The sequence below is a fragment of the Methylopila sp. 73B genome, assembly GCF_000526315.1.
Classification (GTDB): domain Bacteria; phylum Pseudomonadota; class Alphaproteobacteria; order Rhizobiales; family Methylopilaceae; genus Methylopila.
Genome location: NZ_JAFV01000001.1, coordinates 4267501 through 4325171, shown reverse-complemented (window position 1 = coordinate 4325171; position 57671 = coordinate 4267501). Strand labels below are relative to the sequence as shown.

The window sequence follows — 57671 nt, the reverse complement described above, 5'->3', positions numbered from 1 at the left end:
GCCGCGGAGAGACCGTCGGCGTCGTCGGCGAGTCCGGCTCCGGCAAGTCCGTCACCTCCTACGCCGTGATGCGGATCCTCGACCGCGCCGGCCGGATCGCGGACGGCTCCGTCGCCTTCTCCGGCGTCGATCTCCGCGCCGCGAGCGAGCGGCAGATGACCGACGTGCGCGGCCGGGAGATCTCGATGATCTTCCAGAACCCGCGCATGGCGCTGAACCCGATCCGCAAGGTCGGCCGCCAGATCGAGGACGTGCTGCGCCGCCACGCGCAGGCGGGCTCGATGGACGCCAAGGCCAAGGCGATCGAGATGCTGGAGCAGGTCAAGATCGCCCGGCCGGAGGAGCGCTACCACGCCTATCCCTTCGAGCTGTCGGGCGGCATGTGCCAGCGCATCGTGATCGCGCTCGCGCTCGCCTGCCGGCCGCAGCTGCTGATCGCGGACGAGCCGACCACCGGCCTCGACGTCACCACCCAGAAGGCGGTGATGGATCTGGTGACGGAGCTGACGCGGGCGCGCGGCATGTCGACCATCCTGATCACTCACGACCTGGGGCTGGCCGCCGCCTATTGCGACAAGGTGGTGGTGATGAAGAAGGGCGAGGTGGTGGAGACCGCGCCCGCGCGCCAGGTGTTCGCCGCGCCCGCCCACGACTACACGCGGCGGCTGATGCGGGCGACGCCGCGGCCGGGCTCGACGCTGCGCGGCCTGCTGCCGCCAGAGAGCGCGACGCCGGCGAACCCGCCCACGACCGTGACCGGCGACGTGCTGCTCAAGGTCGAGGGGCTGGTGAAGGAGTATCCGCGCCAGGGCGCCTCCAAGACCTGGGCCCAGATGTTCGGTCGCGGCGCGCCCGCGGGCGACCAGGCGCCGTTCCGCGCCGTCGACGGGATTTCGTTCGAGATCCGCCGCGGCGAGAGCCTCGGCCTCGTGGGCGAGAGCGGCTGCGGGAAGTCCACCACCTCGATGATGGTGATGCGGCTGCTCGACCCGACCTCGGGCCGGATCACGCTCGGAACCGACGACATCGGGGCGATCCCGGCGAAGAGCTTCGCCTCCTCCGCCCATCGCCGGCGCATCCAGATGGTGTTCCAGGACCCGACCGACAGCCTGAACCCGCGCTTCACCGCCGCGCGCGCCATCGCGGATCCCTTGATGCGCATGAGCGCGCTGAGGGGCCGCGACGCGCTCCGCGCTCGGTGCGAGGAGCTCGCGACGCTGGTCGGGTTGCCGCTCGATCTGCTCGACCGCTTCCCGCACCAGTTGTCCGGCGGCCAGAAGGCGCGCGTCGGCATCGCCCGCGCCATCGCGCTCGACCCGGAGCTGGTCATCCTCGACGAGCCGACCGCGGCGCTGGACGTTTCGGTCCAGGCGGTGGTGCTCAACCTGCTCGACGATCTCAAGGCGAGGCTCGGCATGAGCTACCTGTTCGTGAGCCACGACCTCCACGTAGTCCGGCTGCTCTGCGACCGCGTCATCGTCATGCGGCAGGGCGCCGTCGTGGAGCAGGGATCCGCGGAGGCGGTGCTCGAGAGCCCGCAGGCCGCCTACACGCGCGAGCTGATCGCCGCGATCCCGCACCCGCCGGTCTGAGGAGCGCGTCGCGTGGAAACGCCCCTTCGCGCCGCGCGGCGGCATGCACATCACTTCAGCGGCCTCGTTTTCAGGAGCGCGCCATGACCACCAGACTTTCCGAGCTCGCCTTCGATCTCGCCTCGCTCAGGACCGCCTACGCCGAGGGGCTCGACCCCGCCGCGGTGGTCGACGAGGTCTTCGACCGGATCGACGCGCTGAACGATCCCGGCGTCTTCATCGCGCTGGTGGACCGGGAGACGGCCCGCGCGGCGGCCCGCGCGCTCGGGCCGAAGCCTGACGGACGGCCGCTCTGGGGCGTTCCGTTCGGCATCAAGGACAGCATCGACTTCGCGGGTCTCCCCACCACCGCCGCCTGCCGGGAGTTCGCCTACGAGCCGGCGCGGCACGCGCCTTCAGTCGAGCGCACGCTCGCGGCCGGCGCGATCGCGATCGGCAAGACCAACCTCGACCAGTTCGCGACCGGCCTCGTCGGCGTGCGCACGCCCTACCCCGTCCCGCGCAACACGGTCGACCCGACGCTCGTGCCGGGCGGCTCCAGCTCGGGATCGGCGGTCGCGGTCGCCGCTGGGCTCGTGCCCTTCACGCTCGGCACCGACACGGCGGGCTCGGGCCGCGTGCCGGCGGGGCTCAACAACATCGTCGGCTTGAAGCCGACCGTCGGCCTGACGCCCACCGGCGGCGTGGTCTACTCCGTGCGGCTGGTCGACGGCGTGACGGTGTTCGCGCAGACCGTCGACGACGGCTACGCGGTGCTCGGCGTCATCGGCGGCTACGACCCGGAGGACGGGTTTTCGCGCGACATGGCCGTGCCGCAGCTTGGGCCGCTTCCGCCCCGGACGCGCGTCGCGATCCCCGACGCCGCCAGCCGCCGCTTCGGCGGCAGCGCCGCGGCGGAGGCCGCCTTCGACGCCACGCTCGCGGACGTGCGGGCGCTCGGCGGCGAGACCGTGGAGATCGACTTCGAGCCCTACTTCGCGGTTGCGCGAATGCTCTACGAGGGGTCCTGGGTCGCCTCGCGCTATCATCAGATCCGCGACTTCATCGAGGCCTCGCCCGAGACGCTGCACCCGGTCACCCGCGAGATCATCGAGGGCGCACGCAGGTTCTCCGCCGCCGACGCCTATGGCGACGTGTACCGCCTGCTGGAGCTGCGCCGCGAACTTGGGCGCGTCTGGGACACGGTCGACTGCATGCTGGTCCCGACCTTCCCCCGCGCCCACACGGTCGAGGCGGTGCTCGCGGACCCGATCGCGCTCAACAGCGAGCTCGGGACCTACACCAACTTCGTCAACCTGCTGGACTACTGCGCCCTGGCCGTGCCCGGCCGGCCGCGCGCCGACGGAATCCCCGCCGGCGTCACCCTGATCGGACCCGCCGGCGCGGACGGGCGGCTCGCGGCGCTGGGGGCTGCGATCCACGCGGCGGGCGGCGTCGCGATCGGCGCGCTCGGACGCCCGGCGCCGCAGCCGATCGTCCGTCCAGCTGTCGCCGAAGCGGGCGAGATCGAGATCGTCGTGGTCGGCGCGCACCTTTCCGGCATGGCGCTGAACGGCGAGTTGCTGAAGCGCGGCGCGCGCTTCCTGCGCGCCGTCCCGACCGCGCCGCTCTACCGGCTGCACCTGCTCGACGGCGCGACGCCGCGTCCCGGCCTGCTGCGCGTTGCGGACGGCTCCGGCGCCCCGATCGAAACCGAGGTCTGGGCGCTGCCGGCCGAAAGCTTCGGGCCGTTCGTCGCCGGCATCCCCTCCCCCCTCGGGATCGGGACGCTCGCGCTCGGCGACGGCACGAGCGCGCTCGGCTTCCTCGTGGAGGCGGCCGGCGTCGCGGGCGCGCCGGACATCACGTCGTTCGGCGGCTGGCGCGCCTATGCGCGCTCGCTGAAGGCGGCCTGACCTCAGGCGGCAGGGGCCGAGGCCTTGCGGCCGGCGCGCTTTTCGAGAGCGCCGGTCTCCGCCGACTGGCGCTTCAGCTCCTCCACGAAAGCGTCGACGTGCGGCGCGTCGCCCTTCAGCCGGCGCGTCGCCACGAAGTGCTGGGATTCGAAGCCGTAGCTCTCGGCCTTGATCGCCTTCATCTGGCCGCGCGAGGCCCAGTCGTCGCCGATGTGGCGGGGCAGGTAGCCGATGAAACGGCCGGACAGGATCAGCATCGCCTGGGCCTCCATGTGGAGGATGGAGCCGCTCGCCCGCGGGTGGTTGACCCGGTAGAGGTCGTCCAGGTGCCGGTAGCGCCGGACCGAGAACAGCGCCGCCTCGATGTCGGCGTGGCGGACGTCCTTCACGCCGAACAACGGGTGCCCGGCGCCGCAGTAGAGCGCATGCGGCTCCCGGCAGAGCGGGGTGTAGGCGACGCCCGGCGCCTTCTGGGAGAACGGGCCGATGATGACGTCGCGCCGCCCGTCCATCAGCGCCTGCTCGAGCTCCAGCGGCGTGCCGAGCTCAAGGTCGACGAACACCTCCGAGGCGTAGTCCATGTAGCGGCTGAAGGCCGTCTGCAGGCCGAGCTTCGCGTTCGTCACCACGCCGTCGATGATCCCGACGCGCAGGCGCCCGACGAGGCGCTGGCGGTCGCTGCCGACGCGGTTCTGGAAGGCGTCGATGTCCTCGAACAGGCGCTTCGCGGCGGCGTAGGTCGACTGCCCGAACGGCGTCAGCCTGAAGCCGGCGCGGCCGCGCTCGCAGAGCTGCCCGCCCATGTTGCGCTCGAGCGCCGCAAGGTGCGTCGAGAGCGTGGACTGCGACAGGTTGAGGATGACCTGCGCGTCCGCGAAGCTGCCGGCCTCCGCGAGCGCCACGAACACGCGCAGCAGCCGCAGATCGATGTTGTCCAGCCGGCGCATGCGATGCCGCTCCCTGTGGTTCGCCCGAAGCCGATCTCACATCGACATTCCTCGATGTAAGATTTCAACATTCATGATTTCCGTCGATATGAATTCGCGCAAGCATCCGGCCATCGTCCCCGCCCGGAGCTTGCCCGCATGACGCGCATCACGATCGCCGCCGCCTTGTCGCTCGCCGTCCTCGCCGGGACGGCCCACGCCGCGGACAACAAGATCCGCGTGCTGGCCCCGACCTGGACCGGCTACGCGCCGGTGTTCGTCGCCATCGACAAGGGCTACTTCAAGGAGCTCGGGATCGAGGTCGAGATGCGCTTCGAGGACGACCGCTCGAACGTGCTCGCCGCCATGACGCGGGGCGACGTCGAAGTCGACATGCGCACCGTCGGCGAGCACCAGGGCCGCCCGCGCGACGCCTCCACGCCGGGCGTCATCATCGGCACCATCGACATGTCGGTCGGCGGCGACGGCGTGATCGCCGACGGCAAGATCGGCTCGGTGAAGGAGCTGAAGGGCAAGACCGTCGCGATCGAGCCCAACATTCCGGCCCGCCTGCTGCTGCAGCTCGCGCTGAAGAAGGAGGGCATGACCCTCGACGACCTGAAGATCAAGGAGATCATGACGCAGGACACCGTGGCGGTGTTCGCGGACAGCTCTATCGACGCGATCGGCACCTACGAGCCGGTGATGTCGCAGGCGCTCTCCTCACAGACCCAGCGCAACGGCAAGCTGCTGATCTCGTCCAAGGACAGCGACATCGTTGTCGACATCATCGACGTCCGGCAGGACGACCTGAAGAAAAACCCGGTCAAGTACCAGCACTTCCTGACGGGCATCTTCAAGGCGATCGACCTCTACAAGAGCGACCCGGCTGAGTTCATCAAGCTGGCGGCGCCGCACTACAACCTGAGCGACAAGGAGGTGAAGGAGATCTTCGACACCAGCCTTGAGTTCACCGACAAGGCGGCGACCGCGGCGATGCTCGGGACGCCCGAGAAGCCGGGCAAGCTCTACGAGATCTTCGACACCGTCATGCAGCTCAACCTCGACTACAAGTCGGCGGACGTGAAGCTCGACGCCAAGCAGCAGATCGACCCCTCGGTCATGGCCGCGATCTCCGGCGCGAAGTGAGCGCGGTGGCGGAGACGATCTCCCGGCCCGAGGCCGCCGCGACCGCCGCGCCCCCCGCGGCGGTCGCGCGCCCCCGGAAGCGCGCCTCCCGCGGGCTTCTGCGGCTCAGGACGCCGCTGCCGCGCGGGTGGGGCCCGGCGATCGCGGTCGGCGCCAGCGTCGCGATCGTGCTCGTCTGGGAGTTCGTCGCCCGCCTCGGACTCACCACGCCGCTGTTCTTCCCCTCCCCCAGCGCGATCCTCTCCGCCATGGGGCGGATGATCTCGGACCAGCACCTGCTCTGGCACGCCTGGGTCTCCACGCTCCGGGTCTGGGGCGCCTTCCTGCTGGCGGCGCTGCTCGCCATCCCGATCGGCGTCGCGATGAGCGGCTACCGTGTGATCGGCGCGGCGCTGGAGCCCGCGATCGACTTCATCCGCTACCTTCCGGTCCCGGCGCTGGTGCCGCTCGCGATCATCTGGTTCGGCGTCGGCGAGGAGACCAAGATCTTTCTGCTGTGGCTCGGGACCTTCTTCCAACTGGTGCTGCTGGTGGCCGACGACATGCGCCGCGTGCCGCAGGAGTACGTCGAGATCGCCTACACCGTCGGCGCGAACCAGGGCCAGGTGCTGAAGGACGTCGCCTTCCGCGCCATGCTGCCGGGGCTCGTCGACAACCTGCGCATCACCCTCGGCTGGTGCTGGACCTACCTGATCATCGCCGAGATCGTCGCGGCGGACTCCGGCCTCGGCTTCGTGATCTGGGCGGCGCGCCGCTACATGAAGACGCCCGAGGTGATGGCCGGCGTCGTGCTCATCGGCGTCATCGGCCTCGCCACCGACCAGCTGCTGCGGCTCATCCACCGCCGCGCCTTCCGGTACCTGTGATGGCCGCTTCGACTCCTCCACGCATTGTGCAGGGCGCGGGCGTCCCTCCTCAAGCGCAGCTTGGGGAGGGTGGCCCTTCGCGCAGCGAAGGGTCGGGTGGGGTCTCGGGCGTTGGGCGCGCCGTCTGCGGAAACCACCCCACCCGGCCGGCCTTCGGCCGTCCACCCTCCCCTCTGCGAGGGAGGGACGCCAGTGGGCCAGCGTCAGAGGTCGAACAGCGAAACGAGAGGCACGCGTCGTGACCGCCCATCTCCAGTTCGATCAGGTCACCAAGAGCTTCGGTGCCGTGCCGGTGGTCGAGACGCCGTTCAACCTCGCGATCGACCGGCACGAGTTCGTGGTGTTCCTCGGCCCCTCCGGCTGCGGCAAGACCACGCTGATGCGGATGATCGGCGGGCTCGACCAGCCGACCTCCGGCGAGATCCGGCTGGAGGGAGAGCCCGTCGGCGCGCCGGACCGGCGGCGGGGCATGGTGTTCCAGTCCTACTCGTCGTTCCCATGGCTCACCGTCGCCCAGAACGTCGCCTTCGGGCTGAAGTACCGCCACGACCTGTCCGAGGACGAGAAGGCGGTGCGGGCAGAGCGTTACCTCGACCTCGTCGGCCTCTACGAGTTCTCCGACCACTTCCCGAGCCAGGTCTCCGGCGGCATGCGCCAGCGCATCGCGATCGCCCGCACGCTCGCGGCCGGCGCCGACGTGCTGCTGATGGATGAGCCCTTCGGCGCCCTCGACGCGCTCCGGCGCGAACAGCTGCAGACCGAGCTGCGGCGCATCCAGCGGCGCGACGCCAAGACCATCGTGTTCGTCACCCATGACGTCGAGGAGGCCCTGTTCCTGGCCGACCGCGTGGTGGTGTTCTCGAAGCGCCCCACCCGGATCGTCGCCGAGATCGACGTCCGCAGCCGGCTCGGGGAGGAGCGGACGCTGGAGATCCGCGACGGCGAGGACTTCTTCGCTCTTCGCCGCGAGACCATCGGCCTGGTGCGGACGGCCGCGGGAGACGAGCTGTGAACCTCGAGGGGCTCGCCGGGCGCACGGTCGTCGTCACCGGCTCGAGCCGCGGCATCGGGCTCGGGATCGCCCGCGCCTTCTCCGCCGCCGGCGCCGAGCTGATCATGCTCGCCGACGACCCGGCGATCCATGAGGAGGCGGAACGCCTCGGCGCCCGCGGCCACGAGGTCGACGTCACCCGATCGGCCGATGTCGAAGCCTTCGCCGCCGCGCTGCCGAAGCTCGACGTGCTGGTCAACAACGCCGGCTACGAGCGCCTGACGCCGCTCGACGACGCCAGCGCCGAGAACGAGGCGACCTTCCGCCGGATCCTCGAGATCAACGTCACCGGCATGTTCCTGATGACGCGCGCGCTGCTGCCGAAGCTCTCGTCCGGCGGACGGGTCATCAACACCGCCTCGGTCTGGTCGCGCACCGCGGAAGCGGCGTTCGGCGGCTACGTCGCGTCGAAGCATGCGGTCATCGGCCTCACCAAGACCTGGGCGAAGGAGCTCGGGCCGCGCGGGATCACGGTCAACGCGGTGTGCCCGGGCTGGGTGCGGACCGAGGCTTCGCTGCGCTCGCTCCAGCGCATGTCCGAGCGCTCGGGAACCCCGGAGGAGGCCCTGCTCGACGCGGTCGTGGCCGCGCAGGCGCTGCCCGGCTTCATGGAGCCGGAGGACGTCGCCGGCCCCTACCTGTTCCTCGCCTCCGACCTCGCGGCGAGCGTGACGGGGCAGAGCCTCGGCGTCGACCGGGGAGAAGCGCCGTGGTGAGCGCGCATAAGGGCCTCAAGGTGGTGGTGACCGGCGCATCGAGCGGCATCGGCCGCGCGGGCGCCCTGCGGCTGGCTGAGGCCGGGGCCAAGGTCGCCGGGATCGACCTGTCGCCCGCCGACGCGCCCTTCCTCACGATCACCGCCGACGTCTCGGACGAGGCCGACATGATCGCCGCCATGGCCGAGGCGGCGGAGTCGCTCGGCGGGATCGACGCCGTGGTGAACTGCGCCGGCGTCTACCGCGGCTCCTCCCTCGCGGCGTTCGACTTCGCCGCCTTCGACCTGATGGTCGCCGTGAACCTCAAGGGCCTGATCCTGGCCGCGCGGGAGGCGGTGAAGCATTTCGGCCCCGAGGGCGGCAAGATCGTCAACGTGGCCTCCGAACTCGGCTACCTCGGCCGCGCCGGCGCCTCGGGCTACTGCGCGACCAAGGGCGCGGTGCTGGCGCTGACGCGCTCCTGGGCGCGCGAGCTCGGCCCCCGCGTGCTGGTCAACGCCATCGCGCCCGGCCCGGTCGACACCCCGCTGCTCGACGCCGGCGCGATGTCGCCGGAGGAGCTCGCGGTCGAGACGCGCAACCCGCTCAACCGCATCGGCCAGCCGCACGAGCTGACCGAGGCGATCCTGTTCCTCACCAGCCGCCACACGACGTTCATGACGGGCCAATGCGTCAGCGTCGACGGCGGCGCCGCGATGCATTGAAGGGCCGCCCCGCATGGTCGACAGCGTTTTCATGTCCGAGCTGAGCTGGCCGGAGTTCGAGGCCAAGATCGCCGGGGGCGCCCCCGTGTTCCTGCCGCTCGGCGCGACCGAGCAGCACGGGCCGCACCTGCCGCTCGGCGTCGACGTGGTGCTGCCGACCGGCGTCTGCGAGCGGGTCGCGCGCGCGGTCGGCGGTCTCGTCGCCCCGACCATTCCCTACGGCTACAAATCGATGCCGCGCTCGGGCGGCGGCGAGCTGTTTCCCGGCACGGTGAGCCTCGACGCCAACACCTTCTCCCTCGTGGTGCGCGACGTCATCCGCGGCCTCGGCCATCACGGCGTCCGCCGCATCGTGCTGGTGGTCGGCCACTTCGAGAACGCCTGGCCCTCGGTCGAGGGCCTCGACCTCGGCCTGCGCGAGCTTCGCCGCGACGGGATCGCCGACATGCAGGCGATGCGCTTCGAATACTGGGATTTCGTGCGGCGCGAGACGCTCGACCGGCTGTTCCCGGACGGCTTCCCCGGCACCGAGCTGGAGCACGCCAGCCTGCTCGAGACCTCGCTGATGATGCTGCTGCGCCCGGAGCTGGTGGAGATCGACAAGGCGCCGACCGACGGCCCGGCGAAATTCCCGACCTACGACCGCTTTCCCGTGCCGGAGGGCTTCGTGCCGGCCTCCGGCGTGCTCGCGATCGCGCAGGGGTCCACGGCCGAGAAGGGCCAGTGGCTGATGGACGACCACGTCGCCCTGATCACCGCCGCCGTCCGCAAAGAGTTCGGCCTCTGAGCGGCCCGGAGCTTCAGAGATGACCGATCCGACCGCCGCCGGCGCCCCTTGGCCGCAGCCGCTTGACACCAGCGTGACGCCGCGCTTCGCCGGCCTGCCGACCTTCATGCGCCTGCCGGTGACGGACCCGGCCGACGTCGACGTCGCGCTGATCGGCGCGCCGTTCGACGGCGGCGTGACCAACCGGGCGGGCACGCGCCACGGCCCGCGCGAGTTGCGCAACCAGTCGAGCCTGGTGCGACGGCACCACCATGTCACGGGCCGTTCGCCCTACGACCTCGTCCGCGTCGGCGACTGCGGCGACTGCCCGACCCATCCGCTCGACCTGATGGAGAGCCTGCGCCTGATCGAGGCGCACTACGCCGGCGTGTCGGAAGCCGGCGCGATCCCGATCACCGGCGGCGGCGACCACCTCATCACGCTGCCGATCCTGCGCGGACTGTCCAAGGGCGCGGCCGTGGGCCTGATCCAGTTCGACGCCCACTCCGACACCTACGACAGCTTCTTCGGCCAGAAGTACAACCACGGCACGCCGTTCCGCCGGGCGATCGAGGAAGGCCTCGTCGACCCCCGGCGCATGGTGCAGATCGGCCTGCGCGGCTCGGTGGCCGATCCCGCGAGCTTCGACTTCGCCAAAGCCGCGGGCGTCCGGATGATCTTCATCGAGGAGTTTCTCGCGCGCGGCGTCGACGACGTGATGGACGAGGCCCGCGCGATCCTCGGCGACGGGCCGACCTACGTCAGCTTCGACATCGACGCGATCGACCCCTCGCAGGCGCCCGGCACCGGCACGCCGGAGATCGGCGGCCTCTCGACGCGCGAGGCCCAAGCCCTGGTGCGGCGTCTCGGCGGACTCGACGTGGTCGGCGCGGACCTTGTCGAGGTCGCGCCGCCGTTCGACCCCTCCGGCCTCACCGCCATGACCGGCGCGACGATGATGTTCGAGCTGCTCTGCGTGGTGGCGGACAGCCTCGCGGCGAAGAAGCGGTCTGAAGGACACTAGCTCATGGCTCACGGCTACGACGCCGGACGGCTCGACCTGCCCTTCGTGGGCGTCGCGACCTTCGGCAAATATCCGCTCTGTCTCGACTGGGACCGGCTGGACGCGGACGTCGCCATCCTCGGCGCGCCGTTCGACCTCGGCACGCAGTGGCGCTCGGGGGCGCGGTCGGGCCCACGCGCGATCCGCGAGGCCTCGACGCTGTTCGCCTTCGGCCACGCCGGCGCCTACGACCACGAGGACGACGTCGTCTACCTGCCCGCGGGCCAGGCGCGCATCGTCGACGTCGGCGACGCCGACATGATCCACACCGACACGCTGCAGAGCCACGCCAACATCGAGGCGGCGGTGCGCAAGATCCTTAAACGCGGCGCGCTGCCGGTGACGCTCGGCGGCGACCACTCCGTCAACATCCCCTGCATCGCCGCGTTCTCGGACGAAGAGCCGATCCACCTCATCCAGTTCGACGCCCATCTCGACTTCGTCGACGAGCGCCACGGCGTGCGCTACGGCCACGGCAATCCGATGCGGCGCGCGGCGGAGCGGCCTTACGTCACCGGCCTCACCCAGCTCGGCATCCGCAACGTTTCCTCCACCGCCCGCGAGGGCTACGACGACGCGCGGGCGATGGGCTCCGACATCCTGTCGGTGCGCCAGATCCGCAAGCTCGGCGTGGACGCGGTTCTGGAGTGCATTCCGGCGGGCAAGCGCTACTACCTGACGATCGACATCGACGGCTTCGACCCTTCGATCGCGCCCGGCACCGGCACGCCGAGCCATGGCGGCTTCACCTATTACGAGGTGCTGGAGCTGCTCGACGGGATCACCAAGCGCGGGACGGTGGTCGGCGTTGACCTCGTCGAGGTCGCCCGCGAATACGATCCCGCGGGCGTCACTTCGATCCTCGCGGCGCAGGTGCTGCTGAACCTGATCGGGCGCATCCTGCACAACCGCGGGTGAGCGAACTGTCCGGATCGGACGATCGCGCAGCGCTCATCCGGCCGCGCGGAGCGTCACCGGGATCGACTTCGCGGCCGGCACCTTCGAGCCCTTGGCGTGATGCCACAGCGGGATCAACGGGTTGCACTCGGGGTAATAAGCCGCGCAGCAGCCCTCGGGGATGTCGTAGGCGACGATGCGGAAGCCCGCGACCTCGCGCAGCGCGTCGTCGGCCGCCGTCGTCATCGTGACCGTCCCGGCGTCGGCGAAGCCCAGTCGCGCGATGTCGGCCGCGTTCATGAACACCACCATGCGGGTGCCGTCGACGCCGCGGAACCGGTCGTCGAAGCCGTAGATCGTCGTGTTGAACTGGTCGTTCGACCGCAGCGTGATGAGGCGCAGCACGTCCGGGTTCGGCGCCGGCATGTCCGGGTTCTCGTCGAGGCTCTCGGGGAAGATGAAGTTCGCCTTTCCCGTCGAGGTGCTCCACTCCCGCTCGCGCGCGGCGATCGGCTTGGGGAAGCCGCCGGGCGTGTCGAGGCGCGCGTTAAACCCCGGGAACACCTTCGGATAGGTCGCCTCGATCGCGTCGCGCACCTTTGCGTAGTCGGCGGTCCAGCCCTTCCAGTTGACCTTGGGGTTCGGGGGCAGCGTCGCCTCCGCGATCCCCGCGACGATCGCAAGCTCCGACTTGAGCGTCGCCGCGACCGGGTCGACGAGGCCGCGCGACCCATGGAAGTGCGAGCTCGAATCTTCGACCGACAGCATCTGCGGGCCGCTCGCCTGCCGGTCGATCTCGATCCGGCCAAGGCACGGCAGCAGATAGGCCGCGCGGCCGTGGACGACGTGGCTACGGTTCAGCTTGGTGGCGATCTGGACGGAGAGCCGGAGCTTTCGCCATGCCGTCTCCATCGCCTCGGTCTCGGGGATCGCGCGCAGGAAGTTGCCGCCGAGGGCGACGAAGGCCTCGACCGTCCCCGCGACCATGCCCTCGCAGGCGTCGACCGTCGCCATGCCGTCCTCGCGCGGCGGTTCGAAATCGTAGAGCTCCTTCAGCCGGTCGAGCGGCGCGAGCTTGGTCTTCTCGGTGATCCCGACCGTGCGCTGGCCCTGCACGTTGGAGTGCCCGCGCACGGGGCAGATGCCCGCGCCGGGGCGGCCGATGTTGCCCTTCAACAGCAGAAGGTTCGCCAGCATCTGGACGTTCTCGACGCCGGTGCGGTGCTGGGTGAGGCCCATGCCGTAGACGGCGATCGCCGCGGTCGAGCGGGCGTAAGTTCCGGCGGCCTGCTCCAGCTCGGCGCGGGAGAGCCCCGAGCCCCGCTCGATCTCCCCCCAGCCGCGCGCGCGGCAGGCGGCGGCGAAGGCCTCGAAGCCGTGGGTGTGCTCGGCGATGAAGCCGTGGTCGAGCACCGCCGGCCCGCTCGCCTCGGCCGCCGCGTCGTCGAGCGCGATCAGGGCCTTGGCGAGACCGAACAGGGCGGCGAGGTCGCCGCCGGCCTTGACCTGGCAGTACTGAGTCGAAATCGTCGTCTCGGCCCCCGTCAGCATCTCGGTCGGTGCCTGCGGGTTGGTGAAGCGCTCCAGCCCGCGCTCCCGCAAGGGGTTGAAGGTGATGATCGGCACGCCGCGCTTCCGCGCCTCCTGCAGCGGATGCAGCATCCGCGGCGCGTTGGAGCCGACGTTCTGGCCGAAGAAGAAGATGAAGTCGGTGGTCTCGAAATCCTCGAGGAAGACGGTGCCGACCGGCACGCCGATGCTCTCCGGCAGCGCGACGGACGTGCTCTCGTGGCACATGTTGGAGGAGTCCGGCAGGTTGTTGGTGCCGTAGATCCGCGCGAACAGCTGGTAGAGGTAGGACGTCTCCAGCGACGCCCGGCCCGAGGCGTAGAACACCGCGGCCTTCGGATCGATCGCGTTCAGCTCGGCGCCGATCTCGGCGAAGGCCTGCTTCCAGGCGATGGGGAGGTAGCGGTCGCTCGCCGCGTCGTACTTCAGCGGCTCGGTCAGGCGGCCCTGATCCTCCAGCGCGAAGTCGGACCAGTGCTCCAGCTCGCGCAGGGTGTGGCGCGCGAAGAAGCTGGCGTCGATCGCCTTCGACGTCAGCTCCCAGGCGGTCGCCTTGGCGCCGTTCTCGCAGAACTCGAACACGTTGGGATCGCGGGGCTTCGACCAGGCGCAGCTGACGCAGGCGAAGCCGCCGACCTTGTTCTGCTTGGCGAGCGCGGCGGTGGTCCGCAGCGGCGAGCCCTCGCCCAGCACGTAGCGCCCGACGGATTTCGCCGAACCCCATCCGCCGGCGGGACCGTCATAGGCTTCGATATGGGTCTCGCGCGCCATGGGGCCGCCTCTCCGCTCACTGCGGGGCGCGCCGCGCGCGTCCCGCAGGGTGAACGGTCCGCGACGGCGGCCGTTCCGGCCGGCGGCGGGTCAAAGCACCGCCTGGCCGCCCGCGACCGTGAGCAGCGCGCCGGAGGTGTAGCTCGACTCGTCGGAGGCGAGCATGACGTAGGCCGAGGCGAGCTCCGCCGGCTGGCCGGGGCGTCCCATCGGCGTCTTCGCGCCGAAGGTCTCGACGGCCTCGGGCGGCATGCCGGCGGGAATGAACGGCGTCCAGATCGGGCCGGGCAGCACCGCGTTGACGCGGATCCCGCGCTCTCCCAGGAGCCCGGCGAGACCGAGCGTCATGTTGGCGATCGCGCCCTTGGTCGCGGCGTAGGGCAGCAGCATCGGCGTCGGATCCTTGGAGTTGATCGACGCGGTGTTGATGATCGAGCCGCCCTGGCCCATGTGCGCCACCGCGAGCTGGGTCAGGTGGAAATAGGCGTGGACGTTGACCGCGAAGGTCTTCTCCCACTCCTCCAGCGTGATCTCCTCGATCGACTGGTAGGGCTTCTGGTAGGCGGCGTTGTTCACCAGCACATCGACGCCGCCAAGCTCGGCGACGGCGCGCTCCACGACCGCCTTGCGGAAGCCCGCGTCGCTGACGTCGCCCGGCAGCATCACGGCCTTGCGCCCCGCGTCCTCGATCAGCGCCCGGCAAGCGGCGGCGTCTTCGGTTTCGGCGGGAAGGTGGACGATGACGAGGTCGGCGCCCTCGCGCGCGAAGGCGATCGCGACGGCGAGGCCGATGCCGCTGTCGCCGCCGGTGATGATCGCCTTCTTGCCCGAGAGACGTCCGGAGCCGCGGTAGCTGGTCTCGCCGTGGTCCGGCTTGGGGTCCATGCCGGAGGTCTTGCCCGGAAAGGACTGAGACTGCCGCGGGAACGGCGGGGTGGGGTAAGTCATGGTGTCTGCTCCTGTCGTCGGGAGCCAAACGACCTCGGCGGCGGTTCGTTCGCCGTCGCCTTCGGTTTGTCGCCCGCAGGCCTCAGGTCGCCGCGACGGGGCCGATGATCATCGTGCGCGCCCAGACGAGCGCCATGGCGTGCCGGGCGAGCGCGTGCAGGCCGCCGAGCTGCGCCGGCGTCAGGCCGCCCTTCCGCGGAACGCCGTCGCCGACGCAGACCGTTCCGATCATCTGGCCGGAGGGCGTGCGCATGGCGACGCCCGCATAGAAACGGAAGAACGGAGCCCTGGTCACCACGCCCTTGTGGCGGAACCGGTCGTCGGCCGCGAGATTGTCGACCACGAGCTCGTCGAGGTCGTTTTCGACCACATACGAGCAGATGGCGTCGCTCCATGCGACCTCTTCGACGTCGACGCCGACATGCGCCTTGTACCAATGCCGCTCGGCGTCCGCGAAGCTGACCACGGCCTGAGCCGCGTGGCAGATCACGCCGGCCAGCCGCGCGATGTCGTCGAACCGCGGCTCCGGCGGGGTGTCCAGGACCCCGTAAGCCCGAAGGGCGGCGATTCGAGCGGAGGCGTCGGCCATCGGGCCCTTCTGTCGGCGCCGTCGGGTGTGGTCCTGAGACCGCGGCGCGCGGTCAGCGGATGGGAGGGCCCGCGCCACGCGCGGAAGGCCCCCGCTATGTAGCTAGACGCCGAAAATCGACCAGCCCGTGCGCTTCACAAGCGCTTCAAGCGCGATGCGTCCGAGATGCGAGTTTCCGGAGGCGTCGAGGCCCGGCGACCAGACGGCGATCGAGGCCTTGCCCGGCGCGACCGCCAGAATGCCGCCGCCGACCCCGCTCTTGCCCGGCAGGCCGACGCGGTAGGCGAATTCGCCCGAGCCGTCGTAGTGCCCGCAGGTCAGCATGATCGCGTTGATGCGGCGGGCGCGTTCCGGCGTCACCACCGAGCGCCCGGTCGAGGGCTGCACCCCGGAGTGGGCGAGGAATCGCCCGGCCATCGCGAGCTGCCGGCACGACATGGCGATGGCGCAGTGGTGGAAGTAGACCCCCAGCGTGTAGTCGACCGGGTTCTCGATCACGCCGAACGACTTCATGTAGTTCGCGAGCGCGGCGTTGCGGAAGCCGGTGCGCTGCTCCGACGCCGCCACCGCCTCGTCGATCGTGATGGTGTCGTCGTCGGCCAGGAACTGCATGAAGCGCAGGATCTCGCCCAGCGCCTCGCGCGGCTGGTGGCCCGAGACGATCGCGTCGGTGACGGCGATCGCGCCGGCGTTGATGAAGGGATTGCGCGGCACGCCGTGCTCGCGCTCCAGCTGGACGATCGAGTTGAACGGGCTGCCCGAGGGCTCCCGCCCGACGCGCCGCCACAGCCGGTCGCCCGCCTTGCCGAGCGCCAGCGTCAGGGTGAAGACCTTCGAGACGCTCTGGATCGAGAACGGCATGTCGCTGTCGCCGCCCGCGCTGACGCGGCCGTCGCCGTCGATGACGACCATGCCGAAGGCCGACGGATCGACCCGCGCAAGTTCGGGAATGTAGGTCGCGACCTCGCCGCGGTCCGGCCGCCGGCGCATCTCGTCGGCGAGCTCCTGCACGATCAGGTCAAGGTCGGGGCGTAGGCTCATGGCGGAAGCTTGGACGATTTCACAGGCGGCGGCGCGGGTTTCTTGGGCCCGGTCCGAGCGACATTGGCGCGCAGCCCGAAACGACGAACGCCCCGGCTCGGGAGCCGGGGCGTTCGAGGATCTGTCACGGCGCGGCGCGGGGGTCCACCCCCCGCGTCCGCATAGCCGGTCACTCCGCCGGAACGAGCGCCGGAGCGGGAGACGGGGCTTCGAGCGCGGTCGGCTCGCCGGCGAGCGCGGCGCGCAGCTTGTCCGCGTCGAGCTCGCCCTCCCAGCGGGCGACCACGATCGTCGCGACCGCGTTGCCGACGAGGTTCGTCAGCGCGCGGCACTCGGACATGAAGCGGTCGATGCCGAGGATCAGCGCCATGCCGGCGACCGGCACGGAGGGCACCACCGACAGCGTGGCGGCCAGGGTGATGAAGCCTGCGCCGGTGATGCCGGCTGCGCCCTTGGAGCTCAGCATGGCGACGAGCAGCAGCAGCACCTGATCGGCGAGGCTGAGCTCGATGCCGGTCGCCTGCGCGATGAACAGCGCCGCGAGCGTCATGTAGATGTTGGTGCCGTCGAGGTTAAACGAATAACCCGTGGGGATGACCAGGCCGACCACCGACTTGGCGGCGCCGGCCTTCTCCATCTTCTCCATCAGCGACGGCAGCGCCGCTTCCGACGACGAGGTGCCAAGCACCAGCAGCAGCTCCTCCTTGATGTAGCGGAGCAGCGCGAGGATCGAGAAGCCGTTGTAGCGGGCGACCGCGCCCAGGACGATGAACACGAACAGCAGCGACGTCAGGTAGAAGGTGCCGACGAGCATCGCGAGGTTCGCGACCGAACCGATGCCGTACTTGCCGATGGTGAAGGCCATCGCGCCGAAGGCGCCGATCGGAGCGGCCTTCATCAGGATCGAGACCAGCTTGAACATCGCCTGCGACAGCGAGACGAGGACGGTCATCACCGGCTCGCCCTTGTCGCCGACCGCGCCCAGCGCGACGCCGAACAGAACCGCGAAGAACAGCACCTGCAGGATGTCGCCCGAGGCGAGCGCGCTGACCGGCGTGTTGGGGATGATGTTGGTGAGGAAGCCGACGATCGTCGTGTCGTGGGCCTTGGCGGCGTAGTCGGCGACCGCCTTCGGGTCGAGCGAGGCCGGGTTGATGTTGAGGCCGGCGCCCGGCTGCACCACGTTGCCGACGACCAGCCCGATGATCAGCGCCAGCGTGGAGAAGGTGAGGAAGTAGAGCATGGCCTTGCCGGCGACGCGGCCGACCTTGCCCATGTCCCGCATGCCCGCGATGCCGGTCACCACGGTGAGGAAGATCACGGGGGCGATGACCATCTTCACCAGCTTGATGAAGGCGTCGCCGAGAGGCTTCAGGTCGGCGCCGACGCTCGGGTAGAAATGCCCGAGCGCCACGCCCGCCGCGATCGCGACGAGAACCTGGACGTAGAGGTGCTGGTAGAACTTGCGGGGCGCGGCGGCGGGAGCCGCGGCTGGGATGGCGATCGCCATGATCTGTCCTCCTTGGTCGACCGTCGTCGCCTTGTGGGGGCCGGCGCCGTTGCGGTCGGATGTGGCGTTGCGGGGCGGCGTCAAGCCGACGTCGCGCCATTCCATGCGCAAACCGCATGCCAGCCGCGCCAAAACGCAGAGACGCCTTCAAGCAGTTGAAATTCCTTTGATCTTGTCAGCGCCTAAAAATCCGCCTCGACACGATGTGCGGAACACCACACAACTCGTCGGCTTAGATCGTGCGAGAATCCGCACAGATGGGAGCGAGGGCCGGGCTGCCGTGATCGCAGAACGCCGATGGTTGGGTTGGACGCTGGCCCTGCTCGCCGCCGCTACGCTCATCGCGCTCGACCGCGGCGCGGATTACGCCGGCGAGCGCTGGGCGCGGTCCAACCTGGTCGCCGCGGCGCAGGCGGCCGCGGACCTGCGGATTTCGGCCCTCCGCAGCGAGATCGAGAAGCAGCGCATCCTTCCCGTGGTGCTGGCGCAGGACCCGGACGTGCGCCTCGCGCTCGAAAGCCGCGACGCCGGCCGGCTCGCCGCCCTCGACGCCAAGTTCTGGACGCTGGCGGAGGCGACTCGCGCCGGCGCGATCTATTTGCTCGACGCCAAGGGACTGACCCTCGCCGCCAGCAACGCCGGCACGCCGACGAGCTTCGTCGGGTCCGATTACGCGTTCCGGCCCTACTACAGCCGCGCGATGGCGGACGGCGCCGCGGAGCATTTCGCGCTCGGCACCGTCAGCGGCAAGGCCGGCCTCTATCTCACCCGCCGCATCGACGGCGCCCGCGGACCGCTCGGCGTGATCGTGGTGAAGGCCGAGTTCGAGGCGCTGGAGACGGAGTGGCGGCGCTTCGCCGAACCGACTTTCGTCACCGACGACCGTTCGATCGTGCTGATCGCGAGCGAGCCTGACTGGCGCTTCCGGGCGACCGCGCCGATCCCGGAGGAGCGGCGCGCGGAGCTCAGGGCGAGCCTTCAGTTCGGCGCCGCGCCGCTGGACCTCCTGCCGATCAGCCCAGCCGGCGACGGCCTCGTGCGGGCGACGGCGAGCGAGGGCGCGAGCGCCCGCAGCTTCGTCGAGGCCGCGGCGCCTGCGCCCACGACCTCCTGGACGCTGCACGTTCTGGCGCCGACCGCGCCCTCGGTCGCGCTGGCGCGGACGGCCGCGCGCGCCTCCGCGCTGCTCGCCGGCGTGCTCGCGCTCGGCGCGATCGGGATCGCGCTGTCCCGACGCCGGAGGCTCGCCGACGAGCGCGCGGCGCAAGGCGCGGCCCGGCGCGAGCTCGAGGAGCGGGTCGAGGCGCGCACCCTGGAGCTCCGCGCCGAGATCGACGAACGCCGCCGCGCGGAGGCGGCGCTGCAGGACCTCCAGGACGAGCTGGTGCAGGCGAGCAAGCTCGCCGTGCTCGGCCAGATCGCCGCGAGCGTCGCGCATGAGATCAACCAGCCGGTCGCGGCCATCCGCACCTTCGCCGACAACGCCCGGACCTTCCTAGACCGCGCCCAGCCCGGCGCCGCGGCGGACAACCTCGCGACCATCGCCGCCCTCACCGAGCGGATCGGCGCGATCACCGGCGAGCTGCGCGCCTTCGCGCGCAAGACCAAGGGAGCGACGGAGCCGGTTTCGCTCCGCGCCGCCGTCGACGGCGCGCTGCTGCTGGTCGGCCATCGCCTGCGCGAGCAGAACGTAACGCTCGATCTCGACCTCGCCGACGACGTGACGGTGGCGGGCGAGCGCGTCCGGCTCGAGCAGGTCTTCGTCAACCTGCTGCAGAACGCCCTCGACGCGCTGGCGCATCGGCCAGGCGGCCGCATCGCGCTCTCCGCGGCCGTGACCGAGGACAGCGTCGTCGTAACCGTCGCCGACAACGGCCCCGGCCTGCCGGACGCGGTGATGGGCGCGCTGTTCATGCCCTTCACCACGACGAAGCCGGCGGGCCTCGGCCTCGGCCTCGTCATCTCGCACGACATCGTCGCCGAGTTCGGCGGCCGCCTCGCCGCCGAGAACCGCGGCGGCGCGGTTTTCACCGTCACCCTGCCGAGGCTCGCCTGATGGATGTCGCCTTCATCGACGACGACGAGACGCTGCGCGCGGCGAACGCGCAGGCGCTGACGCTGGCGGGCTTCGCGGTCGCGCCCTTCCCCTCCGCGACCGCGGCGCTCGGCGCGCTCGACGCGAGCTTCCCCGGCGTGGTGGTCACCGACGTGCGCATGCCGGGGATCGACGGGCTGGAGCTGTTCCGTCGCCTGCGGGCGATCGATCCCGACCTTCCGGTCATCCTCATCACCGGCCATGGCGACGTCGCGATGGCCGTCGAGGCGATGCGCGAGGGCGCCTACGATTTCGTGGCCAAGCCCTACCCCGCCGACCGGCTGCTTGGGCCGATCCGCCACGCGCTGGAGAAGCGCCGCCTGGTGCTGGAGAACCGCGCCCTCCGGCGCGCCGCCGAGGAGACCAGCGCCTCCGACATGCCTCTGCTGGGCGGGACGCCGGCGATGGAGCGGCTGCGCGCCACGCTGCGCCAGATCGCCGACGCCGACGTCGACGTGCTGATCGAGGGCGAGACCGGCGCCGGCAAGGAGGTGGTCGCGACCGCGCTCCACCGCTGGAGCCCCCGGGCGGCCCGGCCCTTCGTCGCCGTGAACTGCGGCGCCCTGCCGGAGAGCGTCATCGAGAGCGAGCTTTTCGGCCACGAGGCCGGCGCCTTCACCGGAGCGGTGAAGAAGCGCGTGGGCCGGATCGAGCACGCTCATGGCGGCACGCTGTTCCTCGACGAGATCGAGGCCATGCCGCCCGCCCTGCAGATCAAGTTCCTGCGCGTGCTGGAGGCTCGCGAGGTCACGCCGCTGGGCATGAACGAGACGCGGAAGGTCGACATCCGGGTGGCCGCGGCGTCCAAGGTCGACCTGCTGGATCTCGTGCGGACCAACGCCTTCCGCGAGGACCTCTACTACAGGTTGCACGTAGCGACGATCCGCATCCCGGCGCTGCGCGACCGGCGGGATGACGTGCCGCTGCTGTTCGCGCACTTCCTCGATCGCGCCGCCCGGCGATTCCGCCGCGAACCGCCGCCGATGACCGCGACGGTCCGGCGGAAGCTCGACGAGCACAACTGGCCCGGCAACGTGCGCGAGCTCGCGCATTACGCGGAACGGGTGGCGCTCGGCCTCGACGACGGCCCGCCTGCCACCCCCGCTCCCCCCGCCCCGCCCGGTGGCGCCCTGCCAGACAGGGTCGAGGCCTTCGAGGCGGAGCAGATCCGCCAGGCGCTCGCCGCGACGCAGGGCGACATCCAGGCGACGCTCGCGGCCCTCGGCGTTCCGCGCAAGACGCTGTACGACAAGCTGAAGCGGCACGGGATCGACCAGAGCGCGTTCCGGCCGAGGCGGTGATCGCTGCCCGAGGCCTATGCCGCGATGCTCCGCTATCTCAGCGAAGCTGGGCGTCCACGACTTCTCATGGCGCAAAGTTCTACGGTCAGTACGCCGACGCCCGCGGAGACGCGGGCATGACGTCATGGGACCAGTCCGAAGCCGCCTTGCCTTAACGCCGAAATTCCGAACCGATCGTCAAGGCTTCCGCGTGTCGGAAGGCGCGACGTTTACGGACGGTTCAGTCGCCTTGGAGCGCTCGCCTTCGACAGTCGCCTTGACGGTCGCGGCGGCGCCGGCGGTCTGGCCGGCCACCGCGGCCCTGAGGTCCGGCGGACTCACCGCCCAGCCGATCGCCGAGATGAATGCGAGGCCTGTCAAACCGAAGGCCGGACCCATGAATATGCCCAACCAGCCGAGCAACAGCGGAATCAACGCGAGCATGCCTGCTGTGAAGGCGCTTCCGGTGAGATAGTGGATTGAGCCGAACATCACCGCACCCATCACGATGGGCTTAACAAGCCGAACAATGATATCCATTCACGCTCCCCCGATCGCGCATGGAGCGCCGCAACATGCGGCATCCGACGTAGATTGTTCTATTTCTGCGAACCTGGAAAGTCATCTGCACATCGAGGACCCTGATTTTGACGCTCACACGGCTCTTGGAATTGACCGAGGATTCGAAACCTTAGGTTCACTCCACGTGTGCGGCGCACCATGCTTTACGATGGCCTGATCTCTGGCTTGAAGCCGCCACGCGCCTTTCTGGGGAAAAGCCGGCTGCGGCTTGGACTCTCGGGCCGCGATCGACCACGGTTCGGCGCGCGACACGCGCAAGGGACGGCGACGACAAGGCATCATGACGGTCAGCATCGACATCGGCGCGAAGTCGAACGGACAGCGCTCGACGGTCGACCTCGAGGAGTTGCTCGCGACCCGTCTTCTCGTTCAGGGCAACTCCGGCTCGGGCAAGTCGCATCTGCTCCGCCGGCTGCTGGAGCAGAGCGCGCCCTGGGTCCAGCAGTGCGTGATCGACCCGGAGGGCGACTTCGTCACGCTCGCGGACGCCCATGGCCATGTGGTCGTGGAGGCCGCCGGCGTGGAGCGCGATCTCGCGATGATCGCCGAGCGGGCGCGCCGGCACCGGGTCTCGGTGATCCTCAACCTCGAGCGCCTGGACGTCGACCGCCAGATGCGCGCGGCGGCCGTGTTCCTCAACGCGCTGTTCGAGGTCGAGCGCGACTGCTGGTACCCGATGCTGGTGGTGGTGGACGAGGCGCAGCTGTTCGCGCCCGCGGCCGCGAGCGAAGCGGACGAGGAGTCCCGCCGGCAGGCGCTCGCGGCGATGACGAATCTCATGTGCCGCGGGCGGAAGCGGGGGTTGGCCGGCGTCATCGCGACCCAGCGGCTCGCGAAGCTCGCGAAGAACGTCGCGGCCGAAGCCTCGAACTTCCTGATGGGGCGCACCTTCCTCGACATCGACATGGCGCGCGCCGCCGACCTGCTCGGAATGGAGCGGCGGCAGGCGGAGGCCTTCCGCAACCTCGACCGCGGCCAGTTCGTGGGGCTCGGCCCCGCAATCGGACGTCGACCCGAGACCGTCAAGATCGCGCCGGTTGAGACGCAGGGACGCGGCGGCAGCCCGAAGCTGATGCCCCTGCCGGAGACGCTCGCCGAAGACGCCGCAGGGCTGATCTTCCGCCGCGGCGCCGACGAAGCCCGTCCGCGCGCGGCGGCGGCGACGGCGAACACGGCGGAGGTCCTGGCGCAGCTCGCGCAGTCGCGCAGCGACGCGACCGCCGCCCAGCCGCTGCCCGCCGACCTGTTCGCCGACGCCGAGCGGGAGGGCAAGATCGCAGAGATCATGACGGCGATGATGGCGGAGCCCGAGGCCAGCTTTCAGCCGGTGTCGCTGCTCTATCAGGATTTTCTCGTCCGCTGCCGCATCGCGCGGCTGCCGGGCGACGCGCCGGACCTTCCGCGGTTCCGGCGCGAACTCGCAATCGCGAAGGCCGGCGTCGACGACGGGGAGGTGGCGAGTTCGGACTGGGACCAGGCGACGTTGATCGCGGCGTCGCTGCCGGAGGACGTGCGGGGCGTGTTTCTGCTCGTCGCGAAGGCCGCGCTGATGAAGGGGCCCTGCCCCAGCGACGCCGAGATCGCGAAGGCCTATGGCACCCGCTCCACCGGACGGGCGCGCCGCCTGCTGACCTACATGGAGGAGCGCGGCTTCATCAGTTGCGCCTCGGATCTGCGCGGCAACCGCATCGTCATGCTGCCCGACCTCGGCTGGCAGACCGCGCCCGGCGCGCTCGAAAGCGCGTCGGGGCACTGAATATCCAAGGTTTTCGAGCAAGGCGCGCAAACAGGGCTCGGTTGTCCCGCCCTCAGCCGGGACCCAGAGCCGCTGCGCGTGAACGGAAGAACGCTCGCTCTTTGGGCTTCCCTGGATAGCGTCGGGCGTCTGGTTCCCGGCTCGAGGCCGGAACAAGAAGAAAGCGCGTGTAATCCGGCGCTTACCTGTTGAGGGCCGCCATCCAGTAGGACATGGCGGTCATCCAGAACGCGATCGGGGTTCCTGCGAGAGGATGCATGGTACGCACTCCTGTTGCCGCCGGCGGCGCCGGCCCCGCGCTACGCGAGGCCCGTTCCACCGGCCTTCGCTGGAAAAACGTGCGTCTCGCGCATCATGTTCCGCTTAGCCGACGAAAGCACGAGACGCCGGCATGGACCACAAGGGCGTCAGGCGATCTTCTTGACCGCTCCGGCGTCGACGCCGAAGCTCACGAGGTCGTCGGCGGAGAGCGGCTGGAGCGGCGCGCTCGGCACTGCGCGGCCATAGGGAATCGCTTTCCGGGCAGCCTCGCGGTCGGCGATCGCCGCCACGTAGGAGCCCGCGACGCGCTGGTCGCCCTTCAGGTTGACGACGGGGATCGTCAGTTTCCAACCGGCGGCGGGCTCAGGCGTTTGGGTCATGGCGGCGCTCCTCGTGTTGTGATCTTGGCGCGATGCAAGCCGAGCAGGACGCCGGCGTCAATCGGGGCTCGCCCGGTCGACGCGCTCCCGGCCGCCCGTCATGATGCGCGCGCGGTCCGCCGCCCGACTCCCCTCGCCTGGAGCCTGACCGGCCGATGACCGTGCGTTGGCGCATCTTCATCTTCGAGATCGTGACCCTCGCCTTCGTGGCGCTGATGGTCGGGGTGACCGCGCTGTCGCTCAGGGTGGCGGACGATTTCGTGCGCCGCATCGACGGCGTCCATCACCGCTTCGAGGTGATCGCCGAGCTGGACGGCCACGCCAACAACTACGCCGAACAGATCGCCGAGGTGCTGCTGCTCGGGCCGGAGCAGATGCCGGACTTCGAGGCCGCGCGCCGCAAGATGGAGGAGGCGTTCGAGCGCCTCGCCCGCGTCACGCGGGCCGAGGTGCTGACGCTCGAGGGGATCGAGGAGGTGCGGCGCGAGATCTCGGACGTCGAGATGACGAGCCGCATGAACGAGCTCTACCGCGCCATCGACCGCGCGGCCGAGCACGTCTTCGCCCTCCAGCGCGACGGCAAGCAGGCCGAAGCGGTCGGCCATTTCCGGCGCGAGGTCGAGTACCGGCTGTCGAACGACTTCGAGACGCTGCTCGAGAACGCGCTGAAGGACGAGCGCGGCGAGGTCGCGAGCGAGCTCGCCGAGGTGCGGCGGCGCCAGCAGTGGCTGCTCTTCGGCGCGATCGCGCTGACGTTGCTCGCCGTCCTGTTCAGCGCCGGCTTCGGCCTGATGCTGAAGCGCTCGATCGTGCGCCCGGTGCAGGATCTCGCCGAAGGCGCGAGGGCGATCGCGGACGGCGCGCTCGACGCCCGCATCCCCGTGCGCGGCCGCGACGAGTTCGCGGCGCTCGCCCGCACCTTCAACGACATGGCGCACGCGATCGAGGCGCAGCGGGCGGAGCTCGTCACCGCGCAGCAGCGCCTGCACTCCGAGGTCGAGGCCCGCACCGCCGAACTGCGCCACGCCAACGACCGCCTGAGGGACGTGGACGCGCGGCGGGCGCAGTTCCTGGCGGACGTCAGCCATGAACTTCGGACCCCGCTGACGATCCTGCGCGGCGAGGCGGACGTCGCGCTGCGCGGGCGTGGCGACCCGGGCGACCAGGCGGAGGCGCTGTTCCGCATCCAGGAGCAGGCCGAGAGCCTCGGCTCGCTGCTCGACGACCTGCTGGCCTTCGCCCGGTCCGACGCGGAAGACCAGAGCTTCGAGATCACTGTCACGCGCGGCCGCGACGTGGCGGCCGCCGCCGCCGCCGAGGGCGAAGCGCTCGCCGCCCCGCGCGACGTCCTGATCGAGACCGCCTGGAACGACGGCGGCGCGCTGATCGCGGCCGACGCGCGACGGCTGAAGCAGGTCTTCCTGATCGGCCTCGACAACGCGATAAAGCACTCGCCGGCCGGCGGACGCGTCCGCGTCGCGACGCTCGTCGCCGGCGGACGGTTCGTGGTCGAGGTCTCGGACGAGGGGCCGGGCCTGTCGGAGGAGGATCGCGCGCACGTGTTCAGCCGTTTCTATCGGGGCCGCGCGGCCGACAGCGGCTCCACCGGCGGGCTCGGCATCGGTCTCGCCATCGCCAAGCTCATTGTCGAGCGGCACGACGGCGTGATCACGCTCGACAACCGGCCCTTGGGCGGCGCGGCGCTGACCGTCTCGCTGCCGCTGGCGGAGGCGACGTCGTGAAGATCCTGGTGGTGGAGGACGACCGCCGGATCGCCGACTTTCTGAGCCGCGGCCTGACCTCGGAAGGCTATCAGGTGACCGTCGCCCCGGACGGCCGCGACGGGCTGGAGCGCATGCGCTCGGGCGAGTTCGAGCTCGTGATCCTCGACCGCATGCTGCCTTACGTCGACGGGCTCGAGGTCTGCCGGCTGGCGCGGCGGGAGCGGCTGACGGCGCTGATCCTGATGCTCACGGCGAAGGACGGGCTGCAGGACAAGATCGAGGGCCTCAAGGGCGGCGCGGACGATTATCTCACCAAGCCGTTCTCGTTCGACGAGCTGCTGGCGCGGCTCGAGGCGCTGAAGCGCCGCCGGCCGGCGGAGGACACCCAGGCGACGCTCGCGGTCGGGCCCCTCACCCTAGACCCCGAGTCCCGTCGCGTGACCTGCCGCGGCCGGGAGATCTCGCTGACCGTGCGCGAGTTCGAGCTGCTGCGCTTCCTGATGGCGAACGCCGAGCGCGTCGTCAGCCGGCAGCGGCTGCTGAACAACGTCTGGGACTACACCTTCGACCCCGGCACCAAGGTGGTCGACGTCTACATCCGCTATCTCAGGAAAAAACTCGAGGATGATGGTCCTCCGTTCATCATCCAGACGGTTCGGGGCGTCGGCTACAAGATCTCCGGCCGCGACGTCGCCACGTGATGCTTCGCCTTGTTTTGGCCGCCGCGCTCTCTCCAAATTCTAACCGACCGCTCAACGTGGTCTAACTGAGCTCGCTTAAGTTCAGCTCCAGAAGGCCGGGCGGCGCGCCCGCCCGCATCATGTGGAGCTGATGAGATGGCGACGATCAACGGAACCGCCGGCGCTGACCGCCTCGTGGGAACCGGCGCGGCGGACGTGCTGCGCGGTTACGCCGGCCAGGACAAGCTGTTCGGCCAGGCGGGCGCGGACACGCTGTTCGGCGGCGATCAGAATGACGACCTCTTCGGCGGCGACGGCGCCGACCTGCTCTACGGCGAGAACGGCGACGACGATCTCGAGGGCGGCGCGGGCAACGACCGGCTCGTGGGCGGCGCCGGCAATGACGATCTCGAAGGCGGGCTGGGGAACGACACCCTCTATGGCGGCGCCGGCAACGACGAGATCGACGGCGGCGACGGCGACGACCGGCTGATCGGCGACGCGGGCAACGACGAACTGGACGGCGGAAACGGCCGCGACGTGCTGTTCGGCGGCGTCGGCAACGACGAGCTTGACGGCGGCAAGGGCGTGGACGTGCTGAGCGGCGGCGCGGGCGCCGACATCTTCGTGTTCGAGACCGGCGACGGCAGGGACCGCATCACCGACTTCCAGGACGGGACCGACAAGATCGAGCTCGACGTCGACGGACTCGGCTTCAACGACCTGATCATCCGCTCAAACGCGGCGGGCGACGCCGTGATCACCTGGGCCGGCAACACCGGCTCCTCGATCACGCTCGACGACGTGTCGGTCGCGAGCCTCGGCGCGAACGACTTCATCTTCGACTGAGGTCGCTCAGGAGATCTGGACGAAGCGCGCCATTTCGGGCGCGACCTCGGCGAGCCGCGCGCGCACTCCCGCGCGGCTCGTCTCCGCCAGCTCCGCCGGCAACCGGCCGAGCTCGTGCGCATAGGCGACCAGCGTCAGGCTGCGGGCGAACTCCGGGCCCGGCAGTGGCGCGCAGACCACCGCCCGCGACGGCGGCGCGGCTTCCACCACGCAGAGCGGCGTGACGATGGCGAACCGGCCGCCCTCCGCCACCATCGACGCCACGCCCTGGGGCGTATCGAACGACAGCCGCCGCGGCGGCTCCAGTCCGATGCGCCTGAGGTGCCGCTCGATCTCCACGCCGGTGCTCGACCGCGCGCTGAACCGCACCAACTCGAAGCGCTCCGTGAGCCGGCGCAGATCCTCCACGCTCTCCACCGGCGGGACGCCGGGCGGCAGCATCAGCACGTAGGACTCGGTCAGGATCGGCCGGCGCTCGAGCCCTGCGACCTGCGCGAGATCGTCGACGCCGATCATCACGTCGAGATTGCGCGACAGCAGGGCGCTGGCGTGGGAGGCGGTCAGGCCGGACAGGATCGCCACCTCGTCCGCGCGCTCGGCGATCGCGTCCGCGAGCGTCGGCCCGAGCGTGCGCGACAGCGAATCGACGAGGCCGAGCCGCACCAGCGGGAACCGCGCCCTCCCCGCCTCCCGCAGCATCGGCGCGATCTGGCGCGCTTCGGAGACCAGCGCCGAGGCGCGCTGGCGCAGCAGGACGCCTGCGGGCGTGAGCGCGATCGGCCGGATCGCGCGGTCGAACAGCCCGGCGCCGATCCGCGTCTCGAGCTCCGCCACCGCGAGCGACACCGCCGGCTGCGTGAGGCCCAGACGCCGCGCCGCCGACGCCATCGCGCCGGCGTCGCAGACGGCGAGGAAGATCGTGAGTTGCCGGAGATCGAAGGGAAGGTCGTCGGGACGGGGCTGCATGGCCAAGCTCGCACTATAAGTCCGATTTATATCTCATAGCGCGCGGCCGTCGGCCATAGTGCGGCTCGTCCTGCTTCGCCATCACCCAGGCGCGCTCATGTCGACCGACCGGTACTCGATCTTTTCCGTGCTTCGCGAGGCGCTTCGCGGCCACACCGGCTGGAAGCCGGCCTGGCGCGAGCCCGAGCCGAAGGCGGCCTACGACGTCGTCATCGTCGGCGGCGGCGGCCACGGGCTCGCGACCGCGCATTACCTCGCCAAGGTCCACGGCCTGACCAACATCGCGGTGGTCGAGAAGGGCTGGATCGGCGGCGGCAACGTCGGCCGCAACACCACCATCGTCCGCTCGAACTACCTGCTGCCGGGCAACGTGCCGTTCTACGAGCACTCCATGAAGCTCTGGGAGGAGCTGGAGCAGGACCTGAACTACAACGCCATGGTGAGCCAGCGCGGCGTGGTGAACCTGTTCCACTCCGACGGCCAGCGCGACGCCTACGCCCGCCGCGGCAACGCCATGCGCCTGCACGGCGTCGATTCCGAGCTGCTCGACGTGGCCCAGCTCAAGCGCATCCTGCCGATGCTGGACTACGACAACGCCCGCTTCCCCGTGAAGGGCGCCCTTCGCCAGAAGCGCGGCGGCACGGTGCGCCACGACGCGGTGGCCTGGGGCTACGCCCGGGCCGCGGACGGACGCGGCGTCGACATCATCCAGAACTGCGAGGTCACCGGCTTCCGCATCGAGGCCGGCCGCGTGGTCGGGCTCGAGACGTCGCGCGGCTTCATCGGCGCGAAGAAGGTCGGCCTCGCCTGCGCCGGCAACTCTTCGCGCGTCGCGGGGATGGCGGGCCTGCGCCTGCCGATCGAGAGCCACGTGCTGCAGGCTTTCGTGTCGGAAGGGATCAAGCCCTTCATCGACACGGTCTGCACCTTCGGGGCCGGGCACTTCTACATCTCGCAGTCCGACAAGGGCGGCCTGGTCTTCGGCGGCGACATCGACGGCTACAACTCCTACGCCAGCCGCGGAAACCTGCCGACGATCGAGGACGTGGCCGAGGGCGGCATGGCGCTGATGCCGGCGATCGGTCGCGTGAAGCTTCTGCGGCACTGGGGCGGGATCATGGACATGTCGATGGACGGCTCGCCGATCATCGACCGCACGCCGATCGAGGGCCTCTACCTCAACGCCGGCTGGTGCTACGGCGGCTTCAAGGCGACGCCGGCCTCGGGCTGGAGCTTCGCGCATCTGATCGCGACCGACATGCCGCACGAGACCGCGACCGCCTACCGGCTTGACCGCTTCGCGACCGGCCGCGTCATCGACGAAAAGGGCGTCGGCGCCCAGCCGAACCTGCACTGAGGCCGAAGCGATGAAGACGATCACCCGTCACCCCGGCCGGAGCGGCGCAGCCGCGCAGAGCCGGGATCGTCAGGCGCGCAAGACGCCCCTCCTGAAAACGATCCCGGCTCTCCGCTTCGCTGCGGCCGGGATGACGCTGGAGCCCTGATCCCATGCGCATCCCCTGCCCCTACTGCGGCGTCCGCGGCGTGGACGAGTTCTCCTATCTCGGCGACGCCACGCTGGCCCGGCCCGACGCCTCCGCGCCGGACGCGGAGGCCGCCTTCGCCGACTACGTCTACCTGCGCGACAACCCCGCCGGCCCGCACCGCGAGCTGTGGCAGCATGCGGCCGGGTGCCAGTCCTGGCTGGTGGTGACCCGCGACACCCGCACCCATGCGATCGAGCAGGTCGAAGCCGCCCGCGACGTCGCGGCGGCGCGCGGGCCCGAGGCGGCGCGATGAGAGTCGAAGCGCGAGCCTTCACCTCTCCCCGGCGGGGAGAGGTCGACGCGGCGAAAGCCGCGGCGGGTGAGGGACTTCAGACCTGTCCAGATAACGTCCGCCCCCCTCACCCGGCGCTGCGCGCCGACCTCTCCCCGCCGGGGAGAGGTGAGAACGTCCCACCGTCCCGCACCCTTGCAGAGGCGCAGCCATGAGCCAGTCGAACCGCCTCGCCTCCGGCGGCCTGATCGACCGCGCGACCCCGCTCGCCTTCACCTTCGACGGCAAGGGCTACGCCGGCCATCCCGGCGACACGCTCGCCTCCGCGCTGCTCGCGAACGGCGTGACCCTCGTCGGGCGCTCGTTCAAGTACCACCGCCCGCGCGGCGTCCTGACCGCCGGCTCCGAGGAGCCGAACGCGCTGGTGGAGCTCAGGACCGGCGCGCGCCGCGAGCCGAACGTCAAGGCGACGGTCGCCGAGCTCTACGACGGGCTGGAGGCGCGCAGCCAGAACCGGTTTCCGTCGTTGGCGTTCGATCTGCTGGCGGTGAACCAGCTCGCCGCGCCGGTGTTCGTGGCGGGCTTCTACTACAAGACCTTCATGTGGCCGGCGAAGCTTTGGGAGACGCTTTACGAGCCGCTGATCCGCCGTGCGGCGGGCCTCGGCCGCGCGGCGGAGGCCGCCGATCCCGACGCCTACGAGAAGACCACCGCGCATTGCGACGTGCTGGTGATCGGCGGCGGCCCCGCCGGTCTCGCAGCGGCCCTCGCCGCCGGCCGCGCCGGGGCGCGGGTGATCCTCGCCGACGACGACAGCGTGCTCGGCGGCCGCCTGCTGTCCGACCGCCGCACGGTCGGCGATGCGGGCGGCGTCCAGTGGGCGGCCGCCGCCGCATCCGAGCTTGCGAGCCTGCCCGACGTCACCGTGCTGACGCGCACCTCCGTGATCGGCGCCTATGACGGCGGCGTTTACGGCGCCCTGGAGCGGGTGTCCGACCACCGCGCGACGCCCCTGCCGCACCAGCCGCGCCAGCGGTTCTGGCGCATCGTCGCCAAGCGCTGCGTTCTCGCGGCCGGCGCGCTGGAGCGGCCGATCGCCTTCAGCAACAACGACGCGCCCGGCGTGATGCTGGCCGGCGCCGTGCGCAGCTACCTCAACCGGTTCGGCGTCGCGCCGGGCAAGCGGGCGGTCGTCTACGCCAACAACGACGACGCTGCGAAGACCGTGTCGGATCTCGCGGCCGCGGGCTGCGAGATCGCCGCCGTGGTCGACGCCAGCGGAGACGCTCCGGCGCTCGCCGCCGCCGCCCGCTCCGCCGGCGCGCCGTTGATCTTCGGCGGCGCCGTCGTGCGCGCCTACGGCGGCCAGTCGGTGAAGGGCTGCGAGATCGCGGACTCCCGCGGCCGCAGCTTCAACGTCGCCTGCGACCTCGTCGCGGTCTCCGGCGGCTGGAACCCGTCCATCCAGATCTCCACCCACCTCGGCGGCCGGCCGGCATGGGACGCGACGCGCGCCGCCTTTCTGCCCGGCGCGACCCCGCCCGGCATGGACGTCGCGGGTGCAGCGTCCGGTGCGTTCGAACTGGCGGAGGCCTTCGCCGAAGGCGGCCGCCTCGGCTCCGAAGCCGCCGAAGAGTGCGGCTACACGCCCTCCAGGTTCGAGGCTCCGCAGGTCGAGCCCGAGACCGACGCCGTCCATGGTCGGGGCCCCTGGAAGCCCAAGACGTCGCGCGGCAAGGCGTTCGTCGACTTCCAGAACGACGTGACCGTGAAGGACGTGGAGCTCGCGGCGCGCGAGGGCTTCAAGTCGGTGGAGCACCTCAAGCGCTACACCACGCTCGGCATGGCGACCGACCAGGGCAAGACCGCGAACGTCGTCGGCCTCGCATTGATGGCGGAGATCACCGGCCGCTCGATCCCGGACACCGGGACGACGCTGACGCGGCCGCCCTTCACGCCGGTCGCGATCGGCGCGCTTGGCGGCGCGCACCGCCACAAGGAGTTCCGTCCCACCCGCCTGCCGCCCTCGCACTTCTGGGCCGAGGAGCAGGGCGCGGTCTTCGTGGAGACCGGGCTGTGGATGCGCGCGGCCTACTTTCCGCGCGCCGGAGAGGCCGACTGGCTCGAGACCACCATCCGCGAGGTCAACACCGTCCGCACCGCCGTCGGCGTCTACGACGCCTCGACGCTCGGCAAGATCGACGTGCAGGGCGCCGACGCCGGCGTCTTCCTGGACCGCGTCTACATCAACGGCTTCTCGACCATGCCGGTGGGCAAGGCGCGCTACGGCGTCATGCTGCGCGAAGACGGCTTCGCGATGGACGACGGCACCGTCGCACGGTTCAGTCCGACGCATTACTACGTGACGACCTCGACAGCGCACGCGGCGCAGGCCATGCGGCATCTCGAGTACTGCCGGCAGTGGCTCTGGCCGGAGCTTGACGTCCACCTCGCCTCGATCACCGACCAGTGGGCGAAGTACGCCATCGCCGGTCCCCGCTCGCGCGACGTGGTGGCGGCGCTGGTGGACGACGCCGACGTGTCGGACGCCGGCCTGCCCTATCTCGGCGTCAAGGAGGTCACCGTCGGCGGCGGCGTGAAGGCGCGGCTGTTCCGCCTCTCGTTCTCCGGCGAGATGGCCTACGAACTCGCGGTCCCCGCCCGCTACGGCGACGCGACCATCCGCGCGATCATCGCGGCCGGCGAGCCGTTCGGCATCTGCCCCTATGGCGCGGAGGCGCTCTCGGTGATGCGCATCGAGAAGGGCCATGCGGCGGCGGCCGAACTCAACGGCACGACCACGGCGTTCGACCTCGGTCTCGGCGGCATGATGTCCAAGAAAAAGGACTATGTCGGCCGCGTCATGGCGGAGCGCGCCGCGCTGACCGACCCCGCGCGTCCGCGGCTCGTCGGCTTCAGGCCGGTCGATCGCTCCGCGCGGCTCCGCGGCGGCGCCCACTTCATCCCGCGCGACGCGACGCCGACCGCCGACAACGACCAGGGCTACATGACCTCGGTCGCCTACTCGCCGTCCAACGGCTGCTGGATCGGGCTCGGCTTCCTCGCGAACGGTCCCGAGCGCATTGGCGAGATCGTCCGCGCCGTCGATCCGGTGCGCGATGGCGACGTCGAGGTCGAGGTCGTCGCTCCCGTCTTCGTCGATCCCGAAGGAGTTCGCGTCCGTGGCTGAGCCTCTCGTCGCCCGCTCGGCCTTCCGGCCACACGTCGCTCCCCTCGCCTCGCCGTCAGGCGCCGCCGGTGTCGCCTTGCGCGAAGCGGAGGGCCTGACCCTCGCCTCGGTCGCGGCCTTCCGGGGGCGCGAGGCCGAACTCGCCGACGCCGTGCGCGCGGCCTACGGGATCGAGCTTCCGGCCGGCCCGAAGCGCGTCGCATCGGGCGACGTCGCCTTCGTCGGCGCCGGGCCCGGCAAATGGCTCGCGGTCTCGTCCGGGGCCTCGGACTTCGCCGGCCTCCCGGCGGCGATCGCGGACCAGTCCGACGGCCGCACGGTCGTCCGGGTCTCGGGATCCCGCGCCCGCGAGACGCTCGCGACGCTGACCGCCGTCGACCTGCACCCGCGGGTGTTCGGCGTGGGCGACGCGGCGCTTACCCACGCGGCCTCGATCTCGATCCACCTCTGGCAGGTGGACGACGCCCCGACCTATGAGATCGCGGTGTTCCGCACCTTCGCCGCCACGTTCTGGCGCTGGATGGCGGAAGCGGCGCGGTCCCGCGGCGTCGACGCGCGCCACGGCGGTTAGGAACCGACGAACGCAAGGCTTGGGGATCGGCCAAAGGTTGGCTAGCCTGCGAGACGTTTCCTGCGAGGAAAAGTCCGTATGGCCAGCAAGTCCGCCAACGTCGCCGCCAAGGCGGCCGCGCCCAAACCCATCGCCGCGCAGGCCGCGGCGGAGCCGGTCGCTCCGCAGCTTGCGGTCGTCGAGCCCGGGGACGACGAGGACTACGTCACGGGCTCCGGCGCTCCGGCCGCGCCCGAGCGCCGCACGCTCGAGCAGGCGATCGGCCTGCAGATCCGCCACCACCGCAAGCTCATGGGACTGACGGTCGCCGAACTCGCCGCCGCGGCGAGCGTGTCCACAGGCATGCTGTCGAAGATCGAAAACGGTCAGATCTCGCCGTCGCTGACCTCGCTGCAGACGCTCGCGGCGGCGCTAAACATGCCGATCAGCCTGCTGTTCGCCGGCTTCGAGGAGCGGCGAGACTGCTCCTATGTGCCCGCTGGCCAAGGCGTCGTGATCCAGCGGCGCGGCACCAAGGTCGGCCACAACTACGAACTGCTCGGGCACATGCTGGGCGGGGCGATCGCGGTCGAGCCCTACCTGATCACGCTCACCGAGGACGCCGCCCCCTACACCGCGTTCCAGCACGAGGGCACCGAACTGATCTACATGCTGACCGGCGAGGTGGTCTACGCGCACGCCGGCAACAGCTACCACCTCAGGCCCGGCGATTCGCTGCTGTTCGATTCCGGCGCGCCCCATGGGCCCGAGCGGCTGGTGGTGAAGCCGATGACCTATCTCTCCGTCATCATGTACGAGAAGGAATGACGCTCTGTCCCTCCGCGGGACGCTCGCAGCGTTGGGAATTGAGAGGTTGAGTTTCTTCTGAAGAATTATTTTTTCCGGTTCATTGACGCGTTGACGCGCTGCGGATAGCTTCCGGTCTCAAGGCCCCCGGGCCACAGCACGCGAGACAGGGAGCCCCTTCATGTGCGGCATCGTCGGTCTGTTTCTGAAGGACAAGGCGCTCGAGCCGAAGCTCGGCGAGATGCTGAGCGGGATGCTCGGCACCATGTGCGGCCGCGGGCCGGATTCGGCCGGCTTCGCGGTCTACGGCGCGGGCGAAAGCGACGAGGTGAAGCTCACCCTCCGCGCCGCCGAGGGCTATGATTTTTCAGGCCTCGCCGCAAAGCTCGGCGACGGCGCCGACGTCCTCCAGCGCGCGACCCATGCGGTCCTGACCGTTCCCTCCGCCGACGAAGCCGAGGTCCGCGCCAAGATCGCGGCGCTCGCCCCCGAGGTGACCGTGGTCGGCGCCGGGTCCCGCATGGAGCTCTACAAGGAGGTCGGCATGCCGACCGACGTCGCGGTGCGCTTCGACCTCGCGAAGATGGCCGGCACCCACGGCATCGCGCACACCCGCATGGCGACCGAAAGCGCGGTCACGACCAACGGCGCGCACCCCTTCTCCACGGGGCTCGACCAGTGCCTGGTGCACAACGGCTCGCTGTCGAACTTCCGCACCGTGCGCCGCAACCTCGAGCGCGCGGGCGTGACGATCCAGACCGAGAACGACAGCGAAGTGGCCGCCGGCTACCTGACCTGGCGCATGAAGGAGGGTCGTTCGCTCGGCGAGGCGCTCGAGGACAGCCTCGACGACCTCGACGGCTTCTACACCCTCGTGGTCGGCACGGAGTCCGGCTTCGGCGTTCTGCGCGACCCCATCGCCTGCAAGCCCGCGGTGATGGCCGAGACCGACCAGTACGTGGCGTTCGGTTCCGAGTACCGCGCGCTCGCCGGCCTGCCCGGCATCGAGAACGCCAAGATCTTCGAGCCTGAACCCGCCAAGGTCTACTTCTGGGACCGCGCCGCGGCCTGATGACGACGACAACACCCAACCAGGGGGCGCCGCTCATGAACGCGAGCACGCAGAGCCATTCCTTCGACCTCGCCACCGCCAAGGTCCGCGACCTCAACGCCGCGCTGCACGCGCTGAAAGAGGGGTCCAACGCCTCGCTGTGGCGGGTGTCGAACCCGCGCGGCCTGCACGCGCTGGCGGCCGGCCTCGACGCGCCGGTCACCGTCGAGATCGACGGGCCGGTCGGCTACTACTGCGCCGGCATGAACAAGCAGGCGACCGTGATCGTCCGCGGCAACGCGGGCGTCGGCATCGGCGAGAACATGATGTCGGGCCGCATCGAGGTCGAGGGCGACGCGAGCCAGGCGGCGGGCGCGACCGCCCACGGCGGGCTGCTGTTCATCCGCGGCCAGGCCGGCGCCCGCTGCGGCATCTCGATGAAGGGCGTCGACATCGTCGTCGGCGGCTCCGTCGGCCACATGTCGGCCTTCATGGCGCAGGCGGGCACGCTCACCGTGCTCGGCGACGCCGGCGAAGCGCTCGGCGACTCGATCTACGAGGCGCGGCTCTACGTGCGTGGGTCCGTGAAGAGCCTCGGCGCCGACTGCGTCGAGAAGGAGATGCGCGACGAGCACAAGGCGCAGGTGTTTGAGAAGCTGAAGGCGGCGGGCCTCGAAGGCCAGGTCGATCCCTCGGAGTTCAAGCGCTACGGCTCGGCCCGCACGCTCTACCACTTCCACGTCGACAACGCGTCCGCGTACTGAGGGACAGACGACGATGAACGAGCACGTCAAGGGCCCCGGCGCCCCGCGCACCCTCCCCCGCGAGAGCGCGACCTTCGACGCCTACACCCTCTCCGAGATCCGCCGCGCCGCGGCGACCGGCATCTACGACATCCGCGGCGCCGGCGCGAAGCGCAAGCTGCCCCACTTCGACGACCTGCTGTTCCTCGGCGCGTCGATGTCGCGCTACCCGCTCGAGGGCTACCGCGAGAAGTGCGGCACCGGCGTCGTGCTGGGCGACCGCTTCGCCAAGAAGCCGATCGAGCTCAAGATCCCGATCACCATCGCCGGCATGAGCTTTGGCTCGCTGTCGGGTCCGGCCAAGGAAGCGCTTGGCCGCGGCGCCTCCGCGATGGGCACCTCCACCACCACCGGCGACGGCGGCATGACGCCCGAGGAGCGCGGGCACTCGACCAAGCTGGTCTACCAGTACCTGCCCTCGCGCTATGGCATGAACCCGGACGACCTGCGCAAGGCGGACGCGATCGAGGTCGTGGTCGGCCAGGGCGCGAAGCCCGGCGGCGGCGGCATGCTGCTCGGCCAGAAGATTTCCCCGCGGGTCGCCAAGATGCGCACCCTGCCGGAAGGCATCGACCAGCGCTCGGCCTGCCGTCACCCCGACTGGACCGGCCCGGACGACCTTGAGATCAAGATCGAGGAGCTGCGCGAGATCACCGACTGGGAGAAGCCGATCTACGTGAAGGTCGGCGCGGCGCGGCCCTACTACGACACCGCGCTCGCGGTGAAGTCCGGCGCCGACGTCGTGGTCGTCGACGGCATGCAGGGCGGCACCGCCGCCACGCAGGAGGTCTTCATCGAGAACGTCGGCATCCCGACGCTCGCCGCAGTCCATCAGGCCGTGAAGGCGCTGCAGGATCTCGGTATGCATCGGAAGGTGCAGCTGATCGTTTCCGGCGGCATCCGCAACGGCGCCGACGTCGCGAAGGCGCTGGCGCTGGGCGCCGACGCGGTCGCGATCGGCACCGCGGCTCTGGTCGCGCTCGGCGACAACGATCCGCGCTGGGAGAGCGAGTACGAGGCGCTCGGGACCAAGGCCGGCGCCTACGACGACTGGCACGAGGGCCGGGACCCCGCGGGCATCACTACCCAGGACCCGGAGCTGATGAAGCGTCTCGATCCGGAGATCGCGGGCCGCCGGCTCGCGAACTACCTCTCGGTCATGACGCTCGAGGCGCAGACCATCGCCCGCGCCTGCGGCAAGAGCCACGTCCACAACCTCGAGCCCGAAGATCTCGTGGCGCTGACGATCGAGGCGGCCGCCATGGCGAACGTCCCGCTCGCCGGCACGAACTGGATCCCCGGCAAGACCGGGTTCTGAACGACGAAGAACAGAAGGTCCGCCGACGTCCCCCGGAGGGCCTTCCTTCCTCCGGAACGCGGCCGGCGCCTCGCCAATGGGTTGGAACGCCGAAGGAGAGAGCCGTGAACATTGAGGTTAGACCCCAAAAAGGGGCGATCGAGGGGACTGCAGTGGCGATGGATCTTTCCGAAACCGCGCGCGAACGCGGCATCAAATACTTCCTCATTTCCTACACCGACCTGTTCGGCGCGCAGCGCGCCAAGCTGGTCCCCGCCGCCGCGATCGGCGACATGCAGAAGGCGGGCGCCGGCTTCGCGGGCTTCGCCACCTGGCTCGACATGAGCCCGTCGGATTCCGATCTGTTCGCGAAGCCCGATCCGGACAGCTTGATCCAGCTGCCGTGGAAGCCGGAGGTCGGCTGGCTCGCCGCCGATCTGTGGATGGACGGCAAGGAAGTCGATCAAGCTCCGCGCAACCTCCTGAAGCGCCTGATCGCCCGGTCTGGTTACCAGATGAAATCGGGCATCGAGCCCGAGATGTTCCTGGTCAACGCAGACGGCACCCGGATCTCGGACCCTGCCGACACCGCCGAAAAGCCCTGCTACGACCAGCAGGCCCTGATGCGGCGTTACGACGTGATCACGGAAATCTGCGACGCGATGCTCCAGCTCGGCTGGGCCCCCTACCAGAACGACCACGAGGACGCGAACGGCCAGTTCGAGATGAACTGGAATTACGGTCCGGCGCTGCAGACCGCCGACCAGCACGCGTTCTACAAGTTCATGGCGAAGTCGATCGCCGAGAAGCACGGCCTGCGCGCCACCTTCATGCCGAAGCCGTTCCTGAACCTCACCGGCTCGGGCTGCCACGCCCACGTGTCGCTGTGGGACGGCGGGAAGAACCTGTTCGCGGACCCGGCGGGGGAGCTCGGCGTCAGCCAGCTCGGCTACCACTTCATCGGCGGCCTGATGCACAACACCGACGCGATCTGCGCGCTGACCAACCCGACCGTGAACTCGTACAAGCGCATCAACGCTCCCCGGACGACGTCGGGCGCGACCTGGGCGCCGAACTCGATCACCTACACGGGCAACAACCGCACCCACATGATCCGAATCCCGGATGCGGGCCGGTTCGAGTTTCGTCTGGGCGACGGCGCGGCCAACCCCTACCTCCTGCAGGCCGCGATCCTGGCGGCCGGTCTCGACGGCATCGAGAACAAGCGCGACCCGGGCAAGCGCCTCGACATCAACATGTACACGGACGGCCACACGGTCACGGACTGCAAGAAGCTGCCGCTCAATCTGCTCGACGCAATCCGGACGTTCGAGTCCTCGCCCGCCACGAAGGCGATGTTCGGCGAGGAGTTCGTCACCGCCTACGCCAAGCTGAAGAATCAGGAGTGGAACAACTACACGCGCCACCTGACGCAGTGGGAGCGGGACAACACGCTGGATTGCTGAGCTCCTTCCCCCGGAGAGCCTGAGAAAGCGCTGGAGCCGCAAGGTTCCGGCGCTTTTTTCGTTGCGGCGAAAGCAGAGGGCGGCCGCGGTCCGAATTGACGCGATGCACAACAGTTAGGCGATTGACGGCGCGGATTTAGTCAGTACGTTTCTCTTTAAGACTAAAAATATCTCCGCAGGAAAAAACTGCGGTTGGGGAGAACGTCTATGACGGAGCAAGACCCCCGCGTCCGAACCATGTTCGGGCGCGACCGAGCGGCTGCGTGGATCGCCGTCGCTTTTGTCTGGGCCACCTACGCCTTCGTGTTCTGGCGCATGACCGACGCCTTCGCCGACACTGGCCTCACGGCGGTCATGGCGGCGCTGGCCGGCGTCGTCCTGTTCCTCAACACCGCGGCCGTGCTGGCGCTGCTGCGGCACTACGAGGAGGACAAGGCGGCGATCTACGGCGCCGACATCTACTACCTCGACCGGATCGCCGCCGAGCGGAGGGCCGCCCGATGAGCCGCCCTCCCTACGAGCCGCCGGCCCAGTCGGTGTTCGGCCAGATCGTCGACGCGGTGCTGATGCTCGGCCTGGTGGTCGTCACGCTCTACCTGCCGCTGCTGCTCGGCCTCGCCGGAAGCGGCGCGACCACCAAGGCCTACGACAATCCAAGCTGGGAGACGCTCGGGCAGAACCCGACCATGGCGGCGCAGTGGGAAAAGCTCGGCTTCACGCCGGACAGCGCCGCCGCGATCATCGGCGCCCGGTTCGACTACAGCGTCTCCTGGATGGCCTTCGCCGTCACCGCGCTGGTGATCGTCGTCTACTTCGTCGCGATGCTCCGCTGGTCCGACAAGGAATACCGCGAGGTCATCGCGGAGCGCTTCGACGACGGAGAGCGTCCGTCCTCCTAAAGCCGACCCGCCTTTTATCCCCCTATCGATGGAGCGCCGGATGCTGACGATCCTGAACCTCGGCGCCTGGGCGGTCTCGGCCGTCCTCGCGCTCTGGATGGCCTGGGACATGTTCAAGACGAACCGATCCTACGGCGAGGACTACCTCACCTCCTCCGCGGAGGGCGACATCATCGACGCCGAGATGGCGGAAACGGCGGCGAGGACCTGATGACCGACATCAGCCACCCGATCGCCGGCGTCGCCGGCGCGACGTCCGCCGCGCCCGCCCCCCGCCGCGTCGCCCTGAAACGCGTGCTCGGCCCCGCTCACGTCTGGGGGCTCGGCGTCGGCATCGTGCTCGTCGGCGAGTTCATGGGCTGGAACTTCGCGGTCGGCAAAGGCGGCGCGATCGCGGCGCTCACCGCCTGCTGGCTCGCCGGAATCCTCTACACCTGCGTCGCGATGATCGACAGCGAGATCACCTCGACGGTCGCCGCCGCCGGCGGCCAGTACGCCCAGGCCAAGCACATCATCGGCCCGCTCGCCGCCTTCAACGTCGGGCTTTACCTCGTCATGGCCTACACCATGCTGGAGGTCTCGAACGCCATCGTCACCGGCGACCTGATCGAGGCCTTCTCCCACAACATGGGCCTCGTGGGCGACGTCGACAAACGCGCCTTCATGGTGCTGACGATCGTCTTCCTGTCGTGGCTGAACTACCGCGGCGTGCTGGCGACGCTGACGCTGAACCTCGTCATCACCGCCGTCGCCTTCGCCGCCATCGTGACGCTGTTCGTCTACGCCCAGCCCTGGGCGCCCGGCGAGACGCTGAAGCACGACGAGTTGCTCACCGGACTGCCCTACGGCGGCCTCGGCATTCTCGCGGCGATGCACTTCGGGCTGTGGTTCTACCTCGGCATCGAGGGCACCACGCAGGCGGCGGAAGAGGTGCGCTCGCCCGCCCGCGCCCTGCCGCTCGGCACGCTCACCGGCATCATGACGCTGCTGATCGCGGCGACGCTGACCTGGTACGTCGGTACGGGCTTGATGCCCTGGGAGTACCTCGGCCAGGCGGTAACGCCGCTTTACGACGCGGCCCGCCTCACCGGTAGCGCGCCGCTCGAGATCTTCCTGTTCTTCGGCACGCTGTTCGCGACCGTCGCCTCCGCCAACGGTTGCGTGAACGACGCCTCCCGCGCGTGGTTCGCCATGGGCCGCGACCGCTACATGCCGGTGTGGTTCGGGGCGGTGCATCCCACCTACCGCACCCCCTACCGCGCGATCGTGTTCTTCGCCCCGATCGCGATCCTGTTCGCGATCTCCACGCCGCTCGACCAGACGATCACCTTCTCGATCCTGTCCGGCCTGCTCGGCTACACCACCATGGCGCTCAGCATCGTGATGTTCCGCCGCAAGTGGCCGCTGGGCTCCATCCCCCGCGGCTTCGTGCACCCGCTGCATCCGCTGCCCGCCGTGCTGCTTCTGTTGCTGTGCTCCGTCACCTACGCCGCGGTCTTCCTCGGCTACGGCACGCAGCTGCTGGCGATGATGGCGTTCTACATCGCGGCCTCGGCCTGGTTCGTCCTGCACCGCTACAAGTATGTCCGGCGGGGCGACCAGTTCACCATGGCCTGGCCCAAGCCGAGGGGGTATTGAGCCCATGGCGAGCGCCGCGCTCCTCGCCCTGGCGCTGAGCGTCGTCGCCCTGGCCGCGCTCTCCCTGCGGCGTGCGGGCCGCGCCGAGGCGCTTCGGCGCGCAGGGCGGCTGGACGCCTGCGCCGATCTGCTCGACGGCGGCGTCCGCTCCCTCGACGCCGCGGGCGACCCCGTGCTGAGAGGCCGCTACGGCGGCGCGGAGGCCGCCCTGCGGGTCTTCGCCGAGCAACTCGCCTTCCGCCGCTTGCCGCAGCTCTGGCTCGCGGCGACGGTGCGCGCGGACCTCTCCACCTCCGCGACGCTCGACCTCGTCCGCCGGCCGACCGGCGCCGAGTTTTTCTCGGGCGGCTTGGCCCTGCCCCATCGCCATGCGCCGCCCGCCGGCTGGCCCCAGGACACCCGGGTCTGCGGCTCGGCCGACGCCGGCCTCCTGCTCGCCGCGCTGTCCGAGCGCCTCGCGGCGCCGCTTGCGGACCCACGGCTGAAATCCATCCTCATCACGCCCCGCGGCGTGCGGGTGGTCCGGCAGGCGGCGCAGGGGAGCCGGGGCGCCTACCTGCTGTTCCGCGACATGCGCTTTCCCGTGGCGAGCGTCACGCGACACGACGCGGCCGCCGCCCTCGACCTCGCCCGACAGATCGCCGCCGCCCCGGCGCCAGCCACGAGAGACCCTCATGACCGCGATCCACTCGACGTCCGCGCTCCGGTCGACGCCGTCCGCGCCGCGTGATCCACGCCTCGTCCTGCTCGTCGGGGCGCTGCTGCCCGGCTTCGGGCATGTCCTGATCGGGCGCGCGGCGCGCGGGCTCGGATTCGCGCTGTTCACGATCCTGCTGGGCTGGCTGACGGCGCGGTTCGCAAGTCCCGACGCCTCGATCATCGGCCGCCACGCAGGCGGATTCTTCGTCTGGGCGCTGTCGCTTCCGGACGTCTACCGCGCCGCCCGCCTGGATTTCGAGCGCTCCCGACGGGGCGTTTCCGACGCCGGCGCCGGCCGAGACGCGCCCGCCTAGTTTTTCCTCATGGGAAAAACTTTTGACAACAATCTGCAGACCTGCATGATCCCCCACCGAGGTCGCGCGACGTTTGCGCGAAGGACGTCCGCGAGGACGAAGGGACCTTCGATGTTTGCTGCCTGGCCCGCCAGCCGCATGCTGCACGACGCCGGAGCGCACAGCGCCGGCGCCCGCCCCGCGACCTCATCGGCCTGCTCCGCGAGAACGCATCGCCGCGCCGGGAACGCTCCCGCCGACGGCCGCCGCGGAGCGCGCCTGAACGTCCGGCCGACCGGCCGCACGGTTTCTGGAACGGGGAAGAGCAATGAGCATCGCAGCGGCGGATACGCCGGTCTCGGCCAACGACACGCACCAGCTTAGACGCAACATTTCATGGACAGGCGCCTTCTGGGTGGCGAGCGGCGTGCCGCCGCTGGTCCTGTTCTCGATCGGCGGCATCGCCGGCACCACCGGCACGCCCGCCTTCGCCATCTGGGCGGCGTCCATGATGATGGGCTTCCTGCAGTCCTTCGTGTACGCGGAGATCGCGGGCCTGTTCCCGAACAAGTCCGGCGGCGCCTCGATCTACGGCGCGGCGGCCTGGGTGCGGTACGCCAAGCCGATCGCGCCGCTTTCGGTGTGGTGCAACTGGTTCGCATGGTCGCCGGTGCTGTCGCTCGGCTGCTCGATCGCCGCGGGCTACATCCTCACCGCCGTCGCGCCTGACGCGACCTCCGCGATCCGCACCTGGACGCTCGTCTCCGGCACGCTCGGCCCGGTCTCGTTCTCGCTGAACTCCGCGTTCTTCATCGGCGCGGCCCTGATGCTCGGCACCTTCGCCGTGCAGCACCGCGGCATCCTGGGCACCGCCCGGGTGCAGAAGGTGGTCGGCGTTCTGGTGATCGTGCCGCTCGTCATCGTCGGCGTCGCGCCGCTGCTGCAGCACGGGGTGAACTGGTCGAACTTCCAGCCCTTCGTGCCGCTGGCGGAGGCCTACAAGCCGGAGCCCGGCGCGTGGAACATCCCGGGCTGGACGCTGGTGCTGGGCGGCATGTTCATCGCGGCCTGGTCGACCTACGGCTTCGAGACTGCGATCTGCTACACGAGCGAGTTCAAGGATCCCGCCCGCGACACGTTCAAGGCGATCTTCTTCTCCGGCCTGCTCTGCATCGCCGTGTTCGTGATCGTGCCCTTCACCTTCCAGAGCGAGCTCGGCCTCACCGGCATGCTCGAGACCCCGATCGTCGACGGCTCGGGCGTCGCGTCGGCGCTCGCGCACATGGTCGGCGGCGGGCCGATCATCGAGAACGCGCTGGTCATGCTCATGATCCTCGCGCTGATGCTCTGCCTGATGACCGCGATGGCGGGCTCGTCGCGCACGCTCTACCAGGGCTCGGTCGACGGCTGGCTGCCGAAGTACCTCTCCTACGTGAACCACCACGGCGCCCCGACCAACGCCATGTGGACCGACCTCGCCTTCAACCTGGTCCTGCTCGCGATCGCCTGCGCCGACGCCACCTCGTTCTTCTTCATCCTGGCGGTGTCGAACTGCGGCTACATCATCTTTAACTTCCTGAACCTGAACTCCGGCTGGATCCACCGCATCGACAGCGGCCACATCCCGCGGCCCTACAAGGCGCCGACCTTCATCATCGCCCTCGGCGCCGTGTTCGCCTTCGTCAACGCCGTCTTCATGGGCGCGGGCGCCAAGGTCTGGAACCCCAACGCGCTGTGGGCCGGCCTGATCACGGCGGCCTTCATCATCCCGGTGTTCTTCTTCCGGCACTACGTGCAGGACAAGGGCAAGTTCCCGGCGAAGATGCTCGAGGACCTGCAGGTCGGCGGCGAGATCGGCGCCAAGATGCCCAAGAAGGCGGGCATGCTGCCGTATCTCACGCTGCTGGCGGGCGTCGCGACGGTGCTGATCGCGAACGCGGTGTTCCAGTTCTGACGCGCTCGCCCGAGCCCGGAGCGACATCGCTCCGGGCTCGGGCCTCGCCGGACCGCGGACGTTTCCGCGGACCGTCCTGAAGATCTCTCGACGCTGGTTCCGAAGACATGCTGGTTTCCAACATCAAGAGCCGTCCGGTCTATGGAGGCCTGAAGGTGGACGTTGCGGCGCGCCGCCATCTGGTCGCCGCGGAGGGCGAAGGCGCGCTTGCGGTGATCGACGCCTTCGGGGCCCACCCCGAGGCGCTCGCCCGCACCACGCTGCTTTACGCAGCTGGCGGATCGGCCGGCGAAGACCACGCCGCACGGCTCGCGGCGTTCAGGCCCGACGACCTTTTCGTCATGCCATCGCAGCCCACGCTGATTACCCGCCTGAACGTAATCCTGAACACCGCGACCATGGGCACGCGCCTCTACGCCGCCGGCGTCGAGGGCTTCATCGGCTCGGTCGTCGCGGCCGGCATGGCGCACGGCGTCGACCAGGCGTCGATCCGCACCGAACACCGCGGCTCGCTCGCCCGCCGGGTGCAGTGCGTCCACTGCAAGGGAATGACCGAGAACGTGACCGTGTCGCCCGTCACCTGCAGCCATTGCGGCATTCCGCTGCTCGTCCGCGACCACTATTCGCGCCGGCTCGGGGCCTTCCAGGGCGTCTCGATCGACGCGGAGACGCCGGGCGACGTGCCCCCGGCCGAGGAGCTCTACGCATGAGCGGCGGGGTGGAAATCGGCGTCCGCGTGGTCTCGATCGAGCAGGCGACGCCGACGGTGAAGCGCTTCAGCCTCGCCGCGCGCGACAGGTCGCCCCTGCCGGTCTTCTCCGCCGGCTCCCATGTGGTCGTCGCGATGGACGCGGACGACCGGCGCATCAAGAACCCCTACTCGCTGATCGACCGCTCGGCCGACGGCTCGACCTACCGCATCGGCGTGCTGCGCACCCCGCAGTCGCGCGGCGGCTCGGTCTTCATGCACGACCGGGTGGAGGTCGGCTCCGAGCTGACGATCACCATGCCGGTCAACCTGTTCCCGCTGAACCGCACCGGCCGGAAGCACCTGCTGATCGCAGGCGGCATCGGCGTCACGCCGATCTACGCCATGGCGGAGGAGCTCGCGCGCCAGAGCTTCGCTTACGAGATCCACTACGCCATGCGCGACGCCGCCCATGGCGCCTTCGCCGACGAGCTGGTCGCGCGCCACGGCGACAAGGTTCGGCTCTACCGCGACGACTGCCAGGAAGTGATCGCGGTCGACCGCATCCTCCCCCACCAGCCGCTCGGCACGCATCTCTACGTCTGCGGGCCCGAGGGCATGATCGACGCGATCCTCAAGGGCGGCCGCGCGGCCGGCTGGCCGGAGGAGAACCTTCACGCCGAGCGCTTCCTCGCCCCTCCCGGCGGGTCGCCTTTCGCGCTCACGCTCGCGAAGGCCGGCATCACCACCGAGGTGCGCAGCGATCAGAGCCTGCTCGAGGCGATCGAGGCGGCTGGCGTCGACGCGCCCTTCCTGTGCCGCGGCGGCGCTTGCGGACAGTGCGAAACGACCGTCGTCTCCTGCGACGGCGAGCTCGTCCACAACGACCACTTCCTCTCGGACGAGGAGAAGGCGTCGGGGACGAAGATCATGACCTGCGTGTCGCGGCTGAAGGGCCGCGAGCTGGTGCTGGACCTGTGAGCGCCTTTCAGCAAGCGCAGGCCTTCACCTCTCCCCTGTGGGGAGAGGTCGGCGCGCGAGCGCCGGGTGAGGGGGCGCTGCGCTTCTATGGAACGGACTCTCCCCCTCACACGCTCGGCTTCGCGTCGCCACCTCTCCCCTGTGGGGAGACGTGGAAAGCGCGGCGTTTCGCTTGTCATCCGAAGACCTGAAGGCCGGAGGCCGCCGATGACCATCCAGTTCAAGAACGAGACCTTCCGCGACGACTTCACCTTCTCGAACAGCCCGGAGGCGATCCAGCGCTTTCCGTTCCCGTTCGACAAGGACGAGTACATGTACGCCGTCAACATCGAGCAGCACATGCCGGGGCCGGCGAAGTCGACCACCGAGTTCCCGATCGACATCGACGAGCATTACGTCTCGGAGATGCGCGACCGGGCGCTGGTGCTGAAGGAGGATCCGCTGCGCTGCCAGGCGCTGCCGCACATGCTGACGGCGGAATGGGACCTCGTCGAGCTGCTGATGGAGCAGATGTCGAAGCACTATCCCGAGCATTTCTCGCTGACCCGGGACGGCGACAAATGGCGTTGGGTCAACCGCCCGCTCGGGATCGACCAGCACTTCACCTTCGGCGACACCGCGACCCTGCCCTACCCGCCGATGGAGTACGTCACCCGCCAGTGCCAGGGCGACTTCGCCCTGATCGACCAGCGTAACGACATGCTCTGGATGGACGCGGGCATGATCACCACCCAGGCCGACTGGTCGCTCGATTTTGACATCGGCATGAGCTGGACGGAATGGCACGGGCCGGTGCCGCTCGCCCACGAGATGGGCGTCATGGACCGGGCGCTGAAGTTCATGCTGAACCTTCAGCAGGGACGGCCGGTGCGCCGCCTGAACTGGACGATGACCATCAATCCGCGGCTCGACACCAGCCCCGAGAATTACCACAAGTGGGGCATCGACCGGACGACGGTGACGCCCGAGAACGTGGGCGACAAGGTTCATCTACGGGTCGAGCTTCAGGCGCTGTGGCGCCTGCCCCGCTCGAACGCGATCGTGTTCTCGATCCGCGCCTACATGATCAAGATGGAGGAGCTGGTGACCGTCCCGAAGTGGGGCCGGCGCCTGCACCGCGTGCTGCGCGATCTTCGCCCCGAACTCGCCGACTACAAGGGCCTGACCCGCTTCCGCGACATGACGGTCGACTACCTCGCGCGCCACGACGACGGCGCTCCGACCTCGCCGGGCTTCTTCCCGGACTGACCCGCCCCGCGCCGCGCGCGGCGCCCATCACATCCCGGCTTTCTCGACCCGGGCGACCCGCCCGGTCGCCCCAGGGGCCGCTCGAGCCTCGTCATCCACCGGAAGGAACCGCCGCCATGGCCACCACCGCTGAAGACTTCCCGCGCAAGAACGCGCTGTTCTCCCGCCATCGCGACCTGGGCTCGCCGCTCGACAGCGACTGGAACGGCATGCCGATCCCTCAGAACTACGCGACCGACCCCTACGAGGAGGTCACGATCGTGCGCTCCAAGGCCGGGCTGTTCGACGTCTCCGGTCTGCGGATGATCAACGTCTCGGGACCCGACGCCGTGAAGGTCCTGAATCACATGCTCACGTCGGACATCGACGCGCTGGCGCCGGGCCAGTCGGCGATCTCCAACATCGTCAATGCGGACGGAGCGCTGATCGACGACGTGCTGGTCTACCGCGACGGGCCGGACGCCTACCGGCTGAGCCACGGCGGCGGCGCGCTGGAAGAGGTCATCGACGGGTTCTTCGAGGGCTCGGACGCGAGCTGGGAGAAGGACGACGACGTCCACATCCTGTCGCTGCAGGGCCCGCTCGCGCTCGAGATCCTCGACCCGCACACGCCGTTCGATCTCAAGACGCTCAAGTATTTCGAGCACGCCAGGACTGAACTGTTCGGCAAGCGCGTGTCGCTCGCCCGCGGCGGCTACTCGGCTGAGCGCGGCTACGAGGTGTTCTGCTCCGCCGCCGACGCCCCGATTCTTTGGGACGCGATCATGGAGGCCGGCAAGCCCCACGGCGTGTGCGCGGCGTCGTGGTCATGCCTCGACATCGTGCGGGTCGAGGGCGGGTTGCTGTTCTTCCCGTTCGACATGCCGCAGGGCGACACGACCCCGTGGGAGGTCGGCGCGGACTGGACCGTCGACCTGAGCAAGGCGGACTTCCATGGCAAAGCCGCTCTTGCCGCAAAAAAAGGCACGGAGCGGGTCGCACAGGTCGGACTGGAGATCGACGCCCATGAAGCGATCGAACCAGGAGCTAAGATCTGCAAAGATGGCGCGGAAGTAGGCATCGTTAACAGCACCACTTACAGTAAGCATCTGATGAAATCGATCGCGCTCGGCCACGTCGCACCAGAACTGAAGGCGCTTGGAACGCTTCTGACTGTGAAGTCGTCGCTTGGCGAATTCCCGGCCCACGTGGTCCGGACGCCGTTCTACGACCCTCATCGGCTGCGCACCCACCCGCTCGACGAGCGGGTTGCGTGACGACGTCTTACCGTCGCCATAGCTGTGGCGGAAAAGCATCTACCGGGTGACCGTCGCGCCAAAGCACAAAAATGGGGCTCGACTTAACGTCGGGCCTCCCCGATTTTGACTGCAACGAACTGAGGTTCCTTGCGGTTCTGGGGAAGAGTTATGAAGACTGTCACGGGGTTTGCTCTCACGACGCTGCTTTCGGCCACGGCCGGCCTGTCGGCGATGTCCGTCGCGTCGGCGGCCGACCTCGCCGCTCCCGAGGCGATGGTGATCGAGTCGGCCCCGTCGCCGATCGACGTCGCCTTCGGCGTCAAGTTCACCACGGACTACGTGTTCCGCGGCGTGACGCAGAGCAAGGGCGACCCGGCGGTCCAGGGCTACGCCGAGCTGCAGGCCTTTGATTGGGTCTACGCCGGCATCTGGTCGTCGAGCGTCAACGGCTTCGCGACCGACCCGGCCGCTGAGGTCGACATCTACGGCGGCCTGCGCCACACCTGGGACGCCTTTACCCTCGACGTCGGCGGCCTGTACTATTACTACCCCGGCGAAGACACCCCCGGCCCGCTCAAGCAGCTGGACTACTGGGAGATCTACGCCAAGCCGAGCTACGCTTTTGGCAACTTCGGCTCGATTACCGGCAACGTCTACTGGACCAGCGATTTCGTGAACACCGGTTCCGACGCGCTGTATCTGTCGGCCATCGGCAAGGTCAATATCCCGCTCGACACCATTCCGGACGTCGGTTTCTACGTGTCTGGCGAATTTGGCAAGCAGTGGATCGACCGCTCGCGCGGCTTCGCTCTTGCGGAAGACTACCTGACGTGGAACCTCGGCGTCGGCGCGACCTACAAGGCCGCGACCATCGAGTTCCGCTATTCCGACAGCGATCTGTCTCGCAACGAGTGCGCCAATAACAACGGCGCCCGCTGGGTTTGCGGCGACCGTTACATGGTCAGCCTCTCGTTCGACACCGCCTTCAGCAAGCTGAAGTGATCGGCGCCGCCTGACGGCGGCCCTTTCGAAGCGACCACGCCGCGCTCCCCAGGAGCGCGGCGTTTTCGTTTGGCGCGTTGGAGACATAGCGTTGACGGCGACGACCTCTGCTCCGCGGCCGCCGACGTGCGGTCACGCGCCGGCCTCGAAGGTCAGCTCTGGTCCTGCAGGCGCTCCAGCGGCACGTCGAGCGTGCACACCACGCCGGTCGGCGCGTAGTCCAGCCGCACGGCGCCGTCGAGCTGGCTCGCCAGACCGCGCTCCAGAAGCCGGACGCCGAACCCCTTTCGGGTCGGCGGCCCGACTTCGGGCCCGCCGCTTTCCTCCCACACGAGGCGGACGCTCTGGCGCCCTGGAGCGCCGGCGAGCGCCCACTTGATCGAGACCACGCCCTCGGGCGCGGACAGCGCTCCGTACTTCGCCGCGTTGGTGCCGAGTTCGTGCATCATCAGCACAAGCGGCAGAGCGGCCTTCTGGCCCACCAGCACCGCGGGCCCGTCGACCGTAAGGCGTTCCGGGCCGTCGAGATGATTCTTGAGAGCCTCGACGACCACCGCCTCCAGAGGCGCGGCCGACACCGCCCCGCCAAGCAGCACGTCGTGGGCGCGCCCGAGCGCAACCAGCCGGCCCTCGAGAACCCGGCTCGCGCCTTCGAGCGTGCTCGCGCCCCGCATGGTCTGCGACGCGATTGCCTGGACCAACGCCAGCAGGTTCTTCATGCGGTGGCTGAGCTCCTGGTTCAGGATCCTCTGCCGCTCTTCCGACAAGGCGCGCGCGGCCGCCGCCGCGGCTTGGTCGGCGGCCATCCGCACGAAAGCCACCGCTCCCGCGGTCCAGTCGCGCGGATCGGCGGCGTGGAGGAAGAACACCGAGACGAGACTGCCGCGCTCGCGGATCGGGACGTGCAGCATCGCGCGGATGCCGATCGCGGCATAGGCCGCGGCATGGTCCGCGGTGCGTGGATCAGCGGCGACGTCCGAGACCGCGAAGGCGTCGTCATGGTCGAGCGCGTCTGCGAGATCGCCGAACCGATCGAGCGCGTGCACGCCCACGCCGCTTTCGAGATCGTCCGCCCGCCAGTCCGCCTTGATTTCGACCTCCGCCCGGCGGGGATCGACCGCGCCGAAGCTCACCCGCGACAGACCGAGCGTGCGCCCGACGACCTCGCAGGCGACGCCGGCGATCACGCGCTCGTCGCGTTGGTCGCGCATGCGGACGCCGAGTTCGGCCAGCGCGGCCTTGCAGGCCTTCTCCTCGCGCTCGGCGGTCACGTCCTCGATCATCGCCGTGGTCTGGATGCTTCCGCCCGCGAGCCGGCGGGAAACGAGGTTCACCCGCGCCCAGATGATCCGGCCGTCGCCGCGACGATAGCGCTTCTCGAGCAGCACGGTCATCAGTTCGCCGCGCGCCAGCCGTCCATGCAGGTCCCTGCGCGCGCCGTCGTCCTCGTCGGGCGTCCAGCGGGCCACAGACTGGCCAAGAATCTCCTCCTTGCTCGCGCCCCAGATCTCGCAGAGCTTGTCGTTCACCCGAAGCGCCCGGGCGGACACCGGGTCGAGCTGCACGATGCCGACGTTCGCGCCCTCAAACACGGCGCGGAACTGCTCCTCCGCCTCGGCCCGCTCGGTGAGGTCGAGCATCGCGCCGATCGCCCGGACGGCCGCGCCGTGCGCGTCGCGCACCGCCGTGCCCCGGTCGAGCACCATCGCGTAGGTGCCGTCCGCGCGGCGAAAACGGTACTCGCTGCGCCATTCCGCGCCCTTGGGGCCGAGAAAGGCCTGAAAGTCCGCGCTGACGCGGTCCCGGTCGTCGGGATGGATGTGGTTCATCCACCACGCGCCCGTCGGCTCGACGTCCTCCAGCCGGTGGCCGTAGGCCGAGGTCAGGGCCTCGTTCCAGATCACCTGATCGGCGAGCAGATCCCAGTCCCAGATCGCATCGTGAGTGACGTGGCCCACGAGGTGATAGCGGCGGAAGGCCTCGTCTCCGCTTGCGATCGCGCGTCGCAGAGCGAGTTGAGCTTCGACCTGGCGACCCAGCGCCTTCAGGATCCTTTCCTGCCCCGGCGTCACGCCCTCGGGCCTCGGCTTGACGTCGAGAACGCACAGCGTTCCGAGCGCATGCCCCTCGGGGCTGCGCAGCACCGCGCCGGCGTAGAACCGCAGGCGGGGATCGTCGACGACCAGGCGGTTCGCGCGCGTGCGCGGGTCCTGCGTAAGATCGGGGATCACCAGCGTCTCGCGCTCGCTCAGGGCGTGCGCGCAGACCGACCGGTCGATCGGGGTCTCCGCCGCGTCCAGACCGATCCGGGCTTTGAACCACTGCCGGTCGCCGCCGACGAAGCTCACGAGCGCCATCGGCGCGCCCAGCGCTTCGGCGGCGATGGCGACGAGGTCGTCGAATCCCTTCTCGGGCGGCGTGTCGAGAATGGCGTAGCTCGCCAGCGCGGCCAGCCGGTCGGGATCGGCGACGTCCGCTGGGTCAGGAACGCGGTCGGGCATAGGTCCTGGAGAACTCGTCGGAGGGCGCCGGGCTTCGCGCGAAACCGGTCGCCGCACGATAGCCGACCGTCGGTGAGCCGCAAACAGCATTTGCCGCGTCCGCGGACCTACGCCGATTACGGTTGCTCGGGAACCGCGCCGCGCTTCGAATTGTTTCAGTTCCAAATCCGAGCGCCGCAGCGCCGCTTTGCCAGGAGCCTCCGATGGGAACTGAACGGCCGACAGCCGCTGAACCTCACGCTGTGTCCATCGCGCTCACCGTCAACGGCGTCGAACGCAGGCTGGATGTTCCGCCCTCGGTGACCCTTCTCGATCTCCTGAGGGAAAGGCTCGACCTCACAGGGTCGAAGAAGGGCTGCGACCAGGGCCAGTGCGGGGCCTGCACGGTGCTCGTTAACGGGCGACGCGTGAACGCCTGCCTCCAGCTCGCGGTGATGAACGACGGCGCCGAGATCACCACGATCGAAGGCGTCGGCCAGCCGGATGCCCTGCATCCGCTGCAGGAAGCCTTCATCGCCCACGACGCCTTCCAGTGCGGCTACTGCACTCCGGGCCAGATTTGCTCGGCCATCGGCATGATGAGCGAAGGCCACGCGAAGACCGAGGCGGAGATCCGGGAGCTGATGAGCGGCAACCTCTGTCGCTGCGGCGCCTACGGGAACATCGTCGACGCGATTGAGGACGTGATGGGCCGAAGCGCCTTCAAGGAGGCCGCGGAATGATGAACTTCAGCTACACCCGCGCCGAGACCGTGGCCGACGCCATCGCGGCCGTCGCCCGCGACCCTGCGGCCCGCTTCATCGCAGGCGGCACCAATCTCGTCGACCTGATGAAGTACGACGTGATGAAGCCTGAGAAGCTGGTGGACATCACGCGTCTGCCGCTGCGGGAGATCGAGGCGACGAACGCCGGCGGCCTGCGGATCGGCGCGCTGGTTCCGAACTCCGACCTCGCCTATGACGCGCGCATCCAGCGCGACTATCCGTTGCTCGCCAGCGCGATCCTGGCCGGCGCGTCCGCCCAATTGCGCAATGCGGCGACAACCGGCGGCAACCTGCTTCAGCGCACCCGGTGTTACTACTTTTACGACGTCGCGACGCCCTGCAACAAGCGCGAGCCCGGCTCCGGCTGCGCCGCGAAGACTGGAGTGAACCGCGTGAACGCGATCCTCGGGACGAGCGAGGCGTGCATCGCGACCCATCCCTCCGACATGTGCGTCGCGCTGGCGGCACTGGAGGCGAGCGTCCACGTCGAAGGTCCGAACGGCTCCCGCGTCGTCCCCTTCGCCGCGTTTCATCGCTTGCCCGGCGACGCCCCGCAGAACGACAACACCCTGGCCCACGGCGAGATGGTCGTCGCCGTCGAACTGCCGAGGCCCCGGTTCGGGCGGAACCACACCTATCTGAAGCTCCGCGACAGGCTGTCCTACGCCTTCGCCCTGGTGTCGGTCGCCGCCGCTCTGGAAATGGACGGCGACGTGATCGTCGACGCCCGCATCGCCCTCGGCGGCGTCGCGCATAAGCCCTGGCGCGTGACCGACGCGGAAATCCTGCTGAAGGGGAAACCGGCGACGCCGGACAGCTTCGGCGCGGCGGCGGACGCGATCCTGGCCGGCGCGAAGGGGTATGGCGGCAACGACTTCAAGATCGAGCTTGCGCGCCGGGCCGTCGTTCGCGCTCTCGCGCAAGCCGCGTCGGGCGAACCGCAGGTTCAGTCAGACAAGACCGTGAACTGAGGGAAGATCAGCTCATGTCCAACGTCCATCCCTATGTCGGCCGCGCGAAGTCGCGCGTCGACGGCCCCCTCAAGGTCTCCGGTCTCGCGCGTTACGTGGCTGAGTTCACGGCCCCCGACCTCGCCTACGCCGCCGCCGTTCCGAGCGCGATCGCCAAAGGTCGCGTCACGTCGCTCGACGTCTCCGCGGCGCTCGCCGCGCCGGGCGTGATCGAGGTGCTGAGCCACGACAACAAGCTCGCCTTCCCCGAGGACGACGAGCCGTTCAAGAACGACATGGCGGCCGTGCCGGGAAGCCCGTTCCGTCCCTTCCGGGACGACCGCGTCCACTACAGCGGCCAGGCGATCGCGCTCGTGGTGGCGGACACCCATGAGAAAGCCCGCCATGCGGCGACTCTGGTCAAGGCGACCTACGCCGCCGAAACGCCAAACGTCGACGTGGCGGCGGCGGCGAACCACTACCATCCGCCGGAGCCCCGCGACGGCATTCCGCCCACGCCGGAGCCGCGCGGCGACGCCGCCGGAGCCTTCGCCGCGGCGCCGATCCAGGTGAGCGCGCACTACCGGGTCGTGGCGGAACACCACAACCCGATGGAGCTGCAGGCGACGACGGTGGTCTGGGAGGGCGACGGCGGCCTGCTTGTGCACAACAAGACGCAGGGCGTCGCGAACCCGAAGAACTACATCTGCTCCGTGTTCGGGCTCGATGAGGAGAAGGTGCGCGTCGTCTCGCCGTTCGTCGGCGGCGCCTTCGGCATGGCGCTCCGCCCACACTACGATGTCTTCCTTGCCGTGATGGCCAGCCTGAAGCTCGAGCGCTCGGTCCGACTGGTGCTGACGCGCTGCCAGATGTTCACGATGGGCTGGCGGCCGGACTGCCTGCAGACGGTGTCGTTCGGCGCGGACGGCGAGGGGCGGCTGACGTCGATCCAGCACCACGCGATCCAGGCGACCTCGCACTACGAGGACTACCAGGAAGCGATCGTGAACTGGTCGGGCTTCCTCTACGACTGCGACAACGTCGCGCTGAAGTACGAACTCGGGAAGATCGACACCCCGACCCCGTCCGACATGCGCGCGCCGGGCGCCACCACAGGCGTTTTCGCGCTGGAGTGCGCGATGGACGAACTGGCCTATGCGGCGAAGGTCGACCCGGTCGAGCTCAGGCTGATGAACTACTCCGACCGCGACAAGAACGACGACAAGCCGTTTTCATCCAAGGAACTGCGCGAGGCCTACCGACTGGGCGCCGAGCGCTTCGGCTGGTCGAAGCGCTCGCCCGAGCCGCGCTCGATGCGGGAAGGCCGCGAGCTGATCGGCTACGGCATGGCGACCGGCTGTTGGGAAGCGATGACGATGCCGCACAAGGCGCGCGCCACGCTCACCGCGGACGGCAAGCTCGAGGTCGCCTGCGCGACCGCCGACATCGGCACCGGGACCTACACCATCCTCGCGCAGATCGGCGCCGACGCGCTCGGCCTCGACATCGCGGACGTGACGTCCAAGGTGGGCGACACCGCGCTGCCGATGGCGCCGGTCGAAGGCGGCTCCTGGGCCGCAGCGTCGGCCGGCTCCGCGGTCAAGAGCGCCTGCGACACGCTGAAGGAAGAGTTGCTCAAGCACGCGCGCGGGATCGACGGTTCTCCCCTCGCCAACGCGGCGCTGGGCCACGTCGTCTTCGGCAACGGGCGCATCGCGCTCGCTTCCGACCCCTCGAAGGCGGTGTCGCTCGCCGAAATCCTGAAGGGCGCCGGTCTCGAGACGCTGGACGCCGACGGCGGCTTCGAGCCGGATAAGGATTTCGCCAAGACCTACGCCGGCTACACCCACGCCGCGTGTTTCGTCGAAGTGCGCGTCGACGAAGACCTAGGCGTTGTGCGCCTCGCCCGCGTGGTCAGCGCGGTGGCCGCGGGCAAGATCCTGAACCCGCTCACCGCCCGGAGCCAGATCCTCGGCGGCGTGGTGATGGGCTGTGGCATGGCGCTTCACGAGGAGACGCTGTGGGACAAGGCCCTCGGCCGCGTGATGAACGCCAACTTGGGCGAATATCACGTGCCGGCGCACGCCGACATTCCCGACATCGACGTGGTCTTCGTCGACGAGGAGGACGGCAGCAACCCGCTTGGGGTCAAGGGACTGGGCGAAATCGGGATCGTGGGAACGGCGGCCGCGGTCGCGAACGCCATCTTCCACGCCACCGGCAAGCGCGTGCGCGAACTGCCGATCACGATCGACAAGTTGCTCTGATCGTCGACGCGGAGCGCGGCTGGATCGTCGCGCTCCGTCACTCCCAGAAGATCTTCGCGTCCCGCAGTTTCCGTAGGCGCCGGTCGGCATCCGCCAACGGCGCGTGCGCGCGGCCGTCGGTCGATCCCGCGATCACTCCGGCGGCGAGCCCGAGCGCGGCCTCCCCGCGGTTCACCGCGTCGTGTCCGATGCGGAGCGCAAGAGGGCCCGCGGTCGCGATGTCGTTCAGCGCCCCGAGCGTATCCAGCAGCTTCTTCAGACGCCGGTCGAAGCGCTCGAACCGGCGCTCGGTCCGGGCGTTCCGCTGGTAGAGCGGCGCGAAGAAGCCGGCGGCGTAGCGCAGGGCCTTGGCCTCGATGCGGGCGTCGTGGCGTTTTTCCGGGCTCAACCGCACCAACCCCTTGGCCTTCTTCTCGAACTTCGCGAAACGGGCCGCGAGCACCTCCGCCGCGAAGGCCTCGATCGCCGTCCCGCGGACCGCCGCGGTCTCGGGCGCCGTCCGCCAAGCGCCGATCGCCATCCACTCCGCGAGATCGAACAGGGCCGCGCGCGCGCGCGGCGACCGCAGCGCCTCGAGCGCGACCGCGTAGGCCTCCGTTCGCGCAGTTTCGACCTCGGCCGCGAGCGGGCCTACGTCGACATGCCGTCCGGCGCCGTCGAGCGCGCTTTCGGCGAACACGTCGAGATCCCGCGCGGCGCCCAGCGCCTGCCCGAGCCATTTGATCTCGCCCGCAACCACAGGAAGCCGCGCGTCGGACAGCGCCGGCCGGAAAATCTTCAGCGCCGAGCGCAGCCGCCGCAGCCCGACCCGCGCCTGGTGCACCGCCTTGTCGTCGCCGCCGGCGAGCAGCGCGTCTTCGTTGCGCCGGAACTGCCGGACGCACTCGGCGAGCACCGCGACCGCCGCCGTCGCGACGTCCATGTCGGCCCTGACCGGCGACGGCCCCGCCGACACGGCGCCCGGGGACTCCGCCTCGGCT

The 57671-nt window shown here is 69.8% G+C and carries 52 protein-coding genes (2 of these 52 only partly in view); 41 read left to right on the top strand and 11 right to left on the bottom strand.

Annotated elements, in window-relative coordinates; all coding sequences use genetic code 11:
* Both K244_RS0120820 and atzF read left to right on the top strand, forming a co-directional pair.
* A protein-coding gene (locus K244_RS0120820; protein WP_020188233.1) for an ABC transporter ATP-binding protein crosses the window boundary here: on the top strand, nt 1-1592 show its 3' portion. The gene continues 94 nt to the left of window position 1, outside the view; only the last 1592 of its 1686 coding nucleotides appear in the window; the start codon falls outside the window, past its left edge; the stop codon is at nt 1590-1592.
* Nucleotides 1593-1675: 83 nt separating this feature from the next.
* Nucleotides 1676-3487 (top strand): allophanate hydrolase, encoded by a 1812-nt coding sequence (gene atzF, locus K244_RS0120815; RefSeq protein WP_020188232.1) that lies wholly within the window; start codon nt 1676-1678, stop codon nt 3485-3487.
* Nucleotides 3488-3489: 2 nt separating this feature from the next.
* On the opposite strand, the gene K244_RS0120810 is transcribed toward atzF, so the two are convergent.
* Complete coding sequence (locus K244_RS0120810; protein ID WP_020188231.1) at nt 3490-4434, bottom strand: LysR family transcriptional regulator; 945 nt, start codon at nt 4432-4434, stop codon at nt 3490-3492.
* 138 nt (nt 4435-4572) lie between these two features.
* Between K244_RS0120810 and K244_RS0120805 the strand changes: the two genes are divergently transcribed.
* The 8 genes from K244_RS0120805 to speB (K244_RS0120770) all read left to right on the top strand — a co-directional run bounded on the left by K244_RS0120805 (nt 4573) and on the right by speB (K244_RS0120770) (nt 11646).
* Complete coding sequence (locus tag K244_RS0120805; RefSeq protein ID WP_020188230.1) at nt 4573-5562, top strand: ABC transporter substrate-binding protein; 990 nt, start codon at nt 4573-4575, stop codon at nt 5560-5562.
* Nucleotides 5563-5567: 5 nt separating this feature from the next.
* The gene (locus tag K244_RS0120800; RefSeq protein ID WP_020188229.1) at nt 5568-6428 is read left to right on the top strand and encodes an ABC transporter permease; all 861 of its coding nucleotides are present in this window, start codon (nt 5568-5570) and stop codon (nt 6426-6428) included.
* Nucleotides 6429-6666: 238 nt separating this feature from the next.
* The gene (locus K244_RS0120795) at nt 6667-7440 is read left to right on the top strand and encodes an ABC transporter ATP-binding protein (protein WP_020188228.1); all 774 of its coding nucleotides are present in this window, start codon (nt 6667-6669) and stop codon (nt 7438-7440) included.
* Complete coding sequence (locus K244_RS0120790) at nt 7437-8195, top strand: SDR family oxidoreductase (protein ID WP_020188227.1); 759 nt, start codon at nt 7437-7439, stop codon at nt 8193-8195. The genes K244_RS0120795 and K244_RS0120790 overlap by 4 nt, the downstream gene beginning before the upstream one ends.
* Nucleotides 8189-8899 (top strand): SDR family oxidoreductase, encoded by a 711-nt coding sequence (locus tag K244_RS0120785; RefSeq protein WP_020188226.1) that lies wholly within the window; start codon nt 8189-8191, stop codon nt 8897-8899. Before K244_RS0120790 ends, K244_RS0120785 begins: the two co-directional genes overlap by 7 nt.
* 13 nt (nt 8900-8912) lie before the next feature.
* A complete protein-coding gene (locus K244_RS0120780) occupies nt 8913-9686 on the top strand; it encodes a creatininase (RefSeq protein WP_020188225.1) in 774 nt (257 codons plus the stop codon).
* 19 nt (nt 9687-9705) lie between these two features.
* Nucleotides 9706-10689, top strand: a complete 984-nt coding sequence (gene speB / locus K244_RS0120775) for an agmatinase (protein ID WP_020188224.1) — start codon at nt 9706-9708, stop codon at nt 10687-10689.
* Nucleotides 10690-10692: 3 nt separating this feature from the next.
* A complete protein-coding gene (gene speB / locus K244_RS0120770) occupies nt 10693-11646 on the top strand; it encodes an agmatinase (RefSeq protein ID WP_020188223.1) in 954 nt (317 codons plus the stop codon).
* 33 nt (nt 11647-11679) lie between these two features.
* Here the strand turns inward: speB (K244_RS0120770) and K244_RS0120765 are convergent, their stop codons facing one another.
* The 5 genes from K244_RS0120765 to K244_RS0120745 all read right to left on the bottom strand — a co-directional run bounded on the left by K244_RS0120765 (nt 11680) and on the right by K244_RS0120745 (nt 18053).
* Nucleotides 11680-13965 (bottom strand): FdhF/YdeP family oxidoreductase, encoded by a 2286-nt coding sequence (locus K244_RS0120765; RefSeq protein ID WP_020188222.1) that lies wholly within the window; start codon nt 13963-13965, stop codon nt 11680-11682.
* 90 nt (nt 13966-14055) lie between these two features.
* Entirely contained in the window at nt 14056-14913 is an 858-nt protein-coding gene (locus tag K244_RS0120760; protein ID WP_036305845.1) for a glucose 1-dehydrogenase, read from the bottom strand.
* Between the two features lie 82 nt (nt 14914-14995).
* Nucleotides 14996-15502, bottom strand: coding sequence for a GAF domain-containing protein (locus K244_RS22405; RefSeq protein WP_020188220.1), 507 nt, complete (start codon nt 15500-15502; stop codon nt 14996-14998).
* A gap of 102 nt (nt 15503-15604) precedes the next feature.
* Complete coding sequence (locus K244_RS0120750) at nt 15605-16543, bottom strand: glutaminase (protein WP_020188219.1); 939 nt, start codon at nt 16541-16543, stop codon at nt 15605-15607.
* Between the two features lie 169 nt (nt 16544-16712).
* Nucleotides 16713-18053 carry a dicarboxylate/amino acid:cation symporter gene (locus tag K244_RS0120745; RefSeq protein ID WP_155932069.1) on the bottom strand — a complete coding sequence of 447 codons (1341 nt, stop codon included), beginning with the start codon at nt 18051-18053 and terminating at the stop codon, nt 16713-16715.
* 301 nt (nt 18054-18354) lie between these two features.
* On the opposite strand from K244_RS0120745, the gene K244_RS0120740 reads away from it, so the two are divergent.
* Nucleotides 18355-20109: an ATP-binding protein gene (locus tag K244_RS0120740; RefSeq protein WP_020188217.1), complete on the top strand. Its 1755-nt coding sequence runs from the start codon at nt 18355-18357 to the stop codon at nt 20107-20109.
* Nucleotides 20109-21449 carry a sigma-54 dependent transcriptional regulator gene (locus K244_RS0120735; protein WP_020188216.1) on the top strand — a complete coding sequence of 447 codons (1341 nt, stop codon included), beginning with the start codon at nt 20109-20111 and terminating at the stop codon, nt 21447-21449. Before K244_RS0120740 ends, K244_RS0120735 begins: the two co-directional genes overlap by 1 nt.
* Before the next feature lie 177 nt (nt 21450-21626).
* Here K244_RS0120735 and K244_RS22400 read toward each other — a convergent pair whose 3' ends face one another.
* Nucleotides 21627-21968 (bottom strand): hypothetical protein, encoded by a 342-nt coding sequence (locus K244_RS22400; protein WP_024816659.1) that lies wholly within the window; start codon nt 21966-21968, stop codon nt 21627-21629.
* 322 nt (nt 21969-22290) lie between these two features.
* Between K244_RS22400 and K244_RS0120725 the strand changes: the two genes are divergently transcribed.
* Entirely contained in the window at nt 22291-23766 is a 1476-nt protein-coding gene (locus tag K244_RS0120725; protein ID WP_020188214.1) for an ATP-binding protein, read from the top strand.
* Between the two features lie 407 nt (nt 23767-24173).
* Here the strand turns inward: K244_RS0120725 and K244_RS0120720 are convergent, their stop codons facing one another.
* Complete coding sequence (locus K244_RS0120720) at nt 24174-24407, bottom strand: hypothetical protein (RefSeq protein WP_020188213.1); 234 nt, start codon at nt 24405-24407, stop codon at nt 24174-24176.
* A gap of 155 nt (nt 24408-24562) precedes the next feature.
* Here K244_RS0120720 and K244_RS0120715 point away from each other — a divergent pair, with 155 nt between their 5' ends.
* From K244_RS0120715 to K244_RS0120705, 3 genes are all read left to right on the top strand, one after another.
* Nucleotides 24563-26149 (top strand): ATP-binding protein, encoded by a 1587-nt coding sequence (locus K244_RS0120715; RefSeq protein WP_020188212.1) that lies wholly within the window; start codon nt 24563-24565, stop codon nt 26147-26149.
* Nucleotides 26146-26832, top strand: a complete 687-nt coding sequence (locus K244_RS0120710) for a response regulator transcription factor (RefSeq protein WP_020188211.1) — start codon at nt 26146-26148, stop codon at nt 26830-26832. The genes K244_RS0120715 and K244_RS0120710 overlap by 4 nt, the downstream gene beginning before the upstream one ends.
* Nucleotides 26833-26967: 135 nt before the next feature.
* Nucleotides 26968-27660, top strand: coding sequence for a calcium-binding protein (locus K244_RS0120705; RefSeq protein ID WP_020188210.1), 693 nt, complete (start codon nt 26968-26970; stop codon nt 27658-27660).
* Between the two features lie 6 nt (nt 27661-27666).
* Here K244_RS0120705 and K244_RS0120700 read toward each other — a convergent pair whose 3' ends face one another.
* Nucleotides 27667-28626 carry a LysR family transcriptional regulator gene (locus K244_RS0120700; protein ID WP_020188209.1) on the bottom strand — a complete coding sequence of 320 codons (960 nt, stop codon included), beginning with the start codon at nt 28624-28626 and terminating at the stop codon, nt 27667-27669.
* Between the two features lie 97 nt (nt 28627-28723).
* Here K244_RS0120700 and K244_RS0120695 point away from each other — a divergent pair, with 97 nt between their 5' ends.
* The 22 genes from K244_RS0120695 to K244_RS0120590 all read left to right on the top strand — a co-directional run bounded on the left by K244_RS0120695 (nt 28724) and on the right by K244_RS0120590 (nt 50209).
* Nucleotides 28724-29983, top strand: coding sequence for a sarcosine oxidase subunit beta family protein (locus K244_RS0120695; protein WP_024816658.1), 1260 nt, complete (start codon nt 28724-28726; stop codon nt 29981-29983).
* A gap of 10 nt (nt 29984-29993) precedes the next feature.
* Nucleotides 29994-30131 (top strand): hypothetical protein, encoded by a 138-nt coding sequence (locus K244_RS23790; RefSeq protein ID WP_020188207.1) that lies wholly within the window; start codon nt 29994-29996, stop codon nt 30129-30131.
* 4 nt (nt 30132-30135) lie between these two features.
* Complete coding sequence (locus tag K244_RS0120685; protein WP_020188206.1) at nt 30136-30426, top strand: sarcosine oxidase subunit delta; 291 nt, start codon at nt 30136-30138, stop codon at nt 30424-30426.
* Nucleotides 30427-30616: 190 nt separating this feature from the next.
* Complete coding sequence (locus tag K244_RS0120680; RefSeq protein WP_020188205.1) at nt 30617-33595, top strand: sarcosine oxidase subunit alpha family protein; 2979 nt, start codon at nt 30617-30619, stop codon at nt 33593-33595.
* Nucleotides 33588-34166, top strand: coding sequence for a sarcosine oxidase subunit gamma family protein (locus K244_RS0120675; protein WP_020188204.1), 579 nt, complete (start codon nt 33588-33590; stop codon nt 34164-34166). The genes K244_RS0120680 and K244_RS0120675 overlap by 8 nt, the downstream gene beginning before the upstream one ends.
* A gap of 78 nt (nt 34167-34244) precedes the next feature.
* Nucleotides 34245-34973 (top strand): helix-turn-helix domain-containing protein, encoded by a 729-nt coding sequence (locus K244_RS0120670; protein WP_020188203.1) that lies wholly within the window; start codon nt 34245-34247, stop codon nt 34971-34973.
* A 160-nt stretch (nt 34974-35133) separates the two neighbouring features.
* Nucleotides 35134-36024 carry a glutamine amidotransferase family protein gene (locus K244_RS0120665; RefSeq protein ID WP_020188202.1) on the top strand — a complete coding sequence of 297 codons (891 nt, stop codon included), beginning with the start codon at nt 35134-35136 and terminating at the stop codon, nt 36022-36024.
* 35 nt (nt 36025-36059) lie between these two features.
* A complete protein-coding gene (locus tag K244_RS0120660) occupies nt 36060-36767 on the top strand; it encodes a protein glxC (RefSeq protein ID WP_020188201.1) in 708 nt (235 codons plus the stop codon).
* Between the two features lie 13 nt (nt 36768-36780).
* Complete coding sequence (locus K244_RS0120655; RefSeq protein ID WP_020188200.1) at nt 36781-38124, top strand: FMN-binding glutamate synthase family protein; 1344 nt, start codon at nt 36781-36783, stop codon at nt 38122-38124.
* 158 nt (nt 38125-38282) lie between these two features.
* The gene (glnT, locus tag K244_RS0120650; RefSeq protein ID WP_020188199.1) at nt 38283-39569 is read left to right on the top strand and encodes a type III glutamate--ammonia ligase; all 1287 of its coding nucleotides are present in this window, start codon (nt 38283-38285) and stop codon (nt 39567-39569) included.
* A gap of 207 nt (nt 39570-39776) precedes the next feature.
* Nucleotides 39777-40073 (top strand): hypothetical protein, encoded by a 297-nt coding sequence (locus K244_RS0120645; protein WP_020188198.1) that lies wholly within the window; start codon nt 39777-39779, stop codon nt 40071-40073.
* Entirely contained in the window at nt 40070-40468 is a 399-nt protein-coding gene (locus K244_RS0120640) for a hypothetical protein (protein ID WP_020188197.1), read from the top strand. The genes K244_RS0120645 and K244_RS0120640 overlap by 4 nt, the downstream gene beginning before the upstream one ends.
* A gap of 40 nt (nt 40469-40508) precedes the next feature.
* Nucleotides 40509-40679, top strand: coding sequence for a hypothetical protein (locus K244_RS24015; RefSeq protein WP_197027190.1), 171 nt, complete (start codon nt 40509-40511; stop codon nt 40677-40679).
* Complete coding sequence (locus K244_RS0120630; protein ID WP_020188195.1) at nt 40679-42106, top strand: amino acid permease; 1428 nt, start codon at nt 40679-40681, stop codon at nt 42104-42106. Before K244_RS24015 ends, K244_RS0120630 begins: the two co-directional genes overlap by 1 nt.
* A gap of 4 nt (nt 42107-42110) precedes the next feature.
* On the top strand, nt 42111-42836 hold the full coding sequence (locus K244_RS0120625) for a hypothetical protein (RefSeq protein ID WP_020188194.1): 726 nt from the start codon (nt 42111-42113) through the stop codon (nt 42834-42836).
* Nucleotides 42781-43119 (top strand): hypothetical protein, encoded by a 339-nt coding sequence (locus K244_RS0120620; RefSeq protein WP_020188193.1) that lies wholly within the window; start codon nt 42781-42783, stop codon nt 43117-43119. Before K244_RS0120625 ends, K244_RS0120620 begins: the two co-directional genes overlap by 56 nt.
* Before the next feature lie 307 nt (nt 43120-43426).
* Nucleotides 43427-45052, top strand: coding sequence for an APC family permease (locus K244_RS0120615; protein WP_020188192.1), 1626 nt, complete (start codon nt 43427-43429; stop codon nt 45050-45052).
* 107 nt (nt 45053-45159) lie between these two features.
* A complete protein-coding gene (locus tag K244_RS0120610) occupies nt 45160-45762 on the top strand; it encodes a dimethylamine monooxygenase subunit DmmA family protein (protein WP_020188191.1) in 603 nt (200 codons plus the stop codon).
* On the top strand, nt 45759-46721 hold the full coding sequence (locus K244_RS0120605) for a PDR/VanB family oxidoreductase (RefSeq protein ID WP_020188190.1): 963 nt from the start codon (nt 45759-45761) through the stop codon (nt 46719-46721). The genes K244_RS0120610 and K244_RS0120605 overlap by 4 nt, the downstream gene beginning before the upstream one ends.
* 207 nt (nt 46722-46928) lie before the next feature.
* A complete protein-coding gene (locus K244_RS0120600; RefSeq protein WP_020188189.1) occupies nt 46929-47969 on the top strand; it encodes a DUF3445 domain-containing protein in 1041 nt (346 codons plus the stop codon).
* Between the two features lie 116 nt (nt 47970-48085).
* Nucleotides 48086-49225, top strand: a complete 1140-nt coding sequence (locus K244_RS0120595) for an aminomethyltransferase family protein (protein WP_020188188.1) — start codon at nt 48086-48088, stop codon at nt 49223-49225.
* Nucleotides 49226-49375: 150 nt separating this feature from the next.
* A complete protein-coding gene (locus K244_RS0120590; protein ID WP_020188187.1) occupies nt 49376-50209 on the top strand; it encodes a TorF family putative porin in 834 nt (277 codons plus the stop codon).
* Between the two features lie 152 nt (nt 50210-50361).
* Here the strand turns inward: K244_RS0120590 and K244_RS0120585 are convergent, their stop codons facing one another.
* A complete protein-coding gene (locus K244_RS0120585) occupies nt 50362-52710 on the bottom strand; it encodes a PAS domain S-box protein (RefSeq protein WP_020188186.1) in 2349 nt (782 codons plus the stop codon).
* Nucleotides 52711-52913: 203 nt separating this feature from the next.
* On the opposite strand from K244_RS0120585, the gene K244_RS0120580 reads away from it, so the two are divergent.
* The 3 genes from K244_RS0120580 to K244_RS0120570 are packed head-to-tail and all read left to right on the top strand — an operon-like array spanning nt 52914 to nt 56691.
* On the top strand, nt 52914-53432 hold the full coding sequence (locus K244_RS0120580; RefSeq protein WP_024816655.1) for a 2Fe-2S iron-sulfur cluster-binding protein: 519 nt from the start codon (nt 52914-52916) through the stop codon (nt 53430-53432).
* Nucleotides 53429-54445: a xanthine dehydrogenase family protein subunit M gene (locus K244_RS0120575; protein ID WP_020188184.1), complete on the top strand. Its 1017-nt coding sequence runs from the start codon at nt 53429-53431 to the stop codon at nt 54443-54445. The genes K244_RS0120580 and K244_RS0120575 overlap by 4 nt, the downstream gene beginning before the upstream one ends.
* 14 nt (nt 54446-54459) lie before the next feature.
* Nucleotides 54460-56691, top strand: coding sequence for a xanthine dehydrogenase family protein molybdopterin-binding subunit (locus K244_RS0120570; RefSeq protein ID WP_020188183.1), 2232 nt, complete (start codon nt 54460-54462; stop codon nt 56689-56691).
* 37 nt (nt 56692-56728) lie between these two features.
* Here the strand turns inward: K244_RS0120570 and K244_RS0120565 are convergent, their stop codons facing one another.
* Nucleotides 56729-57671, bottom strand: partial view of a CYTH and CHAD domain-containing protein gene (locus tag K244_RS0120565; protein WP_020188182.1) — the 3' portion only. Its footprint extends 626 nt past the window's final position; 943 of the gene's 1569 nt are visible here — the last part of the coding sequence; its start codon lies beyond the right edge, outside the window; the stop codon is at nt 56729-56731.

Coding starts and splice junctions, on each gene's coding strand:
- K244_RS0120805 (WP_020188230.1), top strand. CDS start 4,573: ATGACGCGCATCACGATCGCCGCCGCCTTGTCGCTCGCCGTCCTCGCC.
- K244_RS0120715 (WP_020188212.1), top strand. CDS start 24,563: ATGACCGTGCGTTGGCGCATCTTCATCTTCGAGATCGTGACCCTCGCC.
- K244_RS0120745 (WP_155932069.1), bottom strand. CDS start 18,053: ATGGCGATCGCCATCCCAGCCGCGGCTCCCGCCGCCGCGCCCCGCAAG.
- K244_RS0120605 (WP_020188190.1), top strand. CDS start 45,759: ATGAGCGGCGGGGTGGAAATCGGCGTCCGCGTGGTCTCGATCGAGCAG.
- K244_RS0120575 (WP_020188184.1), top strand. CDS start 53,429: ATGATGAACTTCAGCTACACCCGCGCCGAGACCGTGGCCGACGCCATC.
- K244_RS0120765 (WP_020188222.1), bottom strand. CDS start 13,965: ATGGCGCGCGAGACCCATATCGAAGCCTATGACGGTCCCGCCGGCGGA.
- K244_RS0120585 (WP_020188186.1), bottom strand. CDS start 52,710: ATGCCCGACCGCGTTCCTGACCCAGCGGACGTCGCCGATCCCGACCGG.
- K244_RS0120700 (WP_020188209.1), bottom strand. CDS start 28,626: ATGCAGCCCCGTCCCGACGACCTTCCCTTCGATCTCCGGCAACTCACG.
- K244_RS0120680 (WP_020188205.1), top strand. CDS start 30,617: ATGAGCCAGTCGAACCGCCTCGCCTCCGGCGGCCTGATCGACCGCGCG.
- glnT (WP_020188199.1), top strand. CDS start 38,283: ATGGATCTTTCCGAAACCGCGCGCGAACGCGGCATCAAATACTTCCTC.
- K244_RS0120655 (WP_020188200.1), top strand. CDS start 36,781: ATGAACGAGCACGTCAAGGGCCCCGGCGCCCCGCGCACCCTCCCCCGC.
- K244_RS0120610 (WP_020188191.1), top strand. CDS start 45,160: ATGCTGGTTTCCAACATCAAGAGCCGTCCGGTCTATGGAGGCCTGAAG.
- atzF (WP_020188232.1), top strand. CDS start 1,676: ATGACCACCAGACTTTCCGAGCTCGCCTTCGATCTCGCCTCGCTCAGG.
- K244_RS0120735 (WP_020188216.1), top strand. CDS start 20,109: ATGGATGTCGCCTTCATCGACGACGACGAGACGCTGCGCGCGGCGAAC.
- K244_RS0120670 (WP_020188203.1), top strand. CDS start 34,245: ATGGCCAGCAAGTCCGCCAACGTCGCCGCCAAGGCGGCCGCGCCCAAA.
- speB (WP_020188223.1), top strand. CDS start 10,693: ATGGCTCACGGCTACGACGCCGGACGGCTCGACCTGCCCTTCGTGGGC.
- K244_RS24015 (WP_197027190.1), top strand. CDS start 40,509: ATGCTGACGATCCTGAACCTCGGCGCCTGGGCGGTCTCGGCCGTCCTC.
- K244_RS0120750 (WP_020188219.1), bottom strand. CDS start 16,543: ATGAGCCTACGCCCCGACCTTGACCTGATCGTGCAGGAGCTCGCCGAC.
- K244_RS0120660 (WP_020188201.1), top strand. CDS start 36,060: ATGAACGCGAGCACGCAGAGCCATTCCTTCGACCTCGCCACCGCCAAG.
- K244_RS0120630 (WP_020188195.1), top strand. CDS start 40,679: ATGACCGACATCAGCCACCCGATCGCCGGCGTCGCCGGCGCGACGTCC.
- K244_RS0120685 (WP_020188206.1), top strand. CDS start 30,136: ATGCGCATCCCCTGCCCCTACTGCGGCGTCCGCGGCGTGGACGAGTTC.
- K244_RS0120595 (WP_020188188.1), top strand. CDS start 48,086: ATGGCCACCACCGCTGAAGACTTCCCGCGCAAGAACGCGCTGTTCTCC.
- K244_RS0120640 (WP_020188197.1), top strand. CDS start 40,070: ATGAGCCGCCCTCCCTACGAGCCGCCGGCCCAGTCGGTGTTCGGCCAG.
- K244_RS0120695 (WP_024816658.1), top strand. CDS start 28,724: ATGTCGACCGACCGGTACTCGATCTTTTCCGTGCTTCGCGAGGCGCTT.
- K244_RS0120580 (WP_024816655.1), top strand. CDS start 52,914: ATGGGAACTGAACGGCCGACAGCCGCTGAACCTCACGCTGTGTCCATC.
- K244_RS0120760 (WP_036305845.1), bottom strand. CDS start 14,913: ATGACTTACCCCACCCCGCCGTTCCCGCGGCAGTCTCAGTCCTTTCCG.
- K244_RS0120645 (WP_020188198.1), top strand. CDS start 39,777: ATGACGGAGCAAGACCCCCGCGTCCGAACCATGTTCGGGCGCGACCGA.
- K244_RS0120810 (WP_020188231.1), bottom strand. CDS start 4,434: ATGCGCCGGCTGGACAACATCGATCTGCGGCTGCTGCGCGTGTTCGTG.
- K244_RS0120600 (WP_020188189.1), top strand. CDS start 46,929: ATGACCATCCAGTTCAAGAACGAGACCTTCCGCGACGACTTCACCTTC.
- K244_RS0120725 (WP_020188214.1), top strand. CDS start 22,291: ATGACGGTCAGCATCGACATCGGCGCGAAGTCGAACGGACAGCGCTCG.
- K244_RS0120665 (WP_020188202.1), top strand. CDS start 35,134: ATGTGCGGCATCGTCGGTCTGTTTCTGAAGGACAAGGCGCTCGAGCCG.
- K244_RS0120780 (WP_020188225.1), top strand. CDS start 8,913: ATGGTCGACAGCGTTTTCATGTCCGAGCTGAGCTGGCCGGAGTTCGAG.
- K244_RS0120620 (WP_020188193.1), top strand. CDS start 42,781: ATGACCGCGATCCACTCGACGTCCGCGCTCCGGTCGACGCCGTCCGCG.
- K244_RS22405 (WP_020188220.1), bottom strand. CDS start 15,502: ATGGCCGACGCCTCCGCTCGAATCGCCGCCCTTCGGGCTTACGGGGTC.
- K244_RS0120590 (WP_020188187.1), top strand. CDS start 49,376: ATGAAGACTGTCACGGGGTTTGCTCTCACGACGCTGCTTTCGGCCACG.
- K244_RS22400 (WP_024816659.1), bottom strand. CDS start 21,968: ATGGATATCATTGTTCGGCTTGTTAAGCCCATCGTGATGGGTGCGGTG.
- K244_RS0120705 (WP_020188210.1), top strand. CDS start 26,968: ATGGCGACGATCAACGGAACCGCCGGCGCTGACCGCCTCGTGGGAACC.
- K244_RS0120625 (WP_020188194.1), top strand. CDS start 42,111: ATGGCGAGCGCCGCGCTCCTCGCCCTGGCGCTGAGCGTCGTCGCCCTG.
- K244_RS23790 (WP_020188207.1), top strand. CDS start 29,994: ATGAAGACGATCACCCGTCACCCCGGCCGGAGCGGCGCAGCCGCGCAG.
- K244_RS0120720 (WP_020188213.1), bottom strand. CDS start 24,407: ATGACCCAAACGCCTGAGCCCGCCGCCGGTTGGAAACTGACGATCCCC.
- speB (WP_020188224.1), top strand. CDS start 9,706: ATGACCGATCCGACCGCCGCCGGCGCCCCTTGGCCGCAGCCGCTTGAC.
- K244_RS0120570 (WP_020188183.1), top strand. CDS start 54,460: ATGTCCAACGTCCATCCCTATGTCGGCCGCGCGAAGTCGCGCGTCGAC.
- K244_RS0120615 (WP_020188192.1), top strand. CDS start 43,427: ATGAGCATCGCAGCGGCGGATACGCCGGTCTCGGCCAACGACACGCAC.